Raw genomic sequence first — 57,671 nt, forward strand, 5'->3', positions numbered from 1 at the left:
GGTTACCTGGTTTCAGAAGTTATTTGCAGCTAAAGGAGCAACTGGGGCGGCATATGGTGAAGGGGCCGCAAATCTGGAACCTACTGCGACCTGGAAGAATCTTTTTTTAAGTCCGGCAACTACAAAGGAGGCCATCTGGAGTATCAATTGGGACAATGCTAATAATGGCTGTGCCTGTATCCCGGTTTCCAAAATGAAGAGTAATAATCCGGTCACAGTCGATTCTTTGATCCATGCAGAATGGAAAAAAAATAAGCTGGATACACGCGTAACCAAGACGATCGATACATTGACGGGAACCAATCATCAGGATAAATTGCTTAAGTATTATAACCTGAGTTCGGTGCCTACAAGTACCAAACCTGAGGATCTATCAGTTTATCTGGTGATGTACCGTTTGGGAGATATGTTTTTACTGTACGCAGAAGCGTTGAACAAGACTGGCAACCAGACAAAGGCACTTAGTATGCTGAATCTGATTCATCAGCGTGCTGGTTTGCCGGCAATTTTGCCAACAGATCCGCTGGTTTCAACAGGAGGGGTACTGGATGCGCTGAAGCTGGAAGATGCCATTCTGAAGGAACGACAGTATGAACTTTTTGGAGAAGGAAAAAGATGGTTTGACCTGGTGCGTACCAATCATGTCAATAAAATTATGGACCCAATCATTAACAGAAGAACGTTCTATGCTACAAAAATCCCTTCGAATCTTGGATTTGGGAGCAATATGGGGCGCTTGCTTTGGCCGCTGTATAAAACCTTGTTAGAGGACAATTCAAAACTAGTTCAAAATCAACCTTATAATTAATTGTTATGAAAAAGATGAATTTTATTAAGGGAAAAATAATAGTTTTTCTAAGTGTAACTGTTTTTATTTCAAGTTGTTCTTTGGCTGGGTTGGATTTGCAGAAAGACTATAACCGCACACCACATACTCTAGATCCACATATCAACAAGAGCGCCTGGGCTTTTATTAAAGAAAGGGCTACAACGGGCGATAAAACTTTTGAACGGTTAATGGCTGGTATTGTGTATTCTGGAATTGATACGATGGAATATATGAAACCTGGAAGGACATTTATTGTGCTGAATAAGGATGCAGTAAGTGTTACCGGAAAAGCGCCAAACGGAGTTTTTCAGAATTTTCTGGTCAATGGTAAAGCTCCTGCTGACTGGACGGCCTATCCAAAAGAATTTGTTAAAAATTATCTTTTGTATCTGATCGTCCCAGGTGAATATAATCACTATACCTTGCCCCCGATTAAATCGGTAGAGGTGCAAACGCTGTCTCCAAAAGGATATTGGAATGCCTTGCCTGCAGGTGTTACTTTGGACGGATTTGCTGCCAACCCTGATTCAAAGATGTTTTTAAGGGTATCAAACGGATCAAATGGAAATACTCAGGATTATCCGATTTTGATCAATGACAATAATAATAATGTGCGGACATCAGATATTCTGGCCACTAATGGAACGGTACATGTGGTGGAAAGATTTGTGACACCAATACTTCCGAGTGTAGTTTATTAGCGCTTCCCTATTATGCAAACCCACGTTAAGATCAATAGTTTATCCCAAAAGAATGACTAATTGTAATGCAATAGATATGGTGGTGAGGGGCGTATCCCTCACCGCTCTGTTCAATGGAAACTTTACGGCTAAACGGAGGAGTGATGTCTTAATTCCTCCAGGTAAGCGAGGCCGGCTGGGGTAAGATTGGCGGAGTGTTGTACAGCTCCTTTGTGGATTTCCACATAACCAAGTTGCTCAAGTTCATCGTATTTTTCGTGCATTCCACCTAAAATGGATGAACTCACTTGCTGGTCAATGATTTCTAAGAGGTCTTTGATTTCTTGCTTTTCCATAGCTTTAAATTGTTTAGTTAATTCAAAAACAGCTGGATGGGAAATTTGTTTTGATGGTCGCTGTAATTAGAGAATCGGGTCTTCGTCTGCTGTGTACACCGGATCCAGATCGGTAAGCTCTTCTTCTGTAAATAACCTGGAGTGTATGAGAAATCCTTTATCCAGGGTAGATTCCAGGGAAAAGCTCGCAGCCCGGCCTTCCATCACATCGAGGGTAAGTTGTGTATGTTTCCAGTAGGCGAACTGATCTCCGGCCATATAAAATTTACAGCCTTCTATTTCTCCCAGGCATACATCATTAGACCCTACCAGAAAACCGCCTTTTTCAAAACAGTGCGGGTAAGATCCTTCACAACAGCCGCCACTTTGATGGAACATTAAATCACCATATTCTTCCTGAAGCGTATGGATGACGGCGGCGGCCGCTGTTGTTACTAAAACTCTTTTGGTACTCATGGAAATTGGATTATTGGGTGAAAAAGGCACCTCATTATTTGAGGCACCTTTTGAATCATAAACCTAGAAAAAACCTAATTTCTTTTTGTCATAAGAGATCAGCATATTTTTAACATGTCTGTAATGGTCGAGCATCATCTTATGGTTTTCACGGCCAAAGCCAGATTTTTTATATCCTCCAAATGGTGCATGTGCAGGATAAGCATGATATTGGTTTACCCAAACACGGCCTGCTTCTATAGCACGGGGCACCTGGTAAATCTCGTGGGCGTCTCTTGTCCAGACACCGGCTCCAAGGCCATACAGGGTGTCGTTTGCGATTTCTATCGCGTCCTCTACCGTTTTAAATGTTGTTACGCAAACCACCGGCCCAAAAATCTCTTCCTGAAAGATCCGCATTTTGTTGTGGCCTTTAAATATAGTTGGTTCGATGTAATAGCCGGTTTCCAGTTCTCCTGGCAGGTGGTTAATTTCTCCGCCGGTCAAAATTTCTGCACCTTCTTCTTTACCTATTTTTAAATAGGATAATATTTTTTGGTACTGTTCATTGGAAGTCTGGGCCCCCATCATACTTGATTTGTCGAGTGGATGTACGGTTTTAATTGCTTTTGTCCGTTCAATGACCCGCGCTATGAATTTGTCATAGATGCTTTCCTGGATCAATAGCCTGGATGGGCAAGTGCAAATTTCGCCTTGGTTTAAAGCAAACATCACCGCGCCTTCCACAGCTTTGTCAAAAAAATCATCGTCGTGATCTGCTACAGACTCAAAAAAGATATTCGGAGACTTTCCACCGAGTTCCATCGTCGAAGGAATAATATTTTCTGCGGCATATTGCATGATCAGCCTCCCGGAAGTGGTACTTCCTGTAAAGGCAACTTTGGAGATCCTGGTGGATGTCGCTAAAGGTTTGCCAACTTCAATTCCATAGCCATTAACTATGTTCAGGACACCAGAAGGCAGAATATCTCCGATGAGTTCCATCAGGACCATGATAGAGACAGGTGTTTGCTCCGCTGGCTTTACGACTGTACAACAGCCAGCCGCCAGTGCGGGTGCGATCTTCCATGTGGCCATTAATAATGGGAAATTCCATGGGATGATTTGAGCGACAACGCCTATGGGTTCGTTCAGTGCAATACTTACGGTATTTTCGTCATGCTCGGAGATGCTTCCTTCTTCAGCCCGGATAACGCCTGCGAAATATCTGAAGTGATCAACCACCAGTGGAAGGTCGGCCGCAAGGGTTTCCCGGATAGCCTTGCCATTGTCAATTGTTTCTACGGCGGCGAGGTATTCCAGATTGTCTTCGATCTTTTGTGCAACCTGGAGTAACAGCGTACTTCTGTAGGCAGGGGCACTTTTCCCCCAGGTCTTAAAAGCGGTATGTGCTGCATCCAAAGCCAGTTCTACGTCTTCTTTGCTCGATCGGGCGGCTTTGGTAAAGACCTTGCCGTCTATAGGAGATATGTTGTCGAAATAAACTCCTTTTACCGGCGCAACAAATTTTCCGCCGATGTAATTGTCATATTGTGATTTAAAGGTTGGTCTTTTTACAAGTTGTTCCATGATGTATGATATTTGGTTAATACAAACCTAATCGGTAAATCGCTGGAAGGATAGGAGAATAGTTGCAACTGGTAGCATTATTGTTGCAGGTTTTGTAACACTATTGAAATAAAGGTATATTTGAGTATATCGCGTATTTCCAATCTGGGGATGAAGATAGCTGACCAAAAATAAGGGTAGGTATGATGCAACACAAATTAGATTTGGTTAACCTAAGCAGGGAGGCCAGGCTTCAAACGCTCGTTGAAAACAGAACATCCTATACATTGGAGCGTTGCGAACTGAATGTGTTCGAAACCTATGTGCAATCTTATAAGGTCCCATTAACCTTCAGTGATTTTGTGATTACCAGTATGCTGCGGGGCAAAAAGGTGATGCATCTTTTTGATAGGGAGGGATTCGACTATTTGCCTGGCGAAACGGTCATTGTGCCTGCAGACCAAACGATGAAGATCGATTTTCCGGAGGCCTCTGATCATACACCTGCACAATGTATCGCGCTTGCAATTGATCAGGAACAAATTAAGAGAACAATCCGTTATCTGAACGAATATTTTCCCAGATCTGGTCCGGACGAGTTGTGGACATTAAGCTATGATGAATATCATTTCTATAATAATGAAGATATTGCCTTTCTGATCAATAAAATCATCAGGATTTGTTCAGAAGGATCCAGGGAGAAAGACGTGCTTGCGGATCTTACCTTAAAAGAGCTATTGGTCAGGATTATCCAGACCCAGAATTTAAAAGCTGCCGATGGGTCTGTTGCAGGCAGTAACCATAGTCCCCTTGGTTATGTGATTGGTTATATCAAAGCGAATTTGAATGAGAAAATCAGTATTAACAACCTCAGTAATAAGGCTTGTATGAGTAAGGCTTCTTTTTATCGTTTATTTAAGCGCGAACTGGGCATTAGTCCCAACGATTATATTCTGACGGAAAAGATGAAGAGAGCTAAACAACTTCTGGCCAGGCCAGGAGCCAAGATTGCAGCAATTAGTTATGAGCTGGGTTTTAGTGATGCCAATTATTTTATCAGGACCTTTAAGAAATTGGTTGGTGTAACACCGGGTAGTTATCAGCTCTCTGTATATCGAAATGATTCCCTTTCATGAGTTATGCGCCGAAAGTAACCAGAGGTGCTGTTGCTGCCATGTTTTTTATGGCGGGATTGTGTTTTTCCAGCTGGGCATCGCGAATTGCGACTATACAGCAAAAATTATCTTTATCCGATGCAGGTCTTGGAGCAGTGCTTTTTGCATTACCAGTAGGCTTGATGCTTTCCTTGCCTTTGTCGGGTTGGCTGGTCACTAAAATAGGAAGCCGAAGGCTTTTGGCTGCGGCATTGGTGATGTATGGTCTTATGCTGGTCACTCTTGGTGTGGTGTCAGAAGTTTATCAGTTGCTCATTTGTTTAGTGGGCTTTGGTCTGGCGAGTAATGCGGTTAATATTTCGGTGAATACACAAGCTGTGGCCACGGAGGGTTTGTATCGTAAACCAATTATGGCTTCTTTTCACGGCGTCTGGAGTTTGGCTGGTTTTGTTGGTGCGGGGATTGGAACCTTTATGATTGGAAAAGGGATTTTGCCTACCCCACATTTTATATGTATCGCTGCGGTTACCGTGATTTCTGTAGTCGTATGCTGGCGATATTTACATAATGATCGCAAACCAGTGCGTACAGGATCGGCTTTTGCGATCCCGGATAAGTCTCTGATTACCCTGGGGCTGATTGCGTTTTGTTCCATGGTCTGTGAAGGGGCAATGTTTGACTGGAGTGTTATTTATTTTAAAAAAATTGTATTGGCTGAAAAAGGGTGGATGGTGGCTGGATATACTGCTTTTATGTGTACAATGGCTTTGGGGCGTTTTGTTGCGGATAAATTTTCCGCACACTTCGGATTAAAGACCACGTTACAGGTCAGTGGGACATTGAGCACAATGGGTTTGCTTATTGCAGTTATTTTTCCGGCTCTTCCAACGGCAATTATAGGTTTTATGTTGGTGGGCGCTGGAGTTTCTTCTGTAGTACCTATGGTTTACAGCGCTGCTGGCAGATCCAAAACAATGTCTCCGGGAGCCGCTATAGCAGCTGTTTCTACCATTGGTTTTATCGGTTTCTTAATTGGACCTCCTGTTATTGGCTTCTTGTCTGGTGCGTTTACGCTACGGATTGCATTTGTATTTATTGCCTTTATGGGATCTTGTGTAGTTGTTTTGTCGACCAGGTCAAAAGTCTAAACATATAGAAATTGTATATATGAAAAAAGGACAACATCATTGATGTTGTCCTTTTCGTAGAGTGGGAGATACTGGGTTCGAACCAGTGACCCCCTGCTTGTAAGGCAGGTGCTCTGAACCAGCTGAGCTAATCTCCCTTCGGTTCTGCTTTTTTGTTTTGAAACAGCTGAGCTGCTGTTTTTGTGGGAGATACTGGGTTCGAACCAGTGACCCCCTGCTTGTAAGGCAGGTGCTCTGAACCAGCTGAGCTAATCTCCCCTTGGTTCTTTTTATTTATTGTCCCTTGTGATCGGGAGTGCAAATATACACCTCTAAATTAAAACTCCAAAAAACTTTTCTAAAATTTTAAGATAAGACATCTTCAAGGATTTGATGGGAGCGGATTTCTCCAAAGGAAGCGGTATGTAAAGTATAGAAAATCAGAATTTTATCTACAATGATCCTTCTTGTGGAATTGTTTAATTTTATTTCATTAATTTTTTCAAATGGGGTAGAAAATAGAGAAATAAACAGATCTGCCTCTGTTTTATTCATGAAATGCGGGTGGACGGGGGGCATGGATTTAAACTCCCCTTCCTGCAGATCGAAGTAGTTCTGCCCGTTTTTGTTTTCTGTACGGGGAGCAAATCCAAGGAAGCGGGATAACTTTAGTAAAAACGCAAGGTGGAAGCTGGTGTCTGCCATTTCGCACTCGTCAAACCAGGACACAGCATTGAAAATAAAGCTGAATAAATTCTCGTCTGTGTGCTGTTGTCGTATACTTTTATACAATACTTCATTCAGAAACAGAATAATAGAACTTTTAATGATATCATAAGGTATCGTTCTGAATATTGGAGATGTCCTTAATTCTGAAATACGCTGCAGACTGGTATTTGTTTTATGGTAAACGACCATATCCAGCAAATGCAGAGGTTGAAGCATGTTCATCCGGATTTTAGCCTTGGGTTTTTTAACTCCATTAATGATATACGACTGGATGCCAAATTTTTCAGTAAAAACTTGCACTATCACGCTGCCTTCGCCATACAGCGTCGTTTTCAGAACGATTCCTCTGGTTTTATGCAGCATTTATATAATTTTTGGTATAAAAATGATTAAGCCAATCAAAGCAGCTACGAGGGCGGCTATTAATACAGCTGCAGCTGCAGTATCTTTCGCTATGCCAGCTTTCTGATGGTAGTCAGGTGAGACCAGATCAACAAGGGCTTCAATTGCCGTATTAACCAACTCTAAAACCAGTACCATCGCTATAGACAGCAGAATCCATAGCCATTCAGTCCGGTTCAGATGAAAGTACCATCCGAAAAATACAACAATTAAAGCAGCAGCACAGTGAAACCTGAAATTGACCTGTGTTCTAAACGCGTAATAGAGCCCCTTACCCGCAAAACCAAAACCTCGTATGAACTTTGACATATCTTTTTCAACTAAAACGTCAATAATGCTAAACTAAACACTTTAATTTGCAGCGTAAAGATAAAACACAGTAACGACAATCCATGGGAACCGACTCAAAAGAAGAAAAGAAACAATTGCATCCCAGAAATAAACACCGGTCCAGATATGATTTTTCGCTTTTAGTGAAAAGTTGCCCGGATCTGCGGGACTTTGTTCTTGTAAACCCTTATGGAGATGAGTCCATTAATTTTGCTGATCCAAGTGCAGTTAAAATGTTGAACAAGGCCTTGCTTGCACAGTACTATAGAATAAAACATTGGGATATTCCGGAAAACTATCTTTGTCCGCCGATTCCCGGGCGTGCGGATTATATTCATTATCTGGCGGATCTGTTAGGAGAATCAAATAATGGAGTAATCCCCACAGGAAAATCAGTTAAAGTCTTGGATATAGGAACAGGTGCGAACTGTATTTACCCCATTATTGGACATCAGGAATATGGCTGGACCTTTGTAGGGTCTGATGTCGATCGGGGAGCGATACAATCTGCAGAAAATATTATTTCTGCCAATGAGGGCTTAAGAAATGCAATACAGATTCGTCTGCAGCGCGATCCCCGGTATATTTTTGAAGGAATTATAAAACCTGGGGAATCTTTTGATATGAGTTTGTGCAATCCACCCTTTCACGCTTCTGCAGCCGAAGCAGCTGAGGGAACGCAGCGTAAACTCCGTAATTTAGGTAAGCCGAAGAATGTACTTAATTTTGGAGGGCAGAACGTTGAGCTTTGGTGTAAAGGAGGGGAGTTGGGGTTTATCCGTACCATGATAGAGGAAAGTCTTAAATTTTCGGGACAGTGTAAATGGTTCACTACGCTTGTTTCGAAAAGTTCAAACCTTCCTTTTGTTTATGGCTATGCGGAAAAAGCAGGTGCATTACATATACGGACGGTGGAGATGGCGCAAGGTCAGAAAATCAGCCGTTTTGTTGCCTGGTCCTTTTAAGAACAGACTATTCCAATAGTAAAGCATCATCTTCGTCATCTGTGAGGTGTAACTGGATGCTGTCGGTTCCGGCAATACCTTCTACAGATCCCCGGATATGAGCTGCATTAAGAAGTACCTTTTCCAGTTGTTTTTCCCTCGCCTTCCACAGTCTTTCCATTGCATCGCGTTCTTTTTGGATAGAAAGCTTCATGCTCATAAATCCTTCCCTGATGGCTTTCCATTGTTCAGAAAATTCATTGCTGGTTAGGTAGTCATAAAGCATATGCATTTTATCTCCCCTGTTTTCCTGCGATTTATTTGCGGTAAATAATTTCACAATGCCATCTCTAAGCATGTAGGAAACTGCTTTTACTTCATCAAAGGAACAAATCCATACGCCATCCTTTTCTCCAAAGCAATCCATTCCCTTTGGATAGGCTTGTGTAACAATTACGGCCACATCAACGCCAACACTGCGCATATCCTTTTTTAGCTTTTCAATCCAATCCATGGAGAAGTCTTTTGTTCGTTTACTTTCATAAATGATCTTTCCGCATTCCTGCCCAAATTGATTGCGTATATGATGGATACAATCTGCACCCCTAACCCCTTTTCCTACTTCTGTAACCAGGTCAAATGGGAAAGCATTTCTAAGTAATTCTTCCAGGATAAGTTCCTGAACCTCACCTTGCAATTGCATAGAGCCTTGCTCTGCTTTACGTTTCATTTCTTCCGCAAGCTTTTTTTGATCATCCAGTTGTTTTTCGAGTTCTTTTACTCTAAGTTGATGTTCTGTATCCTTAAGTGTGCTTTTTTCAGCCTCCTGTTTACGGATTTGTTCTACAAGCTCTGCACGCTGTTCCTGAAGTTTGCGTTGCATCTGAAGTTCGAGTTCTTCTTCTTTATTTTTGATTTCCTGCTCCCTTTTTAAGAATTCCAACTCTTTCGACCGTGCAAGTTTTAGTTTTTCTTCCTGTTCTTTATTTGCATTATCAAGTAACTGAAGTCTGTTCTCGAAATCCCCGGCAATTGTTTTTCGCAGATTTTCCTCCAGCGTTTCCTGAAGCTGTTTCTTTTCATTGGCCAACTGCTCTTCAAAAAGCTTTGACTGTTGTTTTTCTCTCTGCTCAAAAGTTTGTTCCAACTGCTTTTGCTGCTGTGTAAACTCTAGTTGCTTTTGCTTAAATTCTTCTTCCTTTTGTTTGGTAAAGGACATCATTTTTTCCCGAAGATCTTTTTTATATTCTTCAGCCATGACTTCCTCTATAGGGAAGGAATGGGAACAATTAGGGCATTTTATTTCTGTTGACATAATTTTTTATTGGTTATTTGGCTACAAATAAACTGTCTGCAAACTTAACTGAAACATTTCGGGCCTCCTGGTCATCTATGGATACCTGAAGAGAGCCATCGAAGGAAACTTTTTCAATTACAGTGATTTTTGTTCCAATACTGATACCCAATCGCTTCAGGTATTGTAAAAATACAACAGATGTATCTTTTACTGCAACAACCCGGCAACTTTCTCCGATTTTAAGATCCGAAAGAATCATTTTAACAGTAGGGGGCATGTCGCCATTTGCCTTTGGAATAGGATCGCCGTGAGGATCAAATTCAGGATAACCCAGAAAATCTTCGAGTTTACTGACCAGTTTCTCTGATTGAATATGTTCCAGCTGTTCAGCTACCTCATGGACCTCATCCCAGCTAAAATCCAGTTTTTGATACAAAAAGGTTTCCCAAAGCCGATGCTTTCTTAGAATGATCAAGGCGTTGTTTTTTCCAATTTCTGTTAATGAAATTTTACCATAACGCTCATAATCAACTAATCCCTTTTCCTTCAGTTTTTTGAACATGTCAGTAGCTGTAGCGGGTTTAACGCCTAGGTAAGCAGCCATTTCGTTTGTGCCAGCTTCAGGTTTTCCTTCACATTGACTGCATATTTTAAACAGTGCTTTCAGGTAATTCTCTTCAGTATAAGATAACATCATACAAATATAAAGCAATATATGTCAAAGTTTATTTGTTAGATTAATCTAACTTAATTAGTTTTGCTGATATAATGATTTAATTTTAGACTTGCTTAAAACAACTTTATGAATGTTGAAAAATGTACCGCTTATAAAAAATATTACCTGCTGGTCCCCTTATTCTTTACTGTTATCTGTTCCTTTGCTCAAACAGATACAAGTCAGGTTAAAGTTTCTAATTTAAATGAGGTTGTTGTAACTGGGGTTAGTCGGGGAACAGTTTTAAGAAAGAGCCCGGTGCCTATTGTTGTACTCTCCAAGAGGGCGATGGATCAAAATACAAACAACAACCTAATAGATGCTATTGTTAAAGGTGTGCCGGGTGTGAGTGCGGTAACCACCGGACCAAATATTTCTAAACCCTTTATACGGGGCTTAGGTTATAACCGGGTACTTACGTTGTATGATGGCTTGCGCCAGGAAGGACAGCAGTGGGGAGATGAGCATGGCATTGAAATTGACCAATATGGGATTTCAAGAGTGGAAGTTGTTAAAGGGCCTGCAAGCCTGACCTATGGCTCTGATGCTGTTGCAGGTGTGATCAATATGATTCCGGAACGACCAGTATTTCTGGAGGGCTTGTTAAAGGGTGATTTTACACAGGATTATCATACCAATAATGGGATGTTTGCGAGTTCCCTGGGGCTGGGCTATGTTAAAAATGACTGGACATACGCATTTAGGGCAACAGGCAAATTTGCGCATAATTATCACAACAAGGTTGATGGTTGGGTATACGGGACAGGATTCCGGGAATATAATTTATCAGGAAGTGCCAGGTTGGACAAAAAATGGGGATTTAGTAAAATTGCAGCAAATGTCTATGATAATCTTCAGGAAATTCCAGATGGGAGTCGGGACTCCTTGAGCAGAAAATTCACCTATCAAGTAATTGATAATGGGGATGATATTAAACACCGGCCTCTGGTGCCCGAAAATTTACTGAAAAGTTATTCAATTGTTCCACTGCATCAGCACATACAGCATTATCGGCTTTACAACACCAGTCAGATCAATCTTGGGGAAGGGAGCCTGTCTGTTTTGCTGGGTGGACAACAGAGCATCAGACGGGAATATAATCATCCAACCTTACCCGGGCAGGCAGGACTTTATGTGGTTTTAAATACACTTAATTTTGATGTGAAATATAATTTCCCAGCAATTAAAGGCTGGGAGAGTTCTGTAGGGTTGAGCGGAATGTATCAAGGCAACAGGAGCAAAGATGCTACAGATTTTCCTATTCCAGATTACAATCTCTTTGATTTGGGTGGATTCTTATTTGTAAAAAAGACATTTGGAAAAATAGACCTATCAGGAGGGCTTAGATTTGATCATCGTCATATCAGCTGGAATGACTTTTATGTCGGGAAAAATCCTGCCAATGGCTTCCAAAAGCGGGCAACAGGAGTGGAGATCGTTCAGGCTAATCTGCAATTTCCGGCCTTTGCTCATGCTTATAAAGGTCTTTCAGGAAGTATTGGGTTGACCTATAATATCACGGACCGCTTGCTGGTTAAAGCCAATATTGCCAGGGGCTACAGGGCGCCCAATATCACTGAAATCGGATCGAATGGGCTAGATCCAGGTGCTCATATTGTTTATCTGGGCGATAGGAATTTCGTTCCGGAATTTAATTTACAGGAAGATCTGGGCTTTATTGCCTATCTCAAGGATTTGGACTTCAGTTTTGAAGTATTTAATAATCACATTCAGAATTATATTTACCAGGCCAGGTTAACCGATAAAAACGGAAATCCTGTTGTTATTGTTCCTGGTAATTTAACTTATCAGTATCAACAGTCAAAAGCCAGGTTGTATGGACTGGAAACGACGTTGAATATCCATCCTGATCAATTAAAATGGTTTAGTTTTAACAACAGTCTTTCTTATGTGACCGGTCAAACCCATGGAGCGTATTTGCCTTTACTTCCTCCCTTACATATCCGGTCAGAACTTAAATTTACCGGACTAAAAAGAAAAGGGAGGATTCAAGAGCCTTATTTTAAAATAGAACTGGATAGATATGCGGATCAAAATCGATTTTATTCACTTGATGATACGGAGACCTTTACCAGAGGGTATACCCTTTTTAATGCGGGTATCGGGGCTGTATTCAAAACAAAGAAAAATAGAAAACTTTTTGATCTGTTTATTCAGGGCGAGAACTTGTTTAACCTGGCCTATCAGTCCCATTTAAACAGACTTAAGTATTTTGAATATTATAGTGCTTCTTCTGATGGAAGATCGGGTATTTATAACATTGGAAGAAATTTGAGCTTTAAGGTCATTGTTCCTATCTGATGGACAACAGTTATTAGAAATCCATAACCAAAATCATTAAATATTTTATTGTTGGTTTTGGTTATGGATCATGTTCTATTGGCTTAGATCTTCATAAGAAAATGGATCTTATTGCGTTTTTAAGGTGGATTTTACAATATTTTGTGGCCGATAATTTGATATTGCTCTTTGGTCAAAGTTTTGCTTTTTGCAATATATTTTTTTTTACGGCATAATATATTTTTGCATTGCGTTGCAGTATGTTTAACTTCGGTGTATAAATAAGAATCGATAATAAGATCAATATGAATAGAATTGGGCTAAGAATAAGAAGCTTAAGGCAAAAGATAGAAAACAGCCAAGAGCAGATCGCAAAAAAATTAGGAATTTCTATTCCTGCTTTTTCTAAAATGGAGACCGGTATTACAGATATTAATGTTTCAAGAATTTTCCAGATCGCAGAATTATTTAAAGTAAAACCTTCTTTTTTCTTTGAAGATGATGACAAAGGTGGGCATATAGATACAGACAAGTTGGAGCTTGTGGAGCAAATACAACAAAAGACCTCTACAATTGTAGATCTGCAGGCTAAACTTATTCAATGCTTTGAAGAAATTGAGGAACTGAAAAAAAATTCTAAATAGTTTTTTGTGTTTTATATTGTGGTGGAAAGCATAGTTTTTGTGTTTTGTAAATGACTTAGACTGGTGTTTTATTTAGCTGGAATATGTTAACTTTAAACCATGATTTACCAGTCAACCTACCAGGCCGCAAAGATAATTGCTCCCAAAGTGGAAGCTATATTCGCACAGCATTTATCTGCTGCAAAGGAAAGTGGAGAGGAAGATCTTGCCCCATTACCTGTTGCTCATCTGGTAGAACATATTATTGATGCCACCTTCTGGGCCAGCCTTCGTAAAGAAGAAGGACATTCGCCTAAGATCTCTTTAGCTTTTTTGCCACCGGAACAGGCGGGTAATCCTCTGCTGTTTAAATATAATCTTCCTTTAAACCCAGGTACACTAACAAAGATTGCGCCGGGTGTTGAACGCGCTGGTATTCATTTGGGCATTTGGTATGATGGGGAAGAGTTGTATGTATGGGGTACAACTTTAAGTATTCCAAATTTTTGCTTTGTATTGGATGTGTCTGAACCAGGTTTGCTCGTGATTAAACACAGAAGGATCTATGGTTTTGGAAAATATACAAATATTGCAGTTTTGAAAGGGGAGCAGATTAAGATCGTAGACAATTCCTCTCCGAGGTCTCATGATTGGCCAACAATGTTACTTTCCTTATTAGATTTAACTGCTCCATCCTATTGGAATGATTCGGTTAATGTGCTGATCCAGATTGCCGTTTCTATGCGTTCGCATCAACGGGGAGGAACACTCCTGGTCGTACCATCTGAACATAATAACTGGCTTCAGTCTATTGTAAAGCCCATTCAATATGGCGTTCAGCCGTCATTTCGTGGCCTGTCTAAGTTACTCATGCAAGACAGGAAAGAGGCGAGTCAAATCTTTTGGCAAACTGCTCTGAAAAGGGAAGTGGAGCACTTGTCTGGGCTTACTGCAATCGATGGAGCAACAGTTGTGAACGACAAGTATGAATTGTTGGCATTCGGAGCAAAAATCGGGCGTGCCAAGGGAAAAGAGAGTGTGGAAGAATTGTCTTTTAGTGAGCCTATAGTAGGAGGAGGTGCGGTGGTGATGCATGCCTCTAAGGTTGGGGGAACGAGGCACCTTTCTGCTGCGCAGTTCATTCATGATCAGCGTGATGCAATTGCTCTGGTGGCGTCACAAGATGGACATTTTACGATTTATACCTGGTCTTCGCAATATAACAGGCTGCAGGCTCATCGTATAGATACGCTGTTGTTGTAGGCGCGGTTTCATAAAAAAAGCGTACAGAAAATATGCACGCTAAAAAATTAACTAATGTTATTTTAAATCCTAGGAAAAGATGATTGCACCAATAATCACCAGTGCAAAAAGAGTTGCTATCACGACTCTATCAACAGTTACCCATTGTTCGTGAGTAAGCTTTTTTCCTTCTGCCCTTTCTCTTTTTTCCGTTCTGGTCCTGGCCAAATGTGGAAAAACAGGATTTAATTTCATGATCATAAGTAGATATTAATGATGTACTTATGAAAGACAAAGTGCAGGCCAAGATTTCAAAATAATGTTAAAATGTTAATAACTTTAATTTTGTGTGGAAAATATTTTGATTTCCAATGTTTTAGACTCTTATAAGGGCTTTAATTAAAGTTTGGGATCTATGGATTTCACTATTCTGGTAGATTTTCTAAGTTTACTGTTCTTTTTTCCATATAAAAAATGGATAGCTAGTCCCACTGTGAGCCAAACCAGTAACCATCATGGCCAGCCCGGTTAATATGGTGAGAATTGCTGTAATAGGTGTCTATATAAATTTAATTGATGTAGTAAAACATAATTATTAAAATTATATACATGTAAATCAGTCGTTTATATAATTATTTTAATTTTATATAGTACTATGTATTGCATATTACTATATAAAACATATATCTTTGTTATATGATAGCAGAAAATACGCAAACACAAATGCGAAAGGGCATACTAGAGTACTGTGTGCTGCTTATAATATCAAGAGGAGAGATTTATGCTTCTGATATTATCGCCGAGTTAAAATCGGCTAAATTACTGGTAGTTGAGGGTACGCTCTATCCACTGCTCACCCGTTTAAAGAACAACGGTCTTCTGAGTTATAATTGGGTAGAATCCACTTCGGGACCACCCCGCAAATATTATGTCCTTACCGAGGAGGGGCGGGGCATGGTAAAACAGCTGGATACCACTTGGCAGGAACTTTCTTACGCAATTGAAACCTCTAAACAAACAAATAAATGAAACGCACACTGAACATAAATATTGGGAATTCTCTTATTCATATAGAAGAGGATGCCTACGAGCTTTTAACAGGCTACCTCAATGAAATTAAAGCGCATTTTGCAAAGAGTGCAGATGACTTTGAAATCGTAACAGATATAGAAAACAGAATTGCGGAGATGTTTCGTGAAATATTGACCGACCAACAGAAAGCAGCCATTAACACCAGCGATGTGCAAACCATTATTGCACAGATGGGAACTGTACGTGATTTTCAGTCCTCTGAAGAGGAAGAAGAAAAGGCTTTTGTGCCTCCTTATTCTGCAGGCATAAAACGTCTCTACAGAGATACTGAACAAGGAATGGTTGCGGGTGTTTGTGCTGGATTGGGGCACTATTTGAATATTGAAGACCGTTGGATTCGTTTGTTCGCACTTCTTTCTGTACTTGTGGGAGGCGCCGGTATTCTGGCTTATTTCGTGATGTGGATTATCGTTCCCCGTGCCCAGACCAGGTCTGAAAAAATGTATATGAAAGGTGAGGCTATTAATCTTCAGGGCTTTATTAGAAACTTTCAGGATGAAATGGAAAATAATCAACTCATTAAAAGATCAGGAACCTTTATCACGGAATTCATTGATGTGTTGGGAAAGTTTATTTCAGGAACCGGAAAAACTATATTTAAATTTGTAGCAGGAACAATTATTCTGATGTCTGGAATCATGCTGTTGGGTTTGATTGTGGTACTGGCTATTTTTCTTGGCGTATGGGACGCTGGCGCGAATGAGATCTTTCCTTTAAGTATGGTAGATCAGGCATACCAATCTACGTTATTGTTTGCTGCGTTCATCTTTTTTGCGGTGCCACTGCTTGCACTACTTCTATTCTCTGCCCGTGTTGCTTTTTCTTCCCGGCCGGTGAATAAGGCAGTTTCTTTTAGTCTGCTGATTGTATGGCTGCTGGGTACTGCGACTGGTATTTTTTATATCGCGAAAGTAACGGCTGATTTTAAAGAAGAGGCTGAATTTACTCAGACAAGCCCGCTAAAACCATATGCAACGTATACCCTGGCATTGGATAAGTCCCGTTTTTTTTCCAAAGAAGACAGTGTGCGCTACCAGATCAATTCGGACAGTTATAGGGGAAGGATCATTGTAGATCATAATGATGGCCCTTTTCAACGTCCTGTTGATGTCCGGATCAGGATTGAAAGAAGCATGGATGGAAAATTTGCTGTGGTTCAAAACTTCAGTGCCCATGGAAGGTCTTTCGATATTGCGCTAAAGAATGCGCAAAGTATTCATTATGATTTTTTACAGCAGGATTCGGTGCTTAATTTCAGCCCTAAATTATACCTGACCAAAAATAATTACTGGCGTAACCAGGAAGTGAATATAACCGTTAAAGTTCCTGTTGGAACTAAATTGATATTGAACAAAGATCTTGATCGGTATCTGGAAGATTACAGATCCTGGAACTGCGATCAGGAAGGAGAAGATAACAGGGATTTTGCAGAATGGGTAATGACAGAAGATGGATTAAAATGTCAAAACGAAATTAACGGGGAGCATCATTAATGATCCTCCCCGGAAATATTATTTAACCGTATAGCGGTAGATAAAACGGCCAGGGTTTCCGTTTTTGTCTAAGCCTTCCACTACGGCTTTATAAGTACCCTTACCCTCGGCGTTAAAGAATTCAAAGGATACTGCGCCGGTTGTGGCATCTGTGATCACCCTCGGATTCCAGTAAATTGTTGTTCTCAGGTCTTTCATGTTGATGTTCTCTGCAGTATATCTTGGCGAATAGAACTCACGTTGCTTGCTGTAACCTTTGGCGTTCACAGTAATCACATTGTTCTGAGGTAAAAGCTTTTTGATCTCTTCAAGACTCATCTTCTTCACCTTCTTCGCTTTTTTTATGTTAATGGAAATTACGCCATTAGAATTATACATCCGGTTAACCGTACCCAATTCGTCTTTAGTGAAAATTTCAATGGATTCCAGCTCCGCCATATTTACAGAAGAAAGTGCATAAACATCTACCGGCATTCCCGCCAGGAATATTTGTACAGGGGTTTTGTTTCCAGCATTAAAATCTCGTGTTACATAGAAATTATTGGTGTTGGTATCCCAGGTTAATCCCATAGCCATACTCTTAAGGCAAGTCAACAGGTCGTTACAGCCCTGGAAACGATCTGCTTCTAACAGGTGGTCAGGCATCATACTTAATCCGGAAAGGGCAGAATAGTCAGAATGGCTTACCTTTTTTATTGGAGCCGCAGTGATTTTAACCTCTTTCAGTTGCCTTAAGTAACTGTATTGTTTTTTGCTGTTATTCAGGTAGTTGTTTAATGTGCTGTCAATGTTCATCACCTCATCAGCACCATTTCTGTTGATGCCAATTGCAGGTGCAGGTTCCTGGTCTACCATAATCATGAGGTTGCTCCCGTTGGCACCATATTTGGCACTAATTACTACTTGTGAAGAATCCGGAAAGTTCAGGTTCTGAAAATTAAATACGCCAGTGGGATTGGTAAAGGCTTCGGCTGAGAAAGTTCTGCCAGGTATCGTTAAACGTAAGCCCGCCTTCTTTACCGGCATACCTGTACGATCTCTCAACGTTCCTGTGATGTTCATTCCCTGTTCAGGAAGGTAACTCACCTGAGGATATTTTCCTGCGAGAATTTCTTTATAATCAAAACGGCGATAGCCCTGTGTAAGCATTAAAATGTCAAGATCTGCTAGCTTTTTGTCATTGGTTTTATTGAAATAATAATTCGGTTTTTCCAGGTAGCCTTTCAAATCCGAGCTCAGTAAGAGTGAACTGAAAATGGACGTTTCATTATCCTCATCAAAAGGAACTTTCTGCTCATCAGTCACGGAAACAGAAAAATTTCCTGCCAGTTTTTCCGTTGCATTTTTAGCTGTTATGGTCATTTTAACCTTTTGTCTCGGTTTGTAAGCTGGTAGATCTGTTTGCGCAGAAAGATTCAGAGCATCCTGGTGCAGGATAAAAGCAATCCTTTCGCTTACCGGTTCACCAGTGGCAGCAAACAAGGTAATTTGTACAATACCTGAAGGGAACTTTGCTTTAGGTATTTTAGCTACTGTAACCTGGTTTTGCAAAACCGTTTGGGCGGCGTAATAAATTACTCCGGCATTTTGGCCTACAATAAACAAGTTTTTGTCTTTATTTTGTTGAAAATAGGTGTCGTTAGCAACAATTTTAAGATTGATGTTGTCTGCAGCTGCATTATTGATCTGGAGCGTTATGCCGGAGGCTGCAGATTTTGGAAGTTCAACCGTCTTGCTGCTCCCGTCCTTGAAGGAAATATTAGCTTTATAGGTTTTACCAGCATCTGCATTGACATAGAATGAGCCCATTCCCAAGTGAGAGGAGGTTAAAGTAGTGATCTGATTCCCGTCGTTATCTACAATAGTTCCAGTAAGATTTACACCCAGGCCATTGGGGTTAACTGCCTTAAATGCGACTTGGGTTGGTATGCCTGATATCAGTTCACCTCCCTCTGGAAAAAACTGGACATCATTGTCTCCACTTTTAGGCTTTAGCTCAAAAGTAGAGGTTAAGCTTTCTTTGTCTCCGGTATTGATATCTGTAATTAAGTTCCCGGTTTTGATGACCTGGTTTTTCTTTGGACTCAAATTGATGTTCAGTACTCCATTCTGATCTGTTGTACCCTTGCCCTTTAGAATCACATCGTAATCGGATGTTACCTTCCAGTTTACCGTTTTGTTGGCGTAGGGTAACTTATCTGGATTTTTATATTGAATGCGGGCATTGATCACCTGTTGATCTTTGGTAGAAGTCGCTGAAGTATAGGTGAAATGTGTCAACAGTTGTTTATCAACAGCTTCTCCAATTGGAATATTCTTAGTAAAGAAATAAGCGGGGTCAAAGTTCAGCATCCATACTGTATATGCCCTCACATAATAGTTACCTTGTTTAAAATTCAAAGGATCCAGTGGAATATTACCGTAGGCAACGCTGTTTGTCACGGGAAATTTTAAAGAGGCTACCAGTGAATCTTTACTGCTCATGACATCCACATAAACTACTTTACTTAGAGGCGAAGGAAGGTTCTGTTCGGAGGTAAGATAAGCTTTAAACCATATGGTGTCTACCACACTGTAATATGGCTTGTCGAAATGAAGGTATACTTTTTCTACAGGATACAATTCAGGCAGCTTGCCCGTTTTCTTTATAATATTATTTAAGATCGTGGTGTCCTTCTGAGAAAATGCCGAAAAGTGTACACTAACTATGGCAAGCATCAAAGCAGCAACAAATTTTAAATACTTCATGAATATAAATTAACAAATTAATTAGGCTAATATATTCATTTATGCGCTTAGCTCGTTCATGTCACACGCTGTTTAACATAATTTGACATTTTATGATATAATATTTTTACATGCAGGCAAAAAAAAGAGGTAGAAACCTAGATCTCTACCTCCTGATATAAACTGGGAATCTCTTATTTGAACTCCATAACGAAATCCTCCAATGGAGTACGGACCTTCTTCAGGTTAACCAGCCAATCTCCGCTATCATCTCTATAACCTAAAGGCAATAAAGTTGTGCTGCGCAGATTCTGAGCCGAAAGACCTAAAACCTCATCCAGTTGTTTAGGATCAAAGCCTTCCATTGGTGTAGCATCAACCTTTAAGAGTGCAGCCTCAGCAATGGCAACACCAAAACCGATATAAGCCTGCTTAGCAGCATGATGGAAATTTTCTTCTGCAGATTTTGCGGTATACAAAGAAATAATCCTGTCCTCATAGTCTTTTGTGGCATCAGCCGGAAGGCTACGTTGTGCGTTGGTGTGTGAAAATACCGACCTGATTTTTTCCGGGGTATAATTGTCCCAAGCTGCAAAAACAAGAAGGTGTGAGCAGTCAATGATCTGTTGTTGACCGAAAGCAATCGTTGAGATTTTTTCCTTTAACTCCTGGTTGGTAACCACAATTACTTTAAAAGGTTGCAAACCAGAGGAAGTCGGGGCTAGCCTTGCCGCTTCAACAATCTGGTCTACTTTTTCCTGAGGTACTTTTGTACCATTCATCTTTTTTGTGGCATATCGCCAATTTAATGCTTCAATTAAGCTCATATCTTTATTCTTTTTGAACAATTTAATCTGTTATATATAATAGGTATATCAAAAATAACAGTGTTAGCAAATGTAAGTATGTTATTTAGTGTAAAACAAAAAGTAATTTGTTTTTGACTTTTAAATGAAAATTGTTTCTTTATTATGCATGCATATTATTATATTAGCTTAAACATATTGTATGGATGAATTGTTAGGAGATTATAATTAATCTAATACACACAAAAACCTATATTTTAAACAACTAACCAAATATCATGAAAAAGATTCTACTCAGTTTTCTAATGGCAATACCTGCTTGGGGATTTTCCCAATCTTTCCAGGTGAACCTTCAGGGACAAAAGCAAACAGCAATGGGCGGTGCGGGTACCGGAGTTGCTATGGACGAAGCTTCGGTATTTTTCAATCCGGGTGCTGTTTCCTTTCTTAAACAAAATGGTGTTCAGGGTGGGGTTAACGGTATTATGCTGAAGACTGCTTTTAGCCAGACAGGTTCAAATTTAACAGAACATAACCAAAACAAATTACCTACGCCTTTTGCAGCATATGCTGTTTTTGGTTCGCCTGAAAATAGATTAAGATTTGGTATAGGTGTTTATACGCCATTTGGAGGTGCAATGCATTGGGATCCTAATTGGACAGGTAAATATGCAGTAACTTCGCTTGATCTTCAAGCTATTTATATACAGCCAACTGTAAGTTTAAAGATCAGTGATAATATTGGTATAGGTGGTGGTTTAGTCTATTCGTTAGGTAAGGTAGACCTTCAGCGAGCAATCCCAATTACCCTCAATAATGGAGAGTCTTCTACAGCTCAACTGAAAGGAACTTCCAAAGATTTTGGTTGGAATGCGGGTATTTATGTGAAGACTCTTTCCGGGATCTCCATCGGTCTTACCCACAGATCTAAAGTAAATGCAACGGTAAAAGATGGAGATGCGAACTTTAATATTCCTGATGCACTAAGGTCTACTTTTCCAACTAAATTCAATGCCACCTTGCCGCTGCCAGCAACCAGTACACTTGGTTTTGGTTTCTATCCTTCGGAGAAAACAACCATTGCTCTGGATATAAACTGGGTGCAATGGCATGTTTATAAAGACCTTTCTTTTGATTACGATAATAATGCCAGAATTCCAGATACGCATTCCCCGCGGAACTATAAAGATGCGGCTACTTTTAGACTGGGTATTGAGAATAAAGCGAATTCTTTTCTGGCTTTAAGAGCGGGTATTGGTTATGCATTAACACCAGTGAGCGATGGGTACGTGACGCCGGAGGTTCCGGATGCCAATCGTTTATTACTAAGCGCAGGTATAGGGCTTAAACCTTCTGAAAGATTCGGTGTGGATTTCTCTTTCTTGTATGAGAATGTAATTGCAAGGAGCGGAACCAATATTGAGACAGGATTAAGCGGTACTTTTAAGACCGTAGCTTATATTCCTGGTGTAGCATTATCCTATAAATTTTAATCCCAAAGAGAAAGATCATGAAATCACAATATTTTTATAAAAGTGTCTTAGCCCTGGCTATTCTTGGCTTAGCGTCTTGTAAGCCTTCCGCTGAATCTGTAAATACGGTTGTTCCCAATAAAGGGAATGCAGATTTTTCCCGATACATAGCTGTCGGAAATTCCCTTACCTCCGGATATGCTGATGGCGGTTTATATCTGGATGGCCAGAAAAATTCCTTTCCATTAATGATTGCCGAGCAAATGAAGACGGTTGGCGGGGGTAGTTTCAGTACACCCTTCTTTCAGGACGGCCAGGCAGATGGATCGGGTTATAAATACATTACTGGATTTAATGCAGATGGTACACCAAAAATTGCAGACCAGAATACCCATACTGCGGTAAGGGGTCAAGTTACCATTCCGGGATTTGGTCCTGTAACACTGTTTACTAAATATACCGGCGACCTGAACAACTACGGTGTACCAGGAATTAAACTGGCACATATTACCTATGCGCCTTATGGGAACTTAAATGGCTTCTATGAACGTCTTCTGCCAGGTAATGCAGGTACAAACAATACTAAATATCTAGATTTTGTAACGGCTAAACCCTTTACTTTTTTCAGTATGTGGTTGGGCAACAATGATATTTTAGGTTACGCAACCGGAGGAGGTGTTGGTGATGTTCCAACTCCAAAAGGTGATTTTGCAGCACTGTATAATCTTGCAGTGTCTACGCTGAAAAAAGGAGGTACAGGAGGTGCCGGAGCAAAGGGTGTTGTTGCAACCATTCCTGATGTTACCGCCACAGCCTATTTTAGAACGGTTACCCTTGCCTCTATATTAGCTACTGTTCATGCTTCTCCGGGTGGGGCTGCAGTGGAGAATATTTATATTCAGCCTGTAAGCGGTCCAGCCAGGCCGGCAACTGCGGCAGATCTGTTCATCTTGCCTTTAGGTTCTGCCGGTTTAATTGGAAAAGCTGATCCGAAGGGTCCTTATGGTCTTTCTCCTTATAATCCGATAGAAAACCAATATGTTTTGGATAAAGATGAAGTGGCCATTGTTAATGATTATGTCGCTTCTTATAATGCAACGATCAGATCTGTTGCGGCAGCCAACGATCTGGCGATTATGGATGCGAACGCGATGCTTAAAGAATATGGATCTGGTAAAGTGGTTAACGGAGCAGTGGTTAGTGGTGCATACATCACTGGTAATTTGTTTTCTTTAGATGGAGTTCACTTAACCCCTATGGGTTATGCAATAACTGCAAATGGTTTTATAAATGCTATCAATGCCAAATATGGATCAAGTATTCCTATTGTAGACGTTACGAAATACAGAGGGGTTAAATTTCCATAACCCCGACTTTCTAACAAGAAAACCCTGCAAGAGAAATCTTGCAGGGTTTTCTTGTTATTAGCCTTATCATAAAGCCATCTTATTCAAGTTATAGTATAACCAGGTGCATGGTAAATCTAGCTATATATACGCTGTAATTTATAAGGATTTTACAGGGACTCTATAGGGACTTAATAGGGGGTTGATAGGGGTAAAATCCCTATTAATGCTTTTTTAAATCCCTATATATCATGATTATATATTGACTAAATTATACTGTCAATATATTGTAATCTAAACATTGTCCTATGGCGACATTTAAATGAGGATTTCCAGGGCTCTTTAAAGGATAAATAGGCAAGGTTGTTGCGCTGAATTTAATGGCCAGTATGGAATGCTGGGAATTGGCAATGGAAAAGCTTCATTTAGGAACGGGAATAAGTATCTTTTATATTCTTGCTAAGATGAAGGGTTTCTTTTTTTGCCTTTGAGTTAGAGGATACTATTTTGATTTTATAAAAATGTTGATAACTTAAATTATTTATTTATAGGGTGTTGATTTTTGTTTTATTATAAATTCGATATTTATTAACAATTGTTTTTTAGTTTTATATCGAATTTGAAATAAAAGAAATTACTATGTCAACACCTTATATACCTTGTCTGGACCTTGGGTCTTATATCAATGGAACAGAAGAGCAGCGTAAAAAGTTTTCCGATGAACTGGGAAGGGCTTTTAACGATTCAGGTTTTGTAACGATCACTAACCATGGGGTAAGTCAGGAACTGATTGATCAGCTCTATGAAAACATCAAAGCCATGTTTGCATTATCTCCTGAACAAAAAAGGAAATATGAAAAACCAGAACTGGCTGGTCAGAGAGGTTATACCAGTCCGGGTAAAGAAACGGCAAAGGGTGCTAAAACTGCGGATTTAAAGGAGTTCTGGCAAATTGGACAGGAAGTGACTGATGGCGACGCTATCAAAAGTGAGTATCCGGATAATGAATATCTGGAAGAACTTCCTGCGTTTAATACGGTAACACGTGAGATTTATCAGAAACTGGAAAGTAATGGGAAGCATCTCTTAAGAGCGATCTCTACCTATTTGGGTTTGCCAATAGATTATTTTGATCAGTATGTGCACAATGGGAATTCTATTCTAAGGGGTATTCATTATTTTCCCATTGAAAATCCAGAGGCAATTCCTGATGATGCAGTTCGTGCAGGTGCTCACGAGGATATCAACCTGATTACCCTTTTGATAGGTGCAAGTGCAGATGGGCTTGAAGTTTTAACAAGAAGTAATGAGTGGCTGCCAATTAAAGCGCATCACTCGGATATCGTGGTGAACGTTGGTGATATGCTGCAGCGTTTAACGAATAATAAATTGCGATCTACTACACACCGGGTAGTGAACCCGCCACGCGAACTGATGAAAACCTCCCGTTTCTCTGTTCCTTTCTTTTTGCATCCAAGATCAACGATGGACCTCACGAGTTTAACTTCGTGTATCGATGCAGAATATCCAAAGCTTTATACGGATATGACTGCAGGAGAATACCTTGATGAAAGACTGAGGGAAATCGGATTGAAGAAATAGAATAAAACCCAAAAAAGATAAAAGACGAACAGGAGGAATTTCTCTTATTCGCCTTTTATCTTTTTTGGGTTTTATTCTTATATCGGAGATCCTAATTTTTGCTGATCTTAATCTCCATGGTTTTCGTTTCCGTGCCGTTCACCACAGCATACATCTCCATTAGCATATTGCTGTCGTCGATAAACTTCATCACCTCACGGATATTCATGTCTTTTCCTGTACCAGGATCTACAGAAGTGCCCTTAAAAGTAATTGATTTGGAGGCGTCGTCCCAGGTGCCTTCCATATACATTAATCCTGTTCCAAAATTATCTATCCAGGAACTTATAAAGATTTTCTTTGCATTGTCATAGGCTAAAAGTCCCATTCCTTCAAAGGGCATTCCCATCATGTTGCCTTTGTGAACCGACTGTTGGTATCGCCCTCCCAGAATCATTGTGTTTATGCAAGTTGCTTTGCTTTTAGTGGGCGGGGCACCTGGCGTCATCCACATAGTGATGTCCTCCTTCCAGTTCCCATCACTTTTAGCGATCATTTTGTGAACATCTCCAGGAGTCATATAAGCTTGCCAGGCCTTCATGGAGGCATCATCCTGGGCTTGTACCTGAAAGGTAACGGTAACCAATAGGATTACCGCAACAATACATGTTAATCTTTTCATTGTTTTAGATAATTAAGTTTTGTTATGATCTAATATACATAAAAAAGAATGTATTTTACTGTAAATGAGTGTGTTTGTGTAATCTGTTTTACATCAAATTTTACTTTTGTCGATCGCTTTGTTGATCACATCTTGTATTCTTCCTCTGATCTTCAATCTGCTTAAGGTTTCTGTTACTCCTGGGTTTACACGGTTTGATAAAAATACATATACTAATCCCCTGGATGGGTCTACCCATACGCAGGTCCCGGTATAACCTGTATGTCCGTAGGTTTGAGGAGACGCTAATTCAGAAGGGTAGTGCTTTGACAGGTCTGGATCCCATCTGTCAAATCCAAGGCCTCTTCTGCTCACATTAGACTGTTTTGCAGTGAACATATCTACGATTTCTGGTTTGAAATATTGAACACCTCCATAGCTGCCTTTGTTCAGCAGCATCTGATACATGATGGCCATATCATTCGAACTTGCAAATAAGCCTGCATGGCCCGATACACCACCAGCCAATGCTGCGCCTTGGTCATGTACATATCCAACAAGTAAAGTTTTTCTGAAATAAGAGTCATTCTCTGTTGGTATAATCAGGTCTTTAGAGAAGCGGTTGCGGGGTAGAAAGCCTGCAGTCTGCATTCCAAGGGGTTCATAGAAGTTTTCTGCGACGTATTTGTTTAAAGGCTCGCCACAAATGCGCTCTACAATATCTTTCATCACATACATGCTGATGTCACTATAAACATAAGAGCCACGTGTTTTAATTGGTGCATTCAGCATTTTGGGCCACATCACATCTTTAAAATAATCTTTGCGGACATAGTAGCCATCTGCCACTTTCGTGGGGAACATTGCTGAAGAATCGGTGCTGTGGTCGGTGGGTTTTATATAGTCATGAAAGGGTATGTAAGGAATAAAACCAGCCTGATGGAGCATGACCTCTCTCACCTGGATCGGATTCATTGCTGTTGCTCTGGCTTTCGGGATATAGGCTCCGATATTGGTGTCTAATTTCAACTTGTTTTGTTCGTACAAGCGCATTACTGCAGGTGTTGTTGCGGTAATTTTGGTCACCGAGGCCAGATCAAAAATGTCAGATGTTTTGTCTGGCAGTGCATTGCTGTCGTAAGTGTGTTTGCCGTAGGCTTTGTTGAAAATGACTTTGCCATCTTTGGCTACCATCACAACCAGTCCTGGAGTTGCCCTGGCGTTGATGGCTTCAGCAGCGATACTATTGATCTCTGAAAGATCATCTGCATTGACGCCGGCATCTTCTGGAAGAGTGTACTTCAATCTTGTTGCTGTTGTTGAATAGCCCGATCCTGTTGTGTATTTTCCTGAATAAGTAAAAGAAAGTTTATTGTTCAGTGGGATACCTCCAAAAATCATTTGTGGTGCAATGGCTGCTGCGCCGATATCCTTTTGAGCAGTCCACAATAGGGGTGCTGTAGTATTGTCAAAGGAGCGTAAGCTATTGCCATCACCAAAAAGTGAAATCACCACCTGCTTGTTTTTACTCAGTTGGTTGATGAAATTCAGATAGCGTGGGTTTGAGGCATCCTGATCTGTAATCGAAACTAATATAGTGTTGAAATATTTAAGGTCGTCTTCAAGATCATTTAGCGTTGAGGCGTCCTTGTAACTGTCGGCCGAAAATGAGGTGATTTTTGCATATTTATTCAGTAAACTGTCTACAATATTTTGGTAGTTAAAGCCCAGATTAACAGAGGCAATGTTCTTTTTTTCGAGAGAGATTAGTGGAATGCTATTTTGTTGGTTGTTGAGCAAAACCGCGCTTCTGATAATGGTATTTGCATTTGCGAGTAAAGCTTCATTTTTTTTGTGTTCCTGGGCGCAGGCGCTCAAAGCAGAGCCTGCGAAAAGATAAAGACATAATGTTTTGAGCAGTTTTTTCGTTCTAAGGTAGTTTCTGTTCATTTGGATGGGGGCTAAGACAGGTTGTTTTTGAAAGTAGATGAGCATAAAGATATAAAAATCAAATACTGACTTCGTCATTTAACATTCAATTATAAGAAAAGAGATCAGTTTAAGGCTTATTTTCGCTAAATTAGCAACCTTTACCGGAGAATATAAATGTCAGATATTATACAGCTTTTACCCGATAGCGTTGCCAATCAGATTGCAGCAGGAGAGGTGGTTCAACGCCCCTCATCGGCCGTAAAAGAATTGATGGAGAACGCCATAGATGCAGGGGCAAACAAAATACAACTTATACTGAAAGATGCAGGAAAAGCATTGATCCAGGTTATTGATAATGGATGCGGGATGACTGTAGCCGATGCAAGAATGTGCTTTGAACGGCATGCGACCTCTAAAGTGCGCAAAGCTGAAGATCTTTTTGCAATACGCACCATGGGGTTCAGAGGAGAAGCTATGGCGTCTATTGCCGCCATTGCGCAGATAGAAATGAAAACCCGCAGGCATGAGGATGAAATTGGTACCTTGATCGAGATTGAAGGGTCTTCAATTGTTAAACAGGAGCCGGTGGCTTGTTCAGAGGGGACCAGCATCAGTGTCAAGAATCTATTCTTTAATACACCTGCCAGACGGAACTTTTTAAAGAGTAATCCTGCGGAGATGCGTCATATTCTGGATGAATTTCAGCGGGTTTCCCTGGCCAATCCCGGCATCGCTTTTAGCTTGCACCATGATGGTGCAGAGATATACCGTTTGCCGGTATCTGCGTTAAAACAACGGATCATTCACCTGTTTGGAAACAATTATAATGAGAGACTGATCCCGGTGGAGGAGGAAACCTCCATCATCAACCTTAAAGGGTATATTGGTAAACCGCAATTCGCAAAGAAAACAAGAGGAGAACAATTCTTTTTTGTAAACAACCGGTTTATCAAAGATGGATATCTTAATCATGCCATCAATAAAGCTTATCAGGATTTGCTGCCGGAGGAGAATTTTCCGCTGTATGTATTGTTCATTGATATAGACCCTGCTAAGATTGATGTCAATGTCCATCCAACAAAAACGGAGATTAAATACCTGGAAGAAAAATCTGTTTATGCCATCATACATTCTGCAGTAAAACGTTCCCTTGGAAAATTTAACATTAGTCCGACCATAGATTTTGATCAGGAAACAGGCTTTAGTGGTATGATTACACCTAAAGCCCCTGAAGATATCGTTCCGCCAACCATTAGTTTTAATCCGGAATTTAATCCATTTAAGGAAGATAAAGTTTCAGAAAGATCTGTGTCTTCTTATTCCGGGTCCTCTTTTTCAGGGGCAGGGGGTTACGAATCCAGAGCCGCCAGTACAAAAAACTGGGGTTCTTTATACGAAATAGCCAATCATACACCGGCGGAGCAGGTTAAAATTGAACTGTCCGGGGTATCAGAAATAGAAGAGAACTATGCGCCGCTCCAGAAACAATTGATGCAGGTGCATAACCGTTATATTGTTTCACAGATCAAATCAGGGTTAATGGTCATTGATCAGCAGGCTGCACATGAGAGAATCCTTTATGAGCGGTTTCTTGTTCATCTGGAAGACCGGAAAGGCGCCTCGCAGCAAAGTTTGTTTCCGCAAACAGTAACCTTAAGCCCTAATGATTACGAGCTTGCTAAAAGCCTGCTCGAAGACATTAAAAGCCTGGGTTTTGAGGTTCGGGAATTCGGAAAAAACACCCTGGTGATTGAGGGAATTCCGGTTGATCTGGGAAGCAGCAATATTAACGAGACGCAGCTTTTTGAGCATTTGATCGAAGGATTTAAAAATTCACAGCAGGAATTACGGCTGGATAAAAGGGATGCACTGGCTCGCAGTATGGCCAGGAACAGTGCGATTAAAAGCGGAACGAGTTTGAGCCAGGAAGAAATGAATATGCTGATTGAACAACTGTTTGCCTGCAAAATGCCTAACTTTAGTATTGGCGGAAAACCGGTAATACAAACCATTACGTTAACGGATCTTGATAAGAAATTTGAGAAATAAACAATGAATAATATTCATATACCACCCATAGTTAAAAACCTGCTGATCATTAATGTGTTGTTTTTTGCGGCAACTTATGTGATGCAAAGTAAGGGGATTGACTTATCTACCTATCTCGGCGCTTTTTACTTTGATTCCTCCTATTTTAGGATATGGCAGCTGATAACCTATATGTTTATGCATGGCGGTTTTACCCATATTCTGTTCAATATGTTTGCGCTGTTTATGTTTGGCGGTATATTGGAAACCCGTTGGGGAGCGAAACGATTCATTAATTTCTACCTGATCACAGGCCTTGGTGCTGTAGCCTTACAAATGGGTGTGCAAGCCTATGAGGTCTATCAAATTACAGGGTCAGTTGTTCACAATCCTGTGCATATAGACTGGGCTACCCAGATGGCCTCTGTAGGCGTTCCGGGGATTTCCGAAGCCGATAAAAATACATTGATCGGTATCTATGGATTTCCCATGGTGGGCGCATCGGGTGCTATTTTTGGCCTGCTTGTTGCTTTTGGTATGCTGTATCCAAATACGGAACTATATATTATGTTTATTCCAATACCAGTAAAAGCAAAATATATTGTTCCTGTTTATATACTGATAGAATTATCTCTGGGCGTAGCACGTGTACCTGGAGATTCTGTTGCACATTATGCCCACCTGGGAGGAGCACTTCTGGGTTTCATTCTTGTTAAACTCTGGAAAGATAAAAATACATTTTACGACTACTATGAATAGTACTCTTTTTGAAGAATTGAAGTTTAAGGTGTTTAAATCAGGTAACCCTATCTTTTTCTATGTAGGGATCAATACCCTGATCTTTGTGGTCATGGCGCTGATTGGTGTGGTGATCTTTTTATCCGGCAACCCGTCATTGGCGCTAGATGGACTCGTGAGAGAATATCTAGCTTTTCCGGCTTCTTTAGAAAGACTTCCATTACGGTTTTATACCGTGATCACGTATCAGTTTTTTCATGAAGGTTTTCTACATCTGCTGTTCAATATGCTTTGGCTTTATTGGATGGGGCAGATTTTTCTCGACTTTATGAAACCCCGTCAGTTTCATTTTATCTATTTATCGGGTGGAATTGCCGGTGCGTTATTTTTCTGCGCTGCCTTTCATATTTTCCCCGTATTTGCGGCGAATATTTCATCAGCAACAGTAATTGGTTCATCTGCTTCCGTAATGGCTATTATTGTGGCCTCAGCTACATTGGTGCCCGATTATACGATACGTTTGTTTCTGATCGGAGATGTTAAACTTAAATACCTCGCGCTTGCTTATATTGTCCTGGATCTGATTGGTGTGGCCTCTGTAAATGCAGGTGGTAGCTTTGCGCATCTGGGGGGAGCTTTGCTGGGCTTTGTATACATTAAAGCATTGCAGAATGGAAAAGACTGGAGCAATTTATTTAAGAAAAAATCCAAACTTAAGGTAGTTAGAAACGAAGGCTTTAAACGAAATGCAGGTTCCAAAGAAAATACTGTTGCCCAGCATGAGATTGATGCGATTTTGGATAAGATATCTAAAACAGGTTATGATAAGCTGAGTAAGGAAGAAAAAGATACCTTATTTAAAGCCAGCAAACATTAGTGGATGAAAAAAAAGAAAGCCACATTTCTGGATAAACTGGTACGCATTACGGCGTTGTTCCTTGCAGTCTCCCTTCTTCTGGGCTGTATTGCAGGTAATGTAGATCCAAGAGCGAACAGACTCATCCCTTTTTTTGGGCTGGCTTATCCCTTTCTGTTGCTGCTCAATTTGTTTATGATCATCTGGTGGTGTCTTCGCCGCCGCTGGACCTTTGTCCTGCTTACCCTGGGTGTTATTCTTTTAGGATGGCGCGCACTTACCGCAACCATTAGTATTTCTGGCGAACGTGGAGAGGGACCTAAATCCAATGCAGATCTGGTGCGTATGATGACTTACAACGTGCATAGCTTTAAGCCTTTTGATTCTGGTAATGTCGAGTCTGTAAAAGAAAAGATGCTGCAGGTTGTAAAAAAGGAAAATCCGGATATTATGTGTTTCCAGGAATATTACACCCGAAAAAAAGGCAACTACGCTATTACCGATAGTTTAAAAGCTATGCTCAATACGCCGTATTATTACTTCCTTCCTTCTTCCAAAAACGATTACGAGGCAATGGGCCTGGCTATATTTTCCAAATATCCAATTAAAGACAAAGGCAATATCGTTTTTGATGCGAATCATGGCGGGAATGCAAGTATCTATGTGGACGTTGAAGTCAATCATAAAATGCTGAGGGTCTATAATGTGCACCTGCAGTCTATTTCTTTCGATAAGCAGGACTATCAGTACCTGGATAAAGTAACCAAGAAGATGGATGCGGAAATTGTACCTTCAAAAAGAATTTTGAGTATGCTAAATACGGCCTTTCTGAAAAGAAGTGCTCAGGTAGATATCATGAAAGCAAGCATGAAAACCTGTAAAATCCCCTTCTTAATTGCCGGGGATTTTAATGATACCCCCGCATCTTATGCAGTGACGCAGTTGACGGCCTCACTCCATAAAACATTTGAAAAGAAAGGAAGAGGCCTTGGTCGTACTTATAATGGTAAATTTCCTAATTTCCAGATCGATTATATTGCAGTGACCAAAGATATTGAGGTCATCAACCATAAGATCATTGAGGCCCGTTTATCTGATCATTTCCCGGTTAGAAGTGATTTGAGATTAAGCCCCTAATTTTTTTAACTTTGCACAAATAATTAATCCGCAATTAAGGCCATAGGAAACATCATGAGTTTGTACTCAAAAAATCAAATGAACCGAACTTGCGAGCTCTTGAACAAAAGAATTAAATAGATACTGATGAAAACCGGCTTACAGCTATACAATACCCTCACAAGAAAGAAAGAGATCTTTGAACCCCTTAACGCTCCGAATGTCGGAATGTATGTTTGCGGGCCAACTGTTTATAGTGATGTCCACCTGGGTAATTGCCGTACATTTATCTCTTTTGACTTGATATTCAGGTATTTAAAATACAGTGGCTATAAGGTGCGTTATGTCAGGAATATTACAGATGCAGGTCACCTGGAAGGGGATCGTGATGAAGGGGATGACAAATTTGCAAAAAGAGCAAAACTGGAACAACTGGAACCCATGGAAATTGTACAAAAGTATACTTTGGGCTTTCATGATGTATTAAGGATGTTCAATACACTTCCACCAAGTATAGAGCCTACTGCAACTGGTCATATTATCGAGCAGATCGAAATGATCAAGGAGATTATAGCTAACGGTTATGCCTATGAAGAAAATGGAACAGTTTATTTTGATGTAGAAAAATACAGTAAAACATACAACTACACCATACTGACCAACCGGAACCTGGAAGATATGCTGGCCAATACCCGTGAACTTGGTGGTCAGGATGAAAAACACGGTCGTCTGGACTTTGCACTTTGGATCAAAGCTAAGCCAGAAACTTTAATGAAATGGGCTTCGCCATGGGGCGTAGGTTTTCCGGGCTGGCATATTGAATGCTCTGCTATGAGTGCAAAGTATCTTGGGCAGGAATTTGACATCCATGGGGGGGGAATGGACCTTGCGGCTACACACCATACCAATGAGATTGCGCAATCTGAAGCATGCAGCCATGTACAACCCGCCAGATATTGGATGCATACCAATATGTTGACCGTGAATGGTGCAAGAATGTCAAAATCTGCGGGCAACGGTTTTCTTCCATTAGAGCTTTTCACAGGAGCACATCCTTTGCTGGAACGTGGTTATAGCCCCATGACCGTAAAGTTCTTTATGCTGCAGGCCCACTATCGGAGTACACTTGATTTTTCCAACGAAGCATTGGATGCGTCTGAAAAAGGTTTTCGGAGGCTAATGAATGCAACAGCCTTACTGGAGAAACTTGTAGCATCAGAAAAAAGTGATTTTGATATCGAGAACATCAGGCTGAATTGTATAAAAGCAATGAATGATGACTTTAACAGCCCTGTTGTTATTGCTGAACTGTTTGAAGCTGCAAGAATCATCAACAGCGTTTATGATGGTAAGGCGCAGCTGAATGAAGCTGACCTTAGCAAATTGAAACAATTGGTCAGCGATTTTGTATTTGATATTTTTGGATTAAAAGATGAAGACAGCTCTAATACAGAACTCAATTCTGTTCTGGATATGGTCATTGACATCCGTAAATCGGCCAAGGAAAACAAAGACTATGCTACCTCCGATAAGATTCGTGTTGGTCTTCAGCAGATTGGCATACAGCTTAAAGACAGCAAAGAAGGAACAACCTGGAGTAAAATATAAATACCGATGAAGAAATATATAGGACTCGCAGCTCTGGCTATGCTTGTTTTTCAGGCTTGTCATTCTGACAAAAACAAAACTACAACTGCTACTCAGGCCACGGAAGCTGTAAAGCTGGTTTCACCAGAGTTTAATGCAGATAGTGCTTATAGTTATACCAAAACCCAGGTTGATTTTGGCCCACGAATTCCCTCCACCACAGCCCATGAAAAATGTGCACTGTACCTGGTGAGTAAACTGAAATCTTTCGGAGGAAAAGTTACAGTGCAGGAAGCTAGGGTAAAAACATATGACGGGAAAAGCCATCAGCTTAAGAATATCTTAGTTTCCTGTTATCCTGAGAAAAAACAAAGAATTTTAGTCACAGCGCATTGGGATGCTCGTCCATTTTCAGATCAGGACCCTGATCCAAATAAAAAGGATAAAGCTTTTGATGCAGCCAATGACGGTGCCAGTGGCGTAGCCGTTATCCTGGAGATGGCCAGACAACTGCAAAAGAAAGAGCCTAATATGGGAGTCGATTTTATTCTTTGGGATATTGAAGATTACGGTAAGGCTAATGATGAAACACCAAATGAACAAACCTGGTGTACAGGATCTCAATATTGGGTTAAGCACCAGCCTGCAGCTGAGACTAAGCCACTGTATGCCATTAATCTGGATATGGTTGGTGGGGCTAATGCTCAGTTCACTCAAGATGAAGTATCCAGGAAATATGCGTCAAATGTAGCAGCAAAGGTATGGCGTATCGCTGATGAAATTGGTTACGGCTCTTATTTTCTGAATATCCCCTCGGGAAATCTTATCGATGATCATTTTTGGATTAATCAGGCAGGTATTCCTGCAATAGATATTATACATTTCACAGATGCTTCCGGTTTCTATATGAACTGGCATACACAGCTTGATAATTTGAACAACATTGATAAAAATACATTAAAAGCGGTTGGCCAGACTGTCCTGGAAACAATTTATCGGGAATCGCCAGCAGCCTAATGTGCATTTGTTAATTACTTTTGACCATTAAACCTATATCAAACCTTATATTCGTAACCATATTTGAATTATGATGATCAACAAACTTATTTATACCTGCATTACGGCATCACTTACGCTTGGTGCCTACGCACAAAAATCTGATGGAACAACCAAATCTCTGATAAATGCTGAAAGAAGTTTTGCTGAGCGCGCAGCTAAACAAGGCGTTAAAACTGCTTTCCTCGATTTTTCTGCAGCAGATGCATTGGTTTTCAGGCCAAACCCCGTAAACGCTAAAACTTTTTATGCCGGGCAGGAAGATAGTAAAAATCTGAGCTGGTCTCCTGTATATGCGAGAGTATCAAAGAGTGGAGACTGGGGTTTTACCACAGGAACTTATGTAATGGGGGGGGCTGAGAAAACTTATGGAGACTATTTATCCGTTTGGAAAGCAGTCAATGATAAATGGGAACTTGCTTTAGATCTGGGTACTTCACACAATAAACCATTGCATAAGGGTAAAGAAGACTTTGTGGAACCAGCTAATTTTTATAAGCCGAAGTTCATTAATAATAAGCAGATTGCTGCCGGAAACGAAATTATACTGACTACAGAAAAGACATTGAATGCAACATTGAAATCTTATAATGCAGCTGCATTTTCCGGTTTCTTAACAGAAGGAGCCAGGTTGTTGTTTCCGGGAAATGAACCCATCACAGGAAAAAACAACATCTTGGCTTTCTATAATAGTATGGTGAGTAAGATCTCTTTAAAAACAGCAAAAGCAGACAGAGCATTAGGCGGAGATCTTGCCTGTACTTATGGCATTGCGACTATAGACTATAAGGCCGATTTAAGAGAAAGCTTTAATTACGTTTTTATTTACGAACGTCAGGCAGACCATAACTGGAGCATCATAGCACAGGTATTTACACCTGCAGAACGTTAATTCAGCCAAGAAAAAGAAAAGGCCCCTTAAATAAAATTTTAAGGGGCCTTTTCTTTTTCAGTACAAAGCACTATTTTGCCAGCCTCAGGTATAAACCTGGTTTCTTTATCTGTTTTACATGAATAAACTCATCGCTGTTACCTTTCTCCTGCTCTCCATTCATACCGTACAAGCCCAAAAGAAGTTGATGCTGCTTGGACATCAAGGGGCTAGAGGCATCATGCCAGAGAATACCATACCAGGCATGATCAAAGCATTAGATCTGGGTGTTAATGTCCTGGATATGGATGTTGTGATCTCAAAAGATGAGAAAGTTGTACTTTCTCATGAACCATACTTTAATAACGAGATCAGCTTAAGGCCAGATGGCAAAGCGATTTCTTTTAAAGAAGAGAAAAAATACAATATGTTCAAGATGAACTATGAGGAGATCAAAAAGTTCGACGTTGGCAGTAAAGTGCATAGCCGCTTTCCAGGACAAATGAAGATCAAAGCGTATAAGCCACTGCTCTCTGAAGTCATCGATTCTGTAGAGGCCTATGTGAAGTTGCATAAATTGCCTAAACCGCTTTATAATATTGAAACAGCATTGATCCGGAAAGGAGATGGGGAATTTCAACCGGAAGCTTCGGTTTTCATTGAACGGATCATGGAGATTTTAAGGGAGAAAAAAATCACAAAAAGAGTCATTATTCAATCTCTGGATATGCGTACACTACAATATCTTCATGAGAAATATCCTGCGATGAAAACCTCGCTTATGATTGATGAGAAAGTGGATTTTGAGGACGCTATACAAGGCCTTGGATTTACACCAGACTACTATAGTCCCTATTATGTTTTGGTGGGTAAAGGACTCGTCGACCGTTGCCATGCTGCCGGAGTAAAGATTATCCCATGGATAGTGAATTCAACAAAAGAACTGGATTATCTTCTGAATCTGGGGATAGATGGAGTCGTTACCGATTATCCTAATCTATTGCTGAACAGTTTAAAATAGATTTTTGATGATGCGCTCCACACTAAGGCCTTCTGCTTCTGCCCGGTAGTTTCTTACAATCCGGTGTCTTAGAATAGCCTCGGCAACAGCTTGCACATCTTCTATGTCCGGAGAGAATTTACCGGAGATAGCCGCATGGCATTTAGCGCCAAGTACCAGGAATTGAGAAGCACGTGGACCAGCACCCCAGTTTACATATTTGTTCACCTCCTCTGTAGCTAAGGCAGTGTCCGGGCGGGTTTTTGCAGCCAGTTTAACTGCGTATTCCAAGACATTGTCTGTAACCGGAATACTTCTGACCAGTTTTTGGAAATATTGGATCTGATCCGCGTTAAGTAATTTTTTAAGAGAAAGCTCCTGATTGCTGGTGGTGTTTTTTACAATGGTCAGTTCATCTGTAAACGACGGATACTGAAGCTGCACATTAAACATAAAGCGGTCAAGTTGCGCTTCAGGAAGAGGATAAGTACCTTCTTGCTCAATAGGGTTCTGTGTTGCCAGTACAAAAAAAGGTTTGGGTAAAATATGTCTTTGTCCGGCAGCTGTAACAGATTTTTCCTGCATCGCTTCCAGTAGTGCAGCCTGGGTTTTAGGCGGAGTCCTGTTGATCTCGTCCGCAAGGATAATATTGGAAAAGACAGGCCCTCTGATAAACTTAAAGTGCCTGTCTTCTCCTAAAATTTCTGTACCAATGATGTCACTCGGCATCAAATCCGGGGTGAACTGAATCCTGTTAAAATTCAGATCCAGTACATTTGCCACCGTCTGTACCAATAAAGTTTTGGCCAGTCCTGGTACGCCAACCAATAAACAATGACCGTTGCTGAAAATGGAAATCAATACAGATTTAATCACTTCATCCTGTCCTATAACTACTTTTCCAATCTCATTTTTGACGGCTTTATAGGAAAGATGAAGCGCATTTACGGCTTCAATATCATTGTTGTAATGCATGAGCGTTTATTTCTTTTCGTTCTTGGTCCAGAGTTTTAATTCGTCACAAGTACTATATTCCGGATCGATTTTTATGTAAGTTGTTTCTCTGCGTTTTTCAAACCATTCGCTTAAGACCTTGTTGGTCTTTACCTCTTGTGCCTTTTCTTTAAACTTCACATAATCCTGATCTAAATTTCCCTTATGTGGTGGGATCTTAGATTTAAGAAGCAGGATCTTATAGCCATCCTTACCGTCAGCTCCCGAAAAGAAATTCGGTTTGGATATTTCACCAACCTTCATAGTATCGATCACCAGAAAGACTTTTGGATCTACTTTTTCTGCAGGGATAAAAGTAGTTCTGGCAGTTACGTTATCTGCGTAGAGCATCATACCTCCGTTATACTTGGTTTCCTTATTGTCTGAGTATAAAGAAGCAGCGGCAGAAAAAGGAAGTTTTTTGGTTAAAATATTATTGTAGATACTATCTGCATGAAGCTTAACCCGATCCAAACTTGCAGGAGTGGTCTGCGGACGGATCAGGATATGCCTGGCATGTACTTGTTCCCCTCTGCGTTCCAGCACCTGTAAAATGTGGTAGCCAAATTCCGTTTCAAATACAGGAGAAACTTCTCCAGCCTTTAGCTTAAAAGCCCAGGCCGTAAATTCCTTTGCCATCATTGTCCGGTCAAAGAAGCCCAGATCACCACCTTCTGACGCAGATCCAGGATCCTCAGAATATGTTTTAGCCAGGAAGCCAAAGTCTTCACCACTCTTCACCCTTAGTCTGATGGCATCCAGTTTATCATAATATTTTTGTTTCTCCACTTTTGTCAGTTCCGGGTGGAGAACAATCTCACCGATTTCATATTCCGTATTGATGTCCGGTAAGCTGTCTGTTTTGTAGGTATCAAAATATTTTTTTACTTCCAATGGCGTTACATTGACATTCTCTGTAATCTTTTGCTGCATCTTGTTTGCAATCAGGGCATCTTTGATGTCTGGTCTGATCTCGTCTTTGTATTGCAGTACAGATTTGTTCAGAAATTGCTCTAAACGATCCTGTCCACCAGCACGCTGGATACTGGAACGCATCCTTCTGTCTACCTCATCATCCACCTGTTTGTCGTCCACCATTACAGAGTCAATCTCTGCTTGTTGTTTCAACAATTTTTGAACAAGCATTTGCTGCAGAATATAGCATTTCACGCCGTCTCCATTTTGATTACCTGAGTTCAGGTACTGGGCATATTGCTGGTTCAGTTCAGATAGCAGGATAATGTTGCCGCCAAGTACAGCAACAACCTTATCTATGTTCTTTTTCTGTGCCTGTACATTTAAAAACAAACAGAGTAATCCGCCTGCCATCAATAAAATTTTCTTCATTCTATTTTTTCAATTCAATTATTACGCTTTTGTAAAGCTGTTAACAGGAGCAATACCATTTAAAATTCAGCCAGTTAAGCTTTTCTTTTTGCTGTACGCTCTATCAGACAGATCTTTTTTAAAGCTATAAAAGTAATAAATAAAGGCACTATAATGAGATATTTAACTAATTTTAACAGAAAAATGATTCCCTCTAAAAAGGACCAGTAATGGCAGAGCAACTTACAAGCAATAACGAAGCACTCAGGCTATTTTTTACAGACGATGTTTACCTGATCGCCAACGAAGAAATAAAGGTTTCCGAAACCGCTCCGGTGGTAACCATGGACGAAGCGGTTTCTGTTCCGGCGGAGGTTCAACCGGTAAAAAAGCAGAAGCGCGATTTTAATCACCTGGGAAAAAATGCGAAAAACATTCTGATCCTTGTTTCTGATCCTGTAAACCAGGTGAGTACAGAAGAGGGCAGAGAGCTGCTCCGCAAAATTGTAAAAGCCATAGATCTTTCTGCAGCAGATTTTGCACTGGTTAATTGTTCGGCCTATGCAGACGCCGATTTTGAAGAATTGCAAAGCTATTTTAAACCACGTTTATTGCTCTCTTTTGGTGTATTGCCAGAAACGCTCGGGCTTGCTGTTCAACCACAAAATAGCGTAGTGAAACACGAAGGCATAACATTGGTCTTTTCATCCGAATTGCAAGCCCTTTCAGAGGATATGAGTGGTAAGAAAGCGCTTTGGGGGAGTTTAAAACAACTTAATATTTCATGAGAGAACTTGTCTTTGCGACCAATAATCAACATAAAACAGAAGAAGTCAGACGCCTGTTAGAAGGTCAGTATACCGTTTTGAACCTGTCCGATATCGGCTGTACAACAGACATTCCGGAAACGGGCCATACGTTTGCCGAAAATGCGGAACTGAAAACAGCATATGTGGTGGAGCATTATCAGCTCGATTGCTTTGCAGATGACAGCGGACTCGAAGTAGAAGCGCTGGATCAGGAACCTGGAATTTATTCGGCCAGATATGCAGGGCAACGTGGTGATGCAGAGAATCTCCAGCTTGTCCTTCAAAAAATGGAAGGTCAAAGCAACAGGAAGGCACGCTTCAGAACAGTAATTTCTCTGGTCCAAAACCAAACCAAATACCTGTTTGAAGGTATGATAGAAGGGACACTGCGGGAAGAAGCCTCAGGCGCACAAGGATTTGGGTATGACCCGATCTTTCAGCCCAATGGCTACAACATTACCTTTGCAGAAATGAGCATGGCAGAAAAGAATGAGATCAGCCACCGCGCCCAGGCGATGAAGAAACTTATTGCTTTTTTAAAGGCGCAGGCTTAGCTGTAGAATCTGGCTTAACCTGTCGTGGAGGAATAACTGCCGGCACTTTCAGGGTGCTGTCAGATAAGGCTTTCTTAACGGTTTCCTTTACTTCCTTTTTTACACCTTCAGGAACTTTGCCTGCCTGCTTGGTCACTTCACTAACGACTTTATCTTTAATGGTCGTTTTCTTTGGATCTGGTGCTTTTGGTTTTCGGACAATGGGACGTATAATGTCAGCCTTTGAAAGCGGGCGAAGTTCAGGTTTCCATATAAATCCGGTCAGCAGAACTTCTTCTTTAACGTCTGCAACAGGGGTGGTTGTTCCCTCCACATCTTTTATCGGTACAATTTCATAGATCTCATTCTCCTTAAAGATGATCTTGATCCGACTGCTGATGGTCCGGTTCATCTTATCGTAATCTCCCTTGTCTGTTTTTGTGAAATAAGCACTTTCTGCATTTCCGTCTACGTACATGGTATTCAGCTTTCCATCTTTAAAAAAACCGGTCATCAGCCGCCCTTTAATCTGGTTGAACTTCGTTGAATCTTTATACACATTTACGGTAAATGCATTTTGGAGCACTTGAACTGCATTTATCTTTTTATTTCTCATATGGACATATAAGGTGTCACCGGTTTGCTGGGAGCCGTCAGACCACAGGATAGGATGGTAATACCATCTTAAAGTAGAATCCGCACTGGTGTAAAATAGCGAATCGGCCTTGGCTTGCATATTGGTCTTGAATACCCTTACTTTATGATAAGCCTTAATGATACGGGCTTTTACCGTATCCAGTGGGTTTATTTTAATCGTGTCCTTAAGCGCAACGGTCTTTATTGCGGTTTTCGGTCCATTGGCAATGACCTTAGGCAAACCTGGTTTCTTCCCGTCCGTATGTACAGAGTCTTTCTTCAATGTCGCTTTTTTGAGGCTGGCCGTACTTTTAAAGACCAGCAGTCCGGAAAACTTTTCTACTTGTTCAATAGTCTGCTCTGTAGATTTGTAAAATTTAACATCTCCTTTTTTGGGCGGACTTTTCTTTTTTACCGCCACAGATTGGGCTGGTCTGGAAGTGGAAGGCAAGCCTGCTGCACCCTTTTCAGCGGGGGCTTTATTTTTCGGCTTTTCTTCCCCAACTTCATTGTCTTTCTTAATGATGGGTAAGGGGAGTAATTTTAAGAGTTGACGCAATACAACCTGAGTTTCCAGCGTATCGGCCCCCATCCATAAGCTGTCTGGTCTTTTGATGTTTTTTACGGTGATAGAATCACTGGTGCCAAGACCCACATAAGCATTTTTGGTGACCAGGGTACGCTGATCAATTTTATAATAATAGCCAAGCTGGCCATACATCACCGTTTTATCTGTCGTATCCCTGAAAACAATATTTCTGACGGCCTTGCCATAACCTGCTGCACCATCATAATAGAGACTATCTCCTTTAAGGGATCTGCTGCCGGAAGTATAGAGGTTTTTCTTGCCAAAATAGGCATATTGGGTTTTCGTATTATAAGCACCATTCTCTGTATACAGGTTATCGTCCTTCCCCAGGATATTTGTAGGACCATAAAAATAAGTCCAGTTGGTCAGCGTATTGTAGCGGAGTGTATCTGACTTAATGGTCGTTTGTGGTGTAACTGCCACTACATTGTATCTAAAGTAGGCATCCCGGCTACCTGCAAAATAGTAACCGTTTTTACTGGTCAGGGTAACATCCTTGTTTACAATCTTTCCACCGGTTACATAGGTTCCAACCTTTGTAGCCATGTTATAATCCAGTATATTGGTGGTCAGTACAGATTCCCGGTCCAGCAGGCGAACATTGCTGGTCAGGTGGGCCATTTTGGTATTGCCGTCATACGTCAAAAAATCAGAATAGATGTTCACTGTATCTGCCTGATTGATGTGGACGTTATTGTAGGCCTCGAAAACGTTTTTTTCTTCGTAAAACACAGCGCTGTCACAAGTCAGGATGGCATTGTCCTGCTTGAAAACCGGTTTTCTTATATAAGAGACCTTTGTTTTATTCATGAGAATAGCATGCTCAGAATTGACTAGATAGATCTTGGTCCTCTGCTGGGCAAGCAAAGACATAGGCAAAAGGGCAATCAGTAAGATGAAAAAAAGTAATTTCCGCACTTTACAAAGTTAGTTGTTTGCTTACCATATAAATTAATATTTTTGAAAGATGTTTCCTCTGCAAAAATTTCAGGACTATATCGTCCAAAATTCCCTGCTGTCTGGCAATGAAAAAGTATTGCTAACGGTTAGCGGAGGAAAAGACTCTGTGCTTATGGCACATTTGTTTAAACTCTCCGGTTGTGATTTTGGTATTGCCCACTGTAATTTTAATTTACGTGGACAGGAATCACAAAGGGACGAAGCCTTTGTAAGAATGCTGGCAGCACAGCTGGAAGTTCCCTTTTATGCAGTTCATTTTGATACAAAAGCCTACGCTGAAGAACATAAGATGTCGACACAGATGGCTGCCAGGGAGCTGAGGTACACTTGGTTTGAAAAGCTGAGGGTTCAGGAAGATTATCAACTGATTGCCGTAGCGCATCACCAGAATGATGCTGTTGAAACCGTATTACTCAATCTTACAAGGGGGACGGGTATTGCCGGGCTTCATGGTATTTTGCCGAAAAGAGGTTTTCTGATCCGGCCAATGCTTTGCCTTTCCAGTGAAGAAATTGATGAAGCAATGGTGCTAAACCATCTCTCGTATGTGGAAGACAGCTCTAATGCTTCAGATAAATATGCCAGGAACAAAATCAGGCAAAAGGTTATTCCTCAGTTGAAGGCAATCAATCCAAACCTGGAAGAAACCTTTGAGCACAACATCAGGCGTTTTGCAGAAACCGAAATGGTCTTGCAACAAATGGTCCTGCAAGTTCAAAAGGAAATCTGTAAAACAGAGGGAGCTACGGTGTTGGTCGACCTGGAAAGCATCGGGAACCTGGTGCCACAAAGGCTGCTGTTTTTTGAGATCCTGAAAACCTATCATTTTACGGAAAAGGTAACAGATGATATCTTACAGTCCCTCGATCACCAGAGTGGCCGGTCCTTCTACAGTACAAGCCATAGAGCAACACTGGACAGGGGAAAGCTGATGATTACGAAACACATACCGGCAAAGGTTCAGGAGGCCATTTTGATCCATCCACATGATCAAAAGGCCATCATGGGAAATGAAGTGATCCAGATCATCTACACGGAGAACATGAGTTTTGAAAAAGAAAAGTTCAAAGCTTTTGTCGATGCTGAAAAGCTTGTTTATCCGCTGATCCTTAGAAAATGGGAGCATGGCGACCGTTTTATGCCGCTAGGAATGAAAACTTTTAAAAAAATAAGCGATTTTTTTATCGACGAAAAAGTACCGCTGCCTCTGAAAGATCAGATCCCGGTATTGGTGAATGGGAATGGAGAGCTGATCTGGATTGCAGGAATGAGACAAGACAATAGATATAAATTAACCACTGCTACAAAAAAAGTAGCTATATTCGAATTGAAAATAAGCTAATGGGAAACAGGTACGCATTTCTGGAGAAGCAATATATAGGCAGGGATTACATTCGGATCTGTATCCGGCTGGTGATGGCAGCATTTTGCTTTGCGGCCTATGTTTACGAAAGGGACAGGGACAATACACAAGATCTTTTTCTGATCGTGGGCTTTGGTATCATTGGTATTTCTATTATTCTGCTATTTCTCATTCAGTACAAGACTGTTATTAACAATAAGAGCATTGTTATTGATGGGCTTTGGACCGCTAAAAAAGTGAAGATCGATCTGAACAGCATTGTTAAAGTACGTAAAGATACCTATAGCAATTACCTGTTCAATAACCCTGTCTATAATCTGCACCGCAAAGGAAGTATTCGTTTTTATTCTTCCGGAAAAGATGCCATCGTACTCACAGACCGTGATGGACTGGAGTACTATATCGGTACGCAACGACCTAACGAAATGTATCTGGTCATCCAGGAAGAGATGAAAGGATAATTCAAGCTATACGAAATAATTGCAATTGTTTAACACAAAGCTCAGTTTAAGTATTGTACTTTGCAGTTCAAAACAAAACCCATTCTGTACCTGTTTTTTCAGATGTAAAATCCAGGCAGAAGGTTAACAATAAAACAATTATATACAAATGAAGATAGGTATAGTTTGTTACCCAACTTTTGGCGGCAGCGGTGTCGTGGCCACTGAACTTGGTAAGGCTCTGGCCGATGAAGGGCACCAGGTTCACTTCATTACCTACAGCCAGCCCGCGCGTTTAGATTTTTTCTCTGCCAATTTATTTTATCATGAAGTATCTGTAAGGGATTATCCTTTATTTGATTACGCACCATATGAATCTGCACTGGCCAGTAAGCTGGTCGATGTGGTCAGGTTTGAGAAGCTGGATATCCTGCATGTACATTATGCTATACCACATGCTTCTGCTGCTTTTATGGCCAAGCAAATTCTCGCTACCTACGGGATTAATATTCCCTTTGTAACCACACTCCATGGTACAGATATCACATTGGTTGGTAAAGATCCAACCTATAAGCCCGTAGTTACCTTTTCCATCAATCAATCAGACGGCATTACAACTGTTTCACAGGATTTAAAAGAAGATACACTGAAGCACTTCGACATTACGGGTGAAATTAAGGTAATTCCGAATTTTATAGATTTTGAGCGCTTCAGTTTAAAACCAAAGGATCATTTCAAGAAGGCTATTGCCCCAAATAATGAGCGGATCCTGATCCATACCTCCAATTTCAGAAAGGTAAAAAGAACCGGAGATGTGATCCTCATGTTTCAAAAGATTCAGGAAAAGATCCCGTCAAAATTATTGATGGTTGGAGATGGTCCTGAACGCGTTTACAATGAACAATTGTGCAGGAACCTGGGGATTTGTGATCATGTTCGTTTCCTGGGTAAGCAGGATGCTGTAGAAGAAATCCTTTCTGTTTCTGACCTCTTCCTTATGCCCTCAGAATCTGAGAGCTTTGGACTGGCAGCTTTGGAAGCAATGGCCTGCAAAGTGCCTATAATTACTTCTAACTCGGGAGGTTTGCCAGAGCTTAATGTGGATGGCTTCTGCGGTTATATGAGCAATGTGGGGGATGTGGAAGATATGGCTGCCAATGCCATCAAGATTCTGGAAAATGATACTGTGCTGAATCAGTTTAAAGAGAATGCTTTTAGGCGGGCACAGGATTTTGATTTGAAAAAGATCTTGCCTGTATATATAGATTACTACAACGCAATTATAGAAAAGCAGCACAAGCCAGTTGTTTTGTAAATAACTCTTACGAATAATAAAAAAGAAGGCCGGTTCAGCATCTGAACCGGCCTTCTTTTTTATAAGAATAGAATTAGTTGATCGGTGTAAACACCAGGCAGACCGGTGAACCTACTTCAATACGTTTACCTGTATCTTTAAGTTCTCCTGTTGCTTTATTCCTTTTAAAAATAACAATGTTATTGGTGTACTGATGGCCAACCAATAGATAATTACCGCTTGGATCTATAGCAAAGTTGCGGGGACCCTTACCTTCCGTACTGATTCTGGAAACAAAATTCAGTTTTCCGGTAGACAGAATAGAAAAAACAGAAATGCTGTTGGCATCCCCACGGTTGCTCTGGTATAAGAATTTGCCATCAGGCGATACATGAATATCTGCGCCATCAATCCTGCCTTTAAATTCAGGATCCGTTGTTCCGATCTCCTGAATCTTATTCAGATTTCCGTTGCTGTATACAAATGCGGTAATGCTGCCATTAAACTCATGTGTCAGGTAGGCAAACCTTCCGTTTGGACTGAAGGTCAAATGTCTGGGGCCACTTCCGGCATTGGTTTTCAATACCGTTTTAATGGATAACAAACGATCTTTAGAGGCCGGGTTGTAACTATATACATAAATATGGTCTTCACCCAGGTCGTTGCAGATCAGGTATTTTTTATCAGGTGTAAACTGAACCATATGAACATGGGCACTTTCCTGTCTTTTTTCAGGATCAATGCTTTTACCCGTGTGCTGTATGATTTGTTTCGGTCCGGTTAAAGTACCATCTGCATTTCTTCCAAATACAGCGAGGCTTCCCCCACTATAATTGGCCACGACCACATTTTTGTTGTCAGCAGTAATATAGCATGGATCTGCACCATGGCTGTCCTGTTTGTTTAAGAAAGTAAGCTTACCAGAATAAGAATTGAAACCAAAGGCGCTTACTGTACTGGTCGCTCCGGTTTCATTTACGCTGTATACAAACTTTCTGTCTGGGGCAACCGTCAGGTAACTGGGATTTACAATTCCCTTGGCAACGCTCTTAAGGCGGGTTGTTCCACTAAAAGTATGAAAATTATAAGTATAGATCCCCTCACTCTTGCCTGCTGTGTTTGTGTATGTTCCAACCAAAAGGTTGTAATTTGCTTTTTGGGCCTGGACATGAAAAGTAAACAAAAGTACAGACAACAGGGAAAGGATCTTCTTCATAAATTATAATTTAAATTATTTGATCAGGTGTTTGATTTGGATCAGCTCATGCTCTTCCAGGTAGCGCCATCTTCCGCGGGGAAGATCTTTTTTGGTCAGGTTTCCGTAAACCACGCGATCCAGTTTTACCACATCGTAACCCAGGTGTTCAAAAATCCGGCGAACAATTCTGTTCTTTCCGCTGTGAATCTGGATGCCAACTTCACGTTTACTACCACCGGCAACGTAAGATACACTGTCCGGTTTTATAATTCCATCCTCCAGTTCCAATCCAAACTGAATTTTGTTCAGATCTCCCTGACTTAACGCACGGCCCAGTTCTACATGATAGATCTTGGTGATGCCATTTTTAGGATGGGCAAGTTTATCTGCAAGATCACCATCGTTGGTCATCAGCAATAAACCCGTTGTATTTCTGTCTAAACGTCCAACAGGATAGATGCGTTCTCTGCTGGCTTTTTCTACCAATTGCATCACTGTACGTCTTTCCTGAGGATCGTCTGTTGTTGTAATATAATCTTTTGGCTTGTTCAGCAGCACATAAACCCTTTTTTCGCGTTTCAGCAATTCTCCGTTGTAACGGATTGCATCTTTTGCAGGATCTACTTTATGGCCCAGTTCAGAAACCACTTCATTGTTCACTGTTACTACACCTGCTGCAATCAGCTCATCTGCCTTACGACGGGAACAAATTCCTGAATTTGCAATGTAACGGTTCAAACGGATCAGACCGTCATCTTTAGCCACCGGTGTTTTTCTTCCGCGAAGAACAGATTGTTTTTCACCACGGTCTGCAGGATTAGACCTGAAATTCGGTCTTGCACCACCTTCATCTTCTCTCTTTCTGAAAGGGCGGCTGTCTGTGCTCCTTGGGCTCTGACTTTTCTTGTCGTCAAATTTACGGTAAGGCTTTTCCTCTTTGTTGAAGCTGTCTTTTTTAATATAGCCTCTTCCTTTGGATTCCTTATCGTCACCAGTTCTCGGTTTAAAAGATCTGCTGTCTCCTTCTCTTGGTTTAAAGGAACGGCTATCGCCATCTCTCGAAGTCCTCGGTTTAAAATCTTTATCACCGGTACTTTTTCCTGAGAATCCTTTGGATCCGCCGTCTTTCGATCTGAAAGATTTACCGTCTCCGTCTCGTGTTGCTTTTGAATTAAAATCTCCTTCTCTGCGCGCTCCTGGCCTGAAGGATTTAGAATCACCCTCTCTTGGTGTTCTTGGTTTAAAATCTCCTTTTCCTTCCTTACTATCTTTATCTCCGAATTTGCTCTTGCCCTTGTAAGTACTTTCTTCTCCACTTCTGCTCTTTCCAGCTGTGCTTCGGTTTCCCGGCTTGGACTTGTCATCCCGACTGTTCCTGTTGTTGTTTTTGATCATGATACGCTATTAACCACATAAAATATGCGGGGTACAAACTTAGGTAAAATTGGTTGTATTTACAATTTTAAGTGTCTGTGCACCGCAATTTTACGTTTTATTTGCAGAGATTCAGACCGATTAATCGTTCCTTTTGATTCCTGTAATATTGCTCTTAATCACCTCCTTAACTTTCTATAATTTAAAGCATTCTCACCTTCCGGTCGGCGGTTCTTTTTTTATCAGATATCCTTCTTTTTCCGGGCTTGGATAGACTGGAAAATCAGCCGTTTTTGAACAATTTTTAAGGCTAAAACTGACTTTGTCATTTAAATATTAAAATCGGTGCTGAGGGATGTTTAAACATCGATTTTTGAAGGTTGTTTTGTAATAGATTGATAATTAGATAAATATACCGTATGTTTGCAGCCGTTTTATATTATTAACCAAAAAAAGGAGGAAAATGATAAAGAAACACATAATAACATGTACGATAATTTTAACATTATTGGTTATGGCAAAAGTGTTTGCTTACCACATGCCCCAAGCAGCAAAAAGTCTTTCAAAAGAAGAAACAACAACAAAAAATACAACACTTAAAAAAGAAGAGCCTGAATCAGAAAAGGCCAGTTTAAATTTTGCAGATGAAGCCCTTCCTGAGGGGGATCCCCGGGTAGAGAAAAAGATGAAGAATACATTGGCAACTTTCTCTTACGCAAATTTACAAACCAATCGTTTACACCGGAAAGCGGTAGAATGGTTCCCTATTATTGAACCCATTTTAGAAGATTTTGGTATTCCAAACGATTTTAAATACGTTCCCCTGGTAGAATCCGGATTAAAGGAGGGTGTTTCTTCAAAAGGTGCCGCCGGTTTTTGGCAATTTATGCCAGGTACGGCACGTACCTATGGATTAAAAGTAAACTCCAATGTAGATGAACGTAAGAATTTACGCAAATCTACCATTGCCGCCTGTAAATACATCAAAGAACTATATGGTGTATTCGGAAACTGGACCATGGTAGCTGCCGCATATAATGTTGGTGATAACCACATGAGAAAGCAGATGAACAGACAAAACCAGGATAATTATTTCAAGATGAAACTGAACCGCGAAACCGCAGTTTATGTGTACAAATTGATTTCCATGAAAGAAATCATGGAAGATCCTGCACGTTATGGCTACAGAGCTCCCAGAGCACTGCTGGCTATGAATGCGGAGTAGAATAAGACAAAAAGACATGCAATTGGGTAAAGCCGGAATTTATTCCGGCTTTTTTTATTTCCTGATCTGAGATCAAGAAGTTAACTTGAGGATTTTTGACAGTTTAAGGCCATATTTTTAAGGCAATTGTAAATCAGTTCAAAAACTTCCCTTTTGATAAAATTTTTAGCAATTTTGTGGCTGAAAATTTGCTGTCTTCTTAACGAAAAATCCTTTAGCAGTTTTAGATATATATATGAGTAAAAATACCGTTGACCTGGGTGAGCAAAAAGATGTAGAAGTATATGGCGCCAGGGTACATAATCTTAAAAATATTGATATCTCCTTCCCTAGAAATAAACTGGTTGTTATTACTGGTTTAAGTGGGAGCGGAAAATCCTCACTGGCATTTGATACCATCTATGCTGAAGGGCAGCGCCGCTATATGGAAACTTTTAGCGCCTATTCCCGTCAATTTATGGGGGGAATGGAAAGACCCGATGTAGATAAAGTATCTGGTCTCAGCCCTGTTATTGCTATAGAACAAAAAACAACGAGTAAAAATCCACGCTCTACTGTCGGCACCATTACCGAGATCTACGATTTCATGCGTTTGCTGTATGCACGTGTGGCAGATGCTTTCTCTTACAATACGGGAGAAAAGATGGAGCGTATGAGCGAAGATCAGATTGTAGAGAACATCTTCAAAAAATACGATCAAATGCCGGTGAATATCCTGGCACCAGTGGTGAAAGGACGTAAAGGGCATTATCGCGAATTGTTTGAGCAAATCCGGAAGCAAGGCTATGTGAAAGTACGCATAGACGGAGAAATCCAGGATCTTAGCCCAAAAATGCAGGTGGATCGTTATAAGATCCATGATATCGAGATTGTGATAGACCGGTTGATCATAGACCGTGAGGATAAAAAACGCTTGCTGGATTCTCTGCAAACAGCGATGAAAGCGGGTAAGGGAATTATTAAGATCAGCGATAAAGACAATAATGTTTCTCATTTCAGTCGCTACCTCATGTGTCCCACTACGGGAATTTCCTACGATGAACCTCAACCCAACAGTTTTTCCTTTAACTCACCGTATGGTGCATGTGAACGTTGTGATGGATTGGGCTATATCTTTGTCGTAGACAGGGAATCTGTGATCCCAAACCCCAAACTCAGTATTCTAAACGGAGGGCTTGCGCCTTTGGGTGAATACCGGGACATCTGGATGTTCCAGGTGTTAAAAGCACTGGCAAAAAAATATAATTTCTCCCTTTCTGCACCCATAGAAAAGCTGGGTGAAGACATTATAAACATCATTCTGAACGGTACGCATGAGTTGCTTTCAGTGGCAGTAGAATATAATAAGTGGAATGTACAAAATTACCAGATCACTTTTGACGGGGTGATCAAACTGCTGGAAGAACAACAGGAGCGAAAAGGAGAGGGGACCGTAGACGATATGGAAGCCTTCCGTAAACTAAAGACTTGTCCTGTATGTAACGGAGCCCGTTTAAAGAAAGAGAGCCTGCATTTTAAGATTGATGGAAAGAACATTTTTGAAGTCTCGGAAATGGACATCAGCAGTATCAAACACTGGTATACTGATCTTGAAAACCGTTTAAGCGAAAGACAAAATACCATCGCCAAGGAAATCCTGAAAGAAATCCGGGCCAGGCTTGGCTTTTTGAGCGATGTGGGCTTGAATTACCTTTCCCTGGACAGAACGGCGCGTACCTTGTCTGGAGGAGAAGCCCAAAGGATCCGCCTGGCCACGCAAATTGGCTCACAGCTGATGAACGTGATGTACATTCTTGATGAACCAAGCATAGGCCTGCATCAGCGGGACAACGAACGTTTGATCCATGCCTTGAAAAACCTGCGGGACCTGGGCAACACCGTATTGGTTGTAGAGCACGATAAAGATATGATCCTGGAAGCAGATCATGTGATTGATGTTGGTCCTGCTGCTGGTGTCAGAGGGGGGCAGATCGTTGCACAAGGAACTCCGGAACAGATTCTAAAGTCCAATACCCTGACTGCTGCTTACCTTAACGGACAGAAGAAAATAGAGGTCCCTAAAAAGCGCAGAAAAGGAACCGGGCATAAATTATCCATTATCAAAGCCAGCGGACATAATTTAAAAGATGTGTCTGTAGATTTTCCATTAGGTAAATTTATTGCCGTTACTGGTGTATCCGGAAGCGGAAAATCCAGTTTAATTACAGAAACCTTATATCCAATTCTGAACCATCACTTTTTCCGGGCTAAGAAACATCCTCTTCCATACGAAAAGATCAATGGATTAAAGGAGATAGATAAAGTAATAGAAATAGACCAGGCACCCATTGGAAGAACGCCTCGGTCTAACCCATCTACTTATACAGGAGTGTTTTCTGACATCAGAAACCTGTATGTTCAATTGCCGGAGGCGAAGATCCGGGGGTATAAGCCCGGACGTTTCTCTTTCAATGTGAAAGGCGGCCGTTGCGAAACCTGTCAGGGTGCAGGAATGAAGGTAATCGAGATGAACTTTCTTCCGGATGTGCAGGTTCCATGCGAAGAATGTGGTGGCAGAAGATACAACCGGGAAACACTGGAAGTCCGTTACCGTGGAAAATCCATTAGCGATGTACTTGACATGAGTATTGAAGAGGCCTGTGACTTTTTTGAAAATATGCCTGCCATTTACCGTAAAATCAAAACACTTAAAGATGTCGGCTTAGGTTATATAACACTCGGGCAGTCTTCTACAACCCTGTCCGGAGGAGAGGCACAACGGGTGAAACTCGCTACCGAATTGTCTAAAAAAGATACGGGCAGAACTTTTTATATCCTTGACGAACCAACAACTGGCCTTCACTTTGAAGATATCAACGTGCTGCTCGGTGTATTAAATGAGTTGGTGGAGAAGGGAAATACGGTACTGGTCATTGAGCACAACCTGGATGTGGTAAAAGTAGCAGACTGGGTTATCGATCTGGGAGAAGAAGGCGGTGCAGGTGGAGGAAAAATTATATTTGAGGGTACTCCAGAAGGACTGATCCAAAACCCGATCAGCTTAACGGGGAAATTCCTTAAAAAGGAAATGGAAGCCTGATATGAAAAATGACCTGAACAATTACCTGGCAGACAGATCTGCACCTGAACGCTTAAAAGACCAGCCTGTCTGTCAATTGGTAAAGCCCTCGGCGATCAAAAAGATCTTTAAAGCAAGGCAATTGTTCAGTCATAAGGGAACTTATGGGCATGCCCTGATCTTTGCAGGTGCCGAACAGACCATGGGGGCTGCTATTTTAAGCGCTAAAGGATGTCTTTATGCTGGCGCAGGTCTTACAACCCTATCCATACCTGAAAGTGGCTTAACGGCTTTGAATACGTGCCTGCCTGAAATTATGTACCTGGATAGAAAGATTGTAGCTAAAGATTCGGAACTGAAAGTTTATCAGGTCATTGCAATTGGTCCGGGCCTATCCACCGTTAAGGCCAGCCTTGAGCTATTAACCCATTTACTTGAGCAGCAAAAGCCATTGATTATCGATGCCGATGCTTTAAATCTTTTAGCTGCACACCGGGAATGGATTCCTAAAATTCCTTCAGGCAGTATACTCACTCCTCATATGAAGGAGTTTGATCGTCTTTTTGGTGAGCACAATACTTGGTTTGAACGTTTGAATACGGCCGTTAAAAAAGCAAAAGAACTGAATTGTCTGATCCTGCTAAAGAATCAGTACACATTTGTGGTTAACGAACAAGGAAAAATATGGATCAATACAACTGGCAACCCAGCCATGGCCCAGGGTGGAATGGGGGATGTGCTGACCGGGATTCTTGCAGCCTATAGCGCACAAGGGTACAGCAATGAAGAAGCGGCAATATTAGGTTGTTATTTTCATGGGCTCTCGGGAGACAGCTTAGCAGAAAAAGATTTTAATGTCACGGCATCGCAGGTGGCCGAACATTTACCGGAAGTTATTAAAAAAACATTTTTTAGATAGAGACCCCACCCATAACGATCATTTGATTCATGGTCGGACTTACACTTCCACCACGTTTTTCCAAGGTAACAGCAAAGGCCTGCGCACCGCTGATCTCCTTCATGTTGATCAGAATATGCGTGGTATCTGGTTTTACATCAAATACTCCAAGATCAACAGGTTTACCATTCACCAAGGCCCAAAGCTGGTACTGATGGCTCTGATCATTTGCAGGTAAAGCCATTTTAGAATTGTCGACCATAACATGTTTGCCAGTAGTATGCCAATAAACAACCATTTTGGCTGCAGGATCCATTTTTGTACCAGCAAGTTTCACGGTTTTCCAATTTGGATCAGCAGGCATATCTGCCAGTTTTTGCAGGTCTGCCGTATTTTGTTTCATATAGCCCACCGTAGCTGCAAAGCTTTGGTTTTGTCTGTTCAACGCAAGAATTTGATTTTGTGCCTCGCTCAGTTCATGATGTGCAGAATACAAAGCCACCAAACTGACCAGCAATAAAGCAGCACAAGCAGCCAGGGCAATTCTTAAGGATCTGATTCTGGAATCCTTTGCCACTGTAACCAGAGGTGCCTGGATAGGAGCCACAACTGTTTCAGGTGCTGGCATGACAGGGGAAGGTACTTCTTCGGGAGCTTTCAGCGATTCAATGGCAGATAATACCTTTAAATCGAGGCCTTCGGAAGGAAGAACAGCATTGCTCATAGCATAAGTTTCCATCGCAATTTCTATCGCTTCAATCTCTTCTCTGATCTCCGCATACTTTGCAGCCATACCTTCTACTTCCCGTTGCTCTTCAGCCGATAGCTGACCGAGAACGTAAAGTTCAAGTATACCCGATTCTATATATGCTCTAACCTCTTCCACTTTAATTAAAATTCTTTCTTAACTCCATGATCGCCATTCTGATCCGGGTCTTCACCGTTCCCAATGGCAAATCCAATTCCTCTGCCGCTTCAACATGGGTATACCCCCTGAAATAGACCATGTCCAAAACATTTTTAAATTCAGGTTTTAATGCCGTAACCAGATCTTTTAAACCCAGAATATCTGCATTAAAGGTTACTCTTGATTGCGCGTCGATGAAATCTACGTTATTTTCTATATCTTGGTTTTTACTGGTATTTTTAAAGTCTTTAGACCTGACCTTATCTATTGCCAGATTGCGGGCAATATTCATCATCCAGGTAAACAAACGACCTTTTGAAGCATCATACAGCTCTGCAGAATTCCATATTTTCACAAAGGTCTCCTGTAAAAGATCTTCGGCAATTTCCTGTTGCAGGACAATTCTGGAGATAACACCTAGTAATGCTCCTGAATACATATCATAAAGTGCCTGTACAGCAATGGTCTCCCTGCTTTTAAGGGCAAGGACCAAATCTTCTTCAGACAATGATATTTTCTTCGAGGGTGCCAAACGGTTACTAATATAGTTAATCTATAACAAGAAGAAAATATTATTTGTTTTGGAGTTTAAAAACTAAACTCAGAAATCAAATAAGTGTTTTTCTGCGTGATAAGAAGAGCGTACCAGTGGGCCGCTTTCTACATATCTTAAGCCTTTAGCCAAACCAATTTCTTTGTATTTTGCAAATTGATCCGGATGGATCCAGTCTACTACGGGATGGTGATTCTTAGTAGGCTGTAAATATTGGCCAAGGGTTAGGATATGGACTCCATTGGCAACCAGATCATCCATTGCTTCAAAAACATCTTCTTCCGTTTCGCCAAGGCCTAGCATAATGCCTGTTTTTGTTCTGACCCCAAACTCAGATATTCTTTTTAAACACTCCAGACTTCTGTCGTATTTAGCTTGTATCCTTACTTGTCTTGTTAACCTTTTTACGGTTTCCATATTGTGCGAAACAACTTCAGGTCTTTCTTCCAGTACGCGGTACAGGTTATCCCATATCCCCCTGAAATCAGGAATTAAAGTTTCGAGTGTGGTCTCCGGGCTTTCCCTGCGAATGGCTTGTAGGGTTTCCGCCCAAATAATAGAGCCCCCGTCTTTCAGGTCATCGCGATCTACTGAGGTAATTACGCAATGTTTTACCTGCATCAGCTTTACTGAATTTGCTACACGGTTTGGTTCGTCAGTATCCACTGCAAGCGGTCTTCCGGTAGCCACAGCACAGAAAGAGCAGGAGCGGGTACAAATATTGCCCAAAATCATAAAGGTGGCTGTACCTGCACCCCAGCACTCACCCATATTCGGGCAATTGCCACTTTCACAGATGGTATGGAGTTTATGGGTATCAACTAAGCTGCGGACTTGCGCATACTCTTTACCTACAGGTAGCTTAACTCTAAGCCAGTCTGGTTTACGCTGTGTTTGGTTTGCTGAAACAACCGGTAGTTCGATCATGCTACAAAGTTAAGCAATAGGATTGAATTGTTATAAATATGAAATGTTTGTGTGGTGTAATGTTCTGAAATGTCTAAATTTACCCTATGGCAACTTCAAAAATAACTTATAACGGTGGCTTAAGAACCACGTCCGTACATTTACGTTCAGGAAATGAAATCATTACCGATGCACCGGTAGACAATAAAGGAAAAGGGGAGGCCTTCTCTCCAACTGACCTTTTAGCAACTTCTTTAGGAAACTGTATGCTCACCATCGTTGGCATTGCTGCCCAGGAACACGGTTTTAACATAGACGGAGCCACCTGCGAAATCACCAAAATTATGGCGGAGAACCCACGAAGGGTGGCTGAAATTGTGGTAGACTTCCAGTTCCCGGCAAACAACTATTCAGACAAAGACAAGAAGATCATTGAAAGATCTGCTTATACCTGTCCTGTGGCGCAAAGCCTGCACCCTGACCTGAAAAAAACGGTAACCTTTAATTATTAATCACCTCAGCGACCTCTTCGGCCGAAATATCGCCATGAGAAGCATCCAGAATACAATCTCCGTCTTTGATCAGCAGGATCTGCGGAGATTCATGGTGAACCTGGAAAGTTTCAGCTATCTGCGCAGAAATGTCGCGATAGCTGATCAAATCTAAAAAGTAAAGCGCTGTGCCTTCAGGTAAGGCATCCCAATCCATCTCAAACCTTCTCTTGGCCATCATACTCACAGAACATCTGGTACTGTGTTTAAAAATCAGGCTGTAACCGGTTTGTTTTTGTATTTCACTGATCTGAGTACCATCAGTTATATTTGTCCACTGCATCTATATCGTTGTTAAAATCAATAAAAGAAACCTATCCTCTCCTTTTACGGCCTTCCGGATAGGAACTATAAGCCGGGCATACCCGATTGGAACAGGCCTGCAGAACAGCTGTTGCAAAAAGAACACCCAGGAGTAAGATCGCTACTTTCTTCATGTTTTGACAGATTTATTTACTAAGCTACAGCTTTTTGTAAAAATAATCAATTTTAGTTTAAAGGCTATCAGCCAGATGAGCCATCTTTATTGCTGTGATCGCTGCCTCATCGCCCTTATTGCCATGTTTACCGCCAGAGCGATCTATAGCTTGTTGCTGGTCATTTGTAGTCAGCACACCAAAAATCACCGGTTTGGCATGTTTAATTCCAATTTTTGTTAAACCGTTGGCCACTGCATCGCAAATAAAATCAAAATGTTTGGTCTCTCCCTGGATTACACAGCCAAGACAAATTACCGCATCCAGGTGGGGGTGTTTCTTCAACAGGATTTCTGCAGCTCCCGTCAGCTCAAAACTTCCCGGAACTGCTACAGAAAGAATATTTTTTTCTTTGACACCATGTTTTATTAGAGTTTCCAACGCGCCATTGTATAAAGCGCCGGTTACTTCTGCATTCCATTCTGCTACAGCAATAGCAAATTTGTAAGGTTTACCATCAGGAACAGTGGTGTGGGAAAAATCCGAAAGGTTTTTAAGTTGTGTAGCCATAGTACAAAGATAAGGA

At 41.0% G+C, this 57,671-nt stretch carries 53 protein-coding genes and 2 tRNA genes (1 of these 55 cut by a window edge); 30 read left to right on the forward strand and 25 right to left on the reverse strand.

The features are described from left to right. Nucleotides 1–808 carry the 3' portion of a RagB/SusD family nutrient uptake outer membrane protein gene (locus R2S08_RS14130; RefSeq protein ID WP_316835786.1) on the forward strand. It extends 737 nt beyond the left edge of the window, so the window shows 808 of its 1,545 coding nt (coding positions 738–1,545); its start codon lies beyond the left edge, outside the window; the stop codon is at nucleotides 806–808. A 5-nt stretch (nucleotides 809–813) separates the two neighbouring features. After that, a complete protein-coding gene (locus tag R2S08_RS14135) occupies nucleotides 814–1,530 on the forward strand; it encodes a hypothetical protein (RefSeq protein WP_316835787.1) in 717 nt (238 codons plus the stop codon). A gap of 128 nt (nucleotides 1,531–1,658) precedes the next feature. Here the strand turns inward: R2S08_RS14135 and R2S08_RS14140 are convergent, their stop codons facing one another. From R2S08_RS14140 to R2S08_RS14150, 3 genes are all read right to left on the reverse strand, one after another. Further along, nucleotides 1,659–1,865 carry a hypothetical protein gene (locus R2S08_RS14140; RefSeq protein ID WP_316835788.1) on the reverse strand — a complete coding sequence of 69 codons (207 nt, stop codon included), beginning with the start codon at nucleotides 1,863–1,865 and terminating at the stop codon, nucleotides 1,659–1,661. Nucleotides 1,866–1,931: 66 nt separating this feature from the next. Then, complete coding sequence (locus tag R2S08_RS14145) at nucleotides 1,932–2,321, reverse strand: DUF779 domain-containing protein (protein ID WP_316835789.1); 390 nt, start codon at nucleotides 2,319–2,321, stop codon at nucleotides 1,932–1,934. A 63-nt stretch (nucleotides 2,322–2,384) separates the two neighbouring features. Then, nucleotides 2,385–3,890, reverse strand: a complete 1,506-nt coding sequence (locus tag R2S08_RS14150) for an aldehyde dehydrogenase family protein (protein WP_316835790.1) — start codon at nucleotides 3,888–3,890, stop codon at nucleotides 2,385–2,387. A 182-nt stretch (nucleotides 3,891–4,072) separates the two neighbouring features. Here R2S08_RS14150 and R2S08_RS14155 point away from each other — a divergent pair, with 182 nt between their 5' ends. Further along, nucleotides 4,073–5,005 carry a helix-turn-helix domain-containing protein gene (locus R2S08_RS14155; RefSeq protein WP_316835791.1) on the forward strand — a complete coding sequence of 311 codons (933 nt, stop codon included), beginning with the start codon at nucleotides 4,073–4,075 and terminating at the stop codon, nucleotides 5,003–5,005. Then, complete coding sequence (locus R2S08_RS14160; RefSeq protein WP_316835792.1) at nucleotides 5,002–6,132, forward strand: MFS transporter; 1,131 nt, start codon at nucleotides 5,002–5,004, stop codon at nucleotides 6,130–6,132. The genes R2S08_RS14155 and R2S08_RS14160 overlap by 4 nt, the downstream gene beginning before the upstream one ends. A gap of 62 nt (nucleotides 6,133–6,194) precedes the next feature. Here the strand turns inward: R2S08_RS14160 and R2S08_RS14165 are convergent. The 4 genes from R2S08_RS14165 to R2S08_RS14180 form a co-directional block, all read right to left on the reverse strand. Continuing rightward, nucleotides 6,195–6,269, reverse strand: a tRNA-Val gene (locus tag R2S08_RS14165). Between the two features lie 46 nt (nucleotides 6,270–6,315). Next, nucleotides 6,316–6,390, reverse strand: a tRNA-Val gene (locus R2S08_RS14170). 87 nt (nucleotides 6,391–6,477) lie between these two features. Beyond that, on the reverse strand, nucleotides 6,478–7,203 hold the full coding sequence (gene recO, locus R2S08_RS14175; protein WP_316835793.1) for a DNA repair protein RecO: 726 nt from the start codon (nucleotides 7,201–7,203) through the stop codon (nucleotides 6,478–6,480). After that, nucleotides 7,204–7,551, reverse strand: coding sequence for a diacylglycerol kinase family protein (locus tag R2S08_RS14180; protein WP_316835794.1), 348 nt, complete (start codon nucleotides 7,549–7,551; stop codon nucleotides 7,204–7,206). Nucleotides 7,552–7,634: 83 nt separating this feature from the next. Here R2S08_RS14180 and rlmF point away from each other — a divergent pair, with 83 nt between their 5' ends. Further along, nucleotides 7,635–8,537, forward strand: coding sequence for a 23S rRNA (adenine(1618)-N(6))-methyltransferase RlmF (gene rlmF / locus R2S08_RS14185; protein ID WP_316835795.1), 903 nt, complete (start codon nucleotides 7,635–7,637; stop codon nucleotides 8,535–8,537). Nucleotides 8,538–8,544: 7 nt separating this feature from the next. Here rlmF and R2S08_RS14190 read toward each other — a convergent pair whose 3' ends face one another. Both R2S08_RS14190 and R2S08_RS14195 read right to left on the reverse strand, forming a co-directional pair. After that, the gene (locus tag R2S08_RS14190) at nucleotides 8,545–9,831 is read right to left on the reverse strand and encodes a DUF2130 domain-containing protein (RefSeq protein ID WP_166644123.1); all 1,287 of its coding nucleotides are present in this window, start codon (nucleotides 9,829–9,831) and stop codon (nucleotides 8,545–8,547) included. A 13-nt stretch (nucleotides 9,832–9,844) separates the two neighbouring features. Then, entirely contained in the window at nucleotides 9,845–10,510 is a 666-nt protein-coding gene (locus tag R2S08_RS14195; protein WP_316835796.1) for a metal-dependent transcriptional regulator, read from the reverse strand. Nucleotides 10,511–10,615: 105 nt separating this feature from the next. Between R2S08_RS14195 and R2S08_RS14200 the strand changes: the two genes are divergently transcribed. From R2S08_RS14200 to R2S08_RS14210, 3 genes are all read left to right on the forward strand, one after another. Then, nucleotides 10,616–12,850: a TonB-dependent receptor gene (locus R2S08_RS14200; RefSeq protein WP_316835797.1), complete on the forward strand. Its 2,235-nt coding sequence runs from the start codon at nucleotides 10,616–10,618 to the stop codon at nucleotides 12,848–12,850. 284 nt (nucleotides 12,851–13,134) lie between these two features. Further along, complete coding sequence (locus R2S08_RS14205; RefSeq protein ID WP_316835798.1) at nucleotides 13,135–13,473, forward strand: helix-turn-helix transcriptional regulator; 339 nt, start codon at nucleotides 13,135–13,137, stop codon at nucleotides 13,471–13,473. Nucleotides 13,474–13,572: 99 nt separating this feature from the next. After that, nucleotides 13,573–14,715, forward strand: coding sequence for a putative sensor domain DACNV-containing protein (locus R2S08_RS14210; protein WP_108553979.1), 1,143 nt, complete (start codon nucleotides 13,573–13,575; stop codon nucleotides 14,713–14,715). 69 nt (nucleotides 14,716–14,784) lie between these two features. On the opposite strand, the gene R2S08_RS14215 is transcribed toward R2S08_RS14210, so the two are convergent. Then, nucleotides 14,785–14,955, reverse strand: coding sequence for a hypothetical protein (locus R2S08_RS14215; RefSeq protein ID WP_316835799.1), 171 nt, complete (start codon nucleotides 14,953–14,955; stop codon nucleotides 14,785–14,787). Between the two features lie 435 nt (nucleotides 14,956–15,390). Between R2S08_RS14215 and R2S08_RS14220 the strand changes: the two genes are divergently transcribed. Continuing rightward, entirely contained in the window at nucleotides 15,391–15,723 is a 333-nt protein-coding gene (locus R2S08_RS14220) for a PadR family transcriptional regulator (protein WP_133783331.1), read from the forward strand. Next, nucleotides 15,720–17,279, forward strand: coding sequence for a PspC domain-containing protein (locus tag R2S08_RS14225; protein WP_316835800.1), 1,560 nt, complete (start codon nucleotides 15,720–15,722; stop codon nucleotides 17,277–17,279). The genes R2S08_RS14220 and R2S08_RS14225 overlap by 4 nt, the downstream gene beginning before the upstream one ends. Before the next feature lie 18 nt (nucleotides 17,280–17,297). Here R2S08_RS14225 and R2S08_RS14230 read toward each other — a convergent pair whose 3' ends face one another. Next, on the reverse strand, nucleotides 17,298–20,027 hold the full coding sequence (locus tag R2S08_RS14230; protein WP_316835801.1) for a carboxypeptidase-like regulatory domain-containing protein: 2,730 nt from the start codon (nucleotides 20,025–20,027) through the stop codon (nucleotides 17,298–17,300). Nucleotides 20,028–20,200: 173 nt separating this feature from the next. Next, nucleotides 20,201–20,833 carry an NAD(P)H-dependent oxidoreductase gene (locus R2S08_RS14235; RefSeq protein ID WP_316835802.1) on the reverse strand — a complete coding sequence of 211 codons (633 nt, stop codon included), beginning with the start codon at nucleotides 20,831–20,833 and terminating at the stop codon, nucleotides 20,201–20,203. A 257-nt stretch (nucleotides 20,834–21,090) separates the two neighbouring features. Between R2S08_RS14235 and R2S08_RS14240 the strand changes: the two genes are divergently transcribed. The 3 genes from R2S08_RS14240 to R2S08_RS14250 all read left to right on the forward strand — a co-directional run bounded on the left by R2S08_RS14240 (nucleotide 21,091) and on the right by R2S08_RS14250 (nucleotide 25,232). Beyond that, nucleotides 21,091–22,305 (forward strand): OmpP1/FadL family transporter, encoded by a 1,215-nt coding sequence (locus tag R2S08_RS14240; protein ID WP_316835803.1) that lies wholly within the window; start codon nucleotides 21,091–21,093, stop codon nucleotides 22,303–22,305. A 17-nt stretch (nucleotides 22,306–22,322) separates the two neighbouring features. Further along, nucleotides 22,323–23,651: a G-D-S-L family lipolytic protein gene (locus tag R2S08_RS14245; RefSeq protein WP_316835804.1), complete on the forward strand. Its 1,329-nt coding sequence runs from the start codon at nucleotides 22,323–22,325 to the stop codon at nucleotides 23,649–23,651. A 618-nt stretch (nucleotides 23,652–24,269) separates the two neighbouring features. Next, complete coding sequence (locus R2S08_RS14250) at nucleotides 24,270–25,232, forward strand: isopenicillin N synthase family dioxygenase (RefSeq protein ID WP_316835805.1); 963 nt, start codon at nucleotides 24,270–24,272, stop codon at nucleotides 25,230–25,232. A gap of 91 nt (nucleotides 25,233–25,323) precedes the next feature. Here R2S08_RS14250 and R2S08_RS14255 read toward each other — a convergent pair whose 3' ends face one another. Both R2S08_RS14255 and R2S08_RS14260 read right to left on the reverse strand, forming a co-directional pair. Beyond that, nucleotides 25,324–25,893 (reverse strand): DUF1579 domain-containing protein, encoded by a 570-nt coding sequence (locus tag R2S08_RS14255; RefSeq protein ID WP_316835806.1) that lies wholly within the window; start codon nucleotides 25,891–25,893, stop codon nucleotides 25,324–25,326. A gap of 93 nt (nucleotides 25,894–25,986) precedes the next feature. Further along, nucleotides 25,987–27,822, reverse strand: coding sequence for a serine hydrolase domain-containing protein (locus tag R2S08_RS14260; RefSeq protein ID WP_316835807.1), 1,836 nt, complete (start codon nucleotides 27,820–27,822; stop codon nucleotides 25,987–25,989). A 156-nt stretch (nucleotides 27,823–27,978) separates the two neighbouring features. Here R2S08_RS14260 and mutL point away from each other — a divergent pair, with 156 nt between their 5' ends. The 8 genes from mutL to R2S08_RS14300 all read left to right on the forward strand — a co-directional run bounded on the left by mutL (nucleotide 27,979) and on the right by R2S08_RS14300 (nucleotide 37,077). Further along, entirely contained in the window at nucleotides 27,979–29,853 is a 1,875-nt protein-coding gene (gene mutL, locus R2S08_RS14265; protein ID WP_316835808.1) for a DNA mismatch repair endonuclease MutL, read from the forward strand. A gap of 3 nt (nucleotides 29,854–29,856) precedes the next feature. Further along, on the forward strand, nucleotides 29,857–30,591 hold the full coding sequence (locus tag R2S08_RS14270) for a rhomboid family intramembrane serine protease (RefSeq protein ID WP_316835809.1): 735 nt from the start codon (nucleotides 29,857–29,859) through the stop codon (nucleotides 30,589–30,591). After that, complete coding sequence (locus R2S08_RS14275; protein ID WP_316835810.1) at nucleotides 30,584–31,447, forward strand: rhomboid family intramembrane serine protease; 864 nt, start codon at nucleotides 30,584–30,586, stop codon at nucleotides 31,445–31,447. The genes R2S08_RS14270 and R2S08_RS14275 overlap by 8 nt, the downstream gene beginning before the upstream one ends. A gap of 3 nt (nucleotides 31,448–31,450) precedes the next feature. Next, nucleotides 31,451–32,563 carry an endonuclease/exonuclease/phosphatase family protein gene (locus R2S08_RS14280; protein WP_316835811.1) on the forward strand — a complete coding sequence of 371 codons (1,113 nt, stop codon included), beginning with the start codon at nucleotides 31,451–31,453 and terminating at the stop codon, nucleotides 32,561–32,563. A 126-nt stretch (nucleotides 32,564–32,689) separates the two neighbouring features. Next, on the forward strand, nucleotides 32,690–34,150 hold the full coding sequence (cysS, locus tag R2S08_RS14285; RefSeq protein WP_316835812.1) for a cysteine--tRNA ligase: 1,461 nt from the start codon (nucleotides 32,690–32,692) through the stop codon (nucleotides 34,148–34,150). A gap of 6 nt (nucleotides 34,151–34,156) precedes the next feature. Next, a complete protein-coding gene (locus R2S08_RS14290) occupies nucleotides 34,157–35,146 on the forward strand; it encodes a M28 family peptidase (protein WP_316835813.1) in 990 nt (329 codons plus the stop codon). 70 nt (nucleotides 35,147–35,216) lie between these two features. Beyond that, the gene (locus R2S08_RS14295) at nucleotides 35,217–36,077 is read left to right on the forward strand and encodes a YybH family protein (RefSeq protein ID WP_316835814.1); all 861 of its coding nucleotides are present in this window, start codon (nucleotides 35,217–35,219) and stop codon (nucleotides 36,075–36,077) included. 118 nt (nucleotides 36,078–36,195) lie between these two features. Then, nucleotides 36,196–37,077 carry a glycerophosphodiester phosphodiesterase family protein gene (locus R2S08_RS14300; RefSeq protein WP_316835815.1) on the forward strand — a complete coding sequence of 294 codons (882 nt, stop codon included), beginning with the start codon at nucleotides 36,196–36,198 and terminating at the stop codon, nucleotides 37,075–37,077. On the opposite strand, the gene R2S08_RS14305 is transcribed toward R2S08_RS14300, so the two are convergent. Then, complete coding sequence (locus R2S08_RS14305; protein ID WP_316835816.1) at nucleotides 37,069–38,031, reverse strand: AAA family ATPase; 963 nt, start codon at nucleotides 38,029–38,031, stop codon at nucleotides 37,069–37,071. The genes R2S08_RS14300 and R2S08_RS14305 overlap by 9 nt on opposite strands. Before the next feature lie 6 nt (nucleotides 38,032–38,037). Further along, nucleotides 38,038–39,396, reverse strand: a complete 1,359-nt coding sequence (locus R2S08_RS14310) for a peptidylprolyl isomerase (RefSeq protein WP_316835817.1) — start codon at nucleotides 39,394–39,396, stop codon at nucleotides 38,038–38,040. Between the two features lie 209 nt (nucleotides 39,397–39,605). Here R2S08_RS14310 and R2S08_RS14315 point away from each other — a divergent pair, with 209 nt between their 5' ends. Together R2S08_RS14315 and R2S08_RS14320 are read left to right on the forward strand one after the other, a co-directional pair. Next, on the forward strand, nucleotides 39,606–40,163 hold the full coding sequence (locus tag R2S08_RS14315) for a hypothetical protein (RefSeq protein ID WP_316835818.1): 558 nt from the start codon (nucleotides 39,606–39,608) through the stop codon (nucleotides 40,161–40,163). Then, complete coding sequence (locus R2S08_RS14320; RefSeq protein WP_316835819.1) at nucleotides 40,160–40,738, forward strand: non-canonical purine NTP diphosphatase; 579 nt, start codon at nucleotides 40,160–40,162, stop codon at nucleotides 40,736–40,738. The genes R2S08_RS14315 and R2S08_RS14320 overlap by 4 nt, the downstream gene beginning before the upstream one ends. Here R2S08_RS14320 and R2S08_RS14325 read toward each other — a convergent pair. Then, on the reverse strand, nucleotides 40,710–42,860 hold the full coding sequence (locus R2S08_RS14325; protein WP_316835820.1) for an OstA-like protein: 2,151 nt from the start codon (nucleotides 42,858–42,860) through the stop codon (nucleotides 40,710–40,712). The genes R2S08_RS14320 and R2S08_RS14325 overlap by 29 nt on opposite strands. Nucleotides 42,861–42,909: 49 nt before the next feature. Here R2S08_RS14325 and tilS point away from each other — a divergent pair, with 49 nt between their 5' ends. The 3 genes from tilS to bshA all read left to right on the forward strand — a co-directional run bounded on the left by tilS (nucleotide 42,910) and on the right by bshA (nucleotide 46,020). Continuing rightward, nucleotides 42,910–44,244 carry a tRNA lysidine(34) synthetase TilS gene (tilS, locus tag R2S08_RS14330; protein WP_316835821.1) on the forward strand — a complete coding sequence of 445 codons (1,335 nt, stop codon included), beginning with the start codon at nucleotides 42,910–42,912 and terminating at the stop codon, nucleotides 44,242–44,244. Then, complete coding sequence (locus R2S08_RS14335; RefSeq protein WP_133783285.1) at nucleotides 44,244–44,726, forward strand: hypothetical protein; 483 nt, start codon at nucleotides 44,244–44,246, stop codon at nucleotides 44,724–44,726. Before tilS ends, R2S08_RS14335 begins: the two co-directional genes overlap by 1 nt. Before the next feature lie 148 nt (nucleotides 44,727–44,874). Then, the gene (gene bshA / locus R2S08_RS14340; RefSeq protein WP_133783283.1) at nucleotides 44,875–46,020 is read left to right on the forward strand and encodes an N-acetyl-alpha-D-glucosaminyl L-malate synthase BshA; all 1,146 of its coding nucleotides are present in this window, start codon (nucleotides 44,875–44,877) and stop codon (nucleotides 46,018–46,020) included. A gap of 73 nt (nucleotides 46,021–46,093) precedes the next feature. Here the strand turns inward: bshA and R2S08_RS14345 are convergent, their stop codons facing one another. Continuing rightward, nucleotides 46,094–47,215, reverse strand: a complete 1,122-nt coding sequence (locus R2S08_RS14345; RefSeq protein WP_316835822.1) for a lactonase family protein — start codon at nucleotides 47,213–47,215, stop codon at nucleotides 46,094–46,096. Between the two features lie 15 nt (nucleotides 47,216–47,230). After that, complete coding sequence (locus tag R2S08_RS14350) at nucleotides 47,231–48,592, reverse strand: pseudouridine synthase (protein WP_316835823.1); 1,362 nt, start codon at nucleotides 48,590–48,592, stop codon at nucleotides 47,231–47,233. A gap of 493 nt (nucleotides 48,593–49,085) precedes the next feature. Between R2S08_RS14350 and R2S08_RS14355 the strand changes: the two genes are divergently transcribed. The 3 genes from R2S08_RS14355 (at nucleotide 49,086) to R2S08_RS14365 (ending at nucleotide 53,773) form a co-directional block, all read left to right on the forward strand. Continuing rightward, nucleotides 49,086–49,796: a lytic transglycosylase domain-containing protein gene (locus R2S08_RS14355; protein WP_316835824.1), complete on the forward strand. Its 711-nt coding sequence runs from the start codon at nucleotides 49,086–49,088 to the stop codon at nucleotides 49,794–49,796. Between the two features lie 235 nt (nucleotides 49,797–50,031). Further along, nucleotides 50,032–52,875 (forward strand): excinuclease ABC subunit UvrA, encoded by a 2,844-nt coding sequence (gene uvrA, locus R2S08_RS14360; RefSeq protein WP_316835825.1) that lies wholly within the window; start codon nucleotides 50,032–50,034, stop codon nucleotides 52,873–52,875. Between the two features lies 1 nt (nucleotide 52,876). Further along, a complete protein-coding gene (locus tag R2S08_RS14365; protein WP_316835826.1) occupies nucleotides 52,877–53,773 on the forward strand; it encodes an NAD(P)H-hydrate dehydratase in 897 nt (298 codons plus the stop codon). On the opposite strand, the gene R2S08_RS14370 is transcribed toward R2S08_RS14365, so the two are convergent. The 3 genes from R2S08_RS14370 to lipA form a co-directional block, all read right to left on the reverse strand. Then, nucleotides 53,766–54,638, reverse strand: coding sequence for an anti-sigma factor (locus R2S08_RS14370; protein WP_316835827.1), 873 nt, complete (start codon nucleotides 54,636–54,638; stop codon nucleotides 53,766–53,768). The two genes, R2S08_RS14365 and R2S08_RS14370, sit on opposite strands and share 8 nt — an antisense overlap. Nucleotide 54,639: 1 nt before the next feature. Then, nucleotides 54,640–55,191 (reverse strand): RNA polymerase sigma factor, encoded by a 552-nt coding sequence (locus R2S08_RS14375; RefSeq protein ID WP_316835828.1) that lies wholly within the window; start codon nucleotides 55,189–55,191, stop codon nucleotides 54,640–54,642. 69 nt (nucleotides 55,192–55,260) lie between these two features. Then, the gene (gene lipA / locus R2S08_RS14380) at nucleotides 55,261–56,139 is read right to left on the reverse strand and encodes a lipoyl synthase (protein ID WP_108556015.1); all 879 of its coding nucleotides are present in this window, start codon (nucleotides 56,137–56,139) and stop codon (nucleotides 55,261–55,263) included. Nucleotides 56,140–56,225: 86 nt separating this feature from the next. Here lipA and R2S08_RS14385 point away from each other — a divergent pair, with 86 nt between their 5' ends. Then, nucleotides 56,226–56,630, forward strand: a complete 405-nt coding sequence (locus R2S08_RS14385) for an OsmC family protein (protein WP_316835829.1) — start codon at nucleotides 56,226–56,228, stop codon at nucleotides 56,628–56,630. Here R2S08_RS14385 and ytxJ read toward each other — a convergent pair. The 3 genes from ytxJ to ribH are packed head-to-tail and all read right to left on the reverse strand — an operon-like array spanning nucleotide 56,620 to nucleotide 57,655. Beyond that, nucleotides 56,620–56,952, reverse strand: coding sequence for a bacillithiol system redox-active protein YtxJ (gene ytxJ / locus R2S08_RS14390; protein WP_108556013.1), 333 nt, complete (start codon nucleotides 56,950–56,952; stop codon nucleotides 56,620–56,622). The genes R2S08_RS14385 and ytxJ overlap by 11 nt on opposite strands. Before the next feature lie 31 nt (nucleotides 56,953–56,983). Beyond that, nucleotides 56,984–57,106 (reverse strand): hypothetical protein, encoded by a 123-nt coding sequence (locus R2S08_RS14395; RefSeq protein ID WP_255542896.1) that lies wholly within the window; start codon nucleotides 57,104–57,106, stop codon nucleotides 56,984–56,986. Nucleotides 57,107–57,163: 57 nt separating this feature from the next. Beyond that, nucleotides 57,164–57,655 carry a 6,7-dimethyl-8-ribityllumazine synthase gene (ribH, locus tag R2S08_RS14400; protein WP_316835830.1) on the reverse strand — a complete coding sequence of 164 codons (492 nt, stop codon included), beginning with the start codon at nucleotides 57,653–57,655 and terminating at the stop codon, nucleotides 57,164–57,166. Between the last annotated feature and the right edge of the window lie 16 nt (nucleotides 57,656–57,671).

Source organism: Pedobacter nutrimenti (assembly GCF_032678445.1).
Lineage (GTDB): Bacteria > Bacteroidota > Bacteroidia > Sphingobacteriales > Sphingobacteriaceae > Pedobacter > Pedobacter nutrimenti_A.

Bases quoted from the DNA above. Each gene is read 5' to 3' on its own strand.
- cysS (WP_316835812.1), top strand. From the start codon at position 32,690: ATGAAAACCGGCTTACAGCTATACAATACCCTCACAAGAAAGAAAGAG.
- R2S08_RS14255 (WP_316835806.1), bottom strand. From the start codon at position 25,893: ATGAAAAGATTAACATGTATTGTTGCGGTAATCCTATTGGTTACCGTT.
- R2S08_RS14355 (WP_316835824.1), top strand. From the start codon at position 49,086: ATGGCAAAAGTGTTTGCTTACCACATGCCCCAAGCAGCAAAAAGTCTT.
- ribH (WP_316835830.1), bottom strand. From the start codon at position 57,655: ATGGCTACACAACTTAAAAACCTTTCGGATTTTTCCCACACCACTGTT.
- R2S08_RS14150 (WP_316835790.1), bottom strand. From the start codon at position 3,890: ATGGAACAACTTGTAAAAAGACCAACCTTTAAATCACAATATGACAAT.
- R2S08_RS14155 (WP_316835791.1), top strand. From the start codon at position 4,073: ATGATGCAACACAAATTAGATTTGGTTAACCTAAGCAGGGAGGCCAGG.
- R2S08_RS14295 (WP_316835814.1), top strand. From the start codon at position 35,217: ATGATGATCAACAAACTTATTTATACCTGCATTACGGCATCACTTACG.
- R2S08_RS14320 (WP_316835819.1), top strand. From the start codon at position 40,160: ATGAGAGAACTTGTCTTTGCGACCAATAATCAACATAAAACAGAAGAA.
- R2S08_RS14270 (WP_316835809.1), top strand. From the start codon at position 29,857: ATGAATAATATTCATATACCACCCATAGTTAAAAACCTGCTGATCATT.
- R2S08_RS14180 (WP_316835794.1), bottom strand. From the start codon at position 7,551: ATGTCAAAGTTCATACGAGGTTTTGGTTTTGCGGGTAAGGGGCTCTAT.
- R2S08_RS14135 (WP_316835787.1), top strand. From the start codon at position 814: ATGAAAAAGATGAATTTTATTAAGGGAAAAATAATAGTTTTTCTAAGT.
- R2S08_RS14220 (WP_133783331.1), top strand. From the start codon at position 15,391: ATGATAGCAGAAAATACGCAAACACAAATGCGAAAGGGCATACTAGAG.
- R2S08_RS14200 (WP_316835797.1), top strand. From the start codon at position 10,616: ATGAATGTTGAAAAATGTACCGCTTATAAAAAATATTACCTGCTGGTC.
- R2S08_RS14315 (WP_316835818.1), top strand. From the start codon at position 39,606: ATGGCAGAGCAACTTACAAGCAATAACGAAGCACTCAGGCTATTTTTT.
- R2S08_RS14280 (WP_316835811.1), top strand. From the start codon at position 31,451: ATGAAAAAAAAGAAAGCCACATTTCTGGATAAACTGGTACGCATTACG.
- ytxJ (WP_108556013.1), bottom strand. From the start codon at position 56,952: ATGCAGTGGACAAATATAACTGATGGTACTCAGATCAGTGAAATACAA.
- R2S08_RS14350 (WP_316835823.1), bottom strand. From the start codon at position 48,592: ATGATCAAAAACAACAACAGGAACAGTCGGGATGACAAGTCCAAGCCG.
- R2S08_RS14290 (WP_316835813.1), top strand. From the start codon at position 34,157: ATGAAGAAATATATAGGACTCGCAGCTCTGGCTATGCTTGTTTTTCAG.
- R2S08_RS14300 (WP_316835815.1), top strand. From the start codon at position 36,196: ATGAATAAACTCATCGCTGTTACCTTTCTCCTGCTCTCCATTCATACC.
- R2S08_RS14345 (WP_316835822.1), bottom strand. From the start codon at position 47,215: ATGAAGAAGATCCTTTCCCTGTTGTCTGTACTTTTGTTTACTTTTCAT.
- mutL (WP_316835808.1), top strand. From the start codon at position 27,979: ATGTCAGATATTATACAGCTTTTACCCGATAGCGTTGCCAATCAGATT.
- R2S08_RS14395 (WP_255542896.1), bottom strand. From the start codon at position 57,106: ATGAAGAAAGTAGCGATCTTACTCCTGGGTGTTCTTTTTGCAACAGCT.
- R2S08_RS14305 (WP_316835816.1), bottom strand. From the start codon at position 38,031: ATGCATTACAACAATGATATTGAAGCCGTAAATGCGCTTCATCTTTCC.
- R2S08_RS14225 (WP_316835800.1), top strand. From the start codon at position 15,720: ATGAAACGCACACTGAACATAAATATTGGGAATTCTCTTATTCATATA.
- R2S08_RS14275 (WP_316835810.1), top strand. From the start codon at position 30,584: ATGAATAGTACTCTTTTTGAAGAATTGAAGTTTAAGGTGTTTAAATCA.
- R2S08_RS14365 (WP_316835826.1), top strand. From the start codon at position 52,877: ATGAAAAATGACCTGAACAATTACCTGGCAGACAGATCTGCACCTGAA.
- R2S08_RS14260 (WP_316835807.1), bottom strand. From the start codon at position 27,822: ATGAACAGAAACTACCTTAGAACGAAAAAACTGCTCAAAACATTATGT.
- R2S08_RS14190 (WP_166644123.1), bottom strand. From the start codon at position 9,831: ATGTCAACAGAAATAAAATGCCCTAATTGTTCCCATTCCTTCCCTATA.
- R2S08_RS14215 (WP_316835799.1), bottom strand. From the start codon at position 14,955: ATGATCATGAAATTAAATCCTGTTTTTCCACATTTGGCCAGGACCAGA.
- R2S08_RS14385 (WP_316835829.1), top strand. From the start codon at position 56,226: ATGGCAACTTCAAAAATAACTTATAACGGTGGCTTAAGAACCACGTCC.
- R2S08_RS14145 (WP_316835789.1), bottom strand. From the start codon at position 2,321: ATGAGTACCAAAAGAGTTTTAGTAACAACAGCGGCCGCCGCCGTCATC.
- R2S08_RS14195 (WP_316835796.1), bottom strand. From the start codon at position 10,510: ATGATGTTATCTTATACTGAAGAGAATTACCTGAAAGCACTGTTTAAA.
- R2S08_RS14235 (WP_316835802.1), bottom strand. From the start codon at position 20,833: ATGAGCTTAATTGAAGCATTAAATTGGCGATATGCCACAAAAAAGATG.
- R2S08_RS14335 (WP_133783285.1), top strand. From the start codon at position 44,244: ATGGGAAACAGGTACGCATTTCTGGAGAAGCAATATATAGGCAGGGAT.
- R2S08_RS14160 (WP_316835792.1), top strand. From the start codon at position 5,002: ATGAGTTATGCGCCGAAAGTAACCAGAGGTGCTGTTGCTGCCATGTTT.
- R2S08_RS14250 (WP_316835805.1), top strand. From the start codon at position 24,270: ATGTCAACACCTTATATACCTTGTCTGGACCTTGGGTCTTATATCAAT.
- tilS (WP_316835821.1), top strand. From the start codon at position 42,910: ATGTTTCCTCTGCAAAAATTTCAGGACTATATCGTCCAAAATTCCCTG.
- uvrA (WP_316835825.1), top strand. From the start codon at position 50,032: ATGAGTAAAAATACCGTTGACCTGGGTGAGCAAAAAGATGTAGAAGTA.
- R2S08_RS14140 (WP_316835788.1), bottom strand. From the start codon at position 1,865: ATGGAAAAGCAAGAAATCAAAGACCTCTTAGAAATCATTGACCAGCAA.
- recO (WP_316835793.1), bottom strand. From the start codon at position 7,203: ATGCTGCATAAAACCAGAGGAATCGTTCTGAAAACGACGCTGTATGGC.
- R2S08_RS14230 (WP_316835801.1), bottom strand. From the start codon at position 20,027: ATGAAGTATTTAAAATTTGTTGCTGCTTTGATGCTTGCCATAGTTAGT.
- bshA (WP_133783283.1), top strand. From the start codon at position 44,875: ATGAAGATAGGTATAGTTTGTTACCCAACTTTTGGCGGCAGCGGTGTC.
- R2S08_RS14310 (WP_316835817.1), bottom strand. From the start codon at position 39,396: ATGAAGAAAATTTTATTGATGGCAGGCGGATTACTCTGTTTGTTTTTA.
- lipA (WP_108556015.1), bottom strand. From the start codon at position 56,139: ATGATCGAACTACCGGTTGTTTCAGCAAACCAAACACAGCGTAAACCA.
- R2S08_RS14240 (WP_316835803.1), top strand. From the start codon at position 21,091: ATGAAAAAGATTCTACTCAGTTTTCTAATGGCAATACCTGCTTGGGGA.
- R2S08_RS14205 (WP_316835798.1), top strand. From the start codon at position 13,135: ATGAATAGAATTGGGCTAAGAATAAGAAGCTTAAGGCAAAAGATAGAA.
- rlmF (WP_316835795.1), top strand. From the start codon at position 7,635: ATGGGAACCGACTCAAAAGAAGAAAAGAAACAATTGCATCCCAGAAAT.
- R2S08_RS14245 (WP_316835804.1), top strand. From the start codon at position 22,323: ATGAAATCACAATATTTTTATAAAAGTGTCTTAGCCCTGGCTATTCTT.
- R2S08_RS14210 (WP_108553979.1), top strand. From the start codon at position 13,573: ATGATTTACCAGTCAACCTACCAGGCCGCAAAGATAATTGCTCCCAAA.